Annotated in this window: 41 protein-coding genes (2 of these 41 running past the window's edge); 18 read left to right on the top strand and 23 right to left on the bottom strand. The window is 71.2% G+C overall.

Annotation, left to right across the window (positions count from 1 at the left end):
• Positions 1-19,685, bottom strand: the 5' portion of a protein-coding gene (locus AB0I69_RS40290) for a non-ribosomal peptide synthase/polyketide synthase (protein WP_363100745.1). 2,254 nt of this gene lie to the left of the window's left edge; the window shows 19,685 of its 21,939 coding nt (coding positions 1-19,685); it begins with the start codon at positions 19,683-19,685; its stop codon lies beyond the left edge, outside the window.
• Between the two features lie 227 nt (positions 19,686-19,912).
• Between AB0I69_RS40290 and AB0I69_RS40285 the strand changes: the two genes are divergently transcribed.
• From AB0I69_RS40285 to AB0I69_RS40275, 3 genes are read left to right on the top strand one after another with little or no spacing between them, the layout of a single operon-like run.
• The gene (locus AB0I69_RS40285; protein ID WP_363100744.1) at positions 19,913-20,938 is read left to right on the top strand and encodes an iron ABC transporter permease; all 1,026 of its coding nucleotides are present in this window, start codon (positions 19,913-19,915) and stop codon (positions 20,936-20,938) included.
• Positions 20,935-22,008, top strand: a complete 1,074-nt coding sequence (locus AB0I69_RS40280; RefSeq protein ID WP_363100743.1) for an iron chelate uptake ABC transporter family permease subunit — start codon at positions 20,935-20,937, stop codon at positions 22,006-22,008. Before AB0I69_RS40285 ends, AB0I69_RS40280 begins: the two co-directional genes overlap by 4 nt.
• A gap of 4 nt (positions 22,009-22,012) precedes the next feature.
• Complete coding sequence (locus AB0I69_RS40275) at positions 22,013-22,915, top strand: ABC transporter ATP-binding protein (RefSeq protein ID WP_363100742.1); 903 nt, start codon at positions 22,013-22,015, stop codon at positions 22,913-22,915.
• Between the two features lie 37 nt (positions 22,916-22,952).
• On the opposite strand, the gene AB0I69_RS40270 is transcribed toward AB0I69_RS40275, so the two are convergent.
• On the bottom strand, positions 22,953-23,906 hold the full coding sequence (locus AB0I69_RS40270) for a methionyl-tRNA formyltransferase (protein ID WP_363100741.1): 954 nt from the start codon (positions 23,904-23,906) through the stop codon (positions 22,953-22,955).
• A gap of 83 nt (positions 23,907-23,989) precedes the next feature.
• Between AB0I69_RS40270 and AB0I69_RS40265 the strand changes: the two genes are divergently transcribed.
• Entirely contained in the window at positions 23,990-25,312 is a 1,323-nt protein-coding gene (locus tag AB0I69_RS40265) for a lysine N(6)-hydroxylase/L-ornithine N(5)-oxygenase family protein (protein WP_363100740.1), read from the top strand.
• Positions 25,313-25,378: 66 nt separating this feature from the next.
• On the opposite strand, the gene AB0I69_RS40260 is transcribed toward AB0I69_RS40265, so the two are convergent.
• From AB0I69_RS40260 to AB0I69_RS40240, 5 genes are all read right to left on the bottom strand, one after another.
• Positions 25,379-26,035, bottom strand: coding sequence for an isochorismatase family protein (locus AB0I69_RS40260; RefSeq protein WP_363100739.1), 657 nt, complete (start codon positions 26,033-26,035; stop codon positions 25,379-25,381).
• A 59-nt stretch (positions 26,036-26,094) separates the two neighbouring features.
• On the bottom strand, positions 26,095-27,606 hold the full coding sequence (locus tag AB0I69_RS40255; RefSeq protein WP_363100737.1) for an amidohydrolase: 1,512 nt from the start codon (positions 27,604-27,606) through the stop codon (positions 26,095-26,097).
• Between the two features lie 158 nt (positions 27,607-27,764).
• Positions 27,765-27,992 carry a hypothetical protein gene (locus tag AB0I69_RS40250; RefSeq protein WP_363100736.1) on the bottom strand — a complete coding sequence of 76 codons (228 nt, stop codon included), beginning with the start codon at positions 27,990-27,992 and terminating at the stop codon, positions 27,765-27,767.
• Positions 27,993-28,118: 126 nt separating this feature from the next.
• Positions 28,119-30,608: a glycoside hydrolase family 3 N-terminal domain-containing protein gene (locus AB0I69_RS40245; protein ID WP_363100735.1), complete on the bottom strand. Its 2,490-nt coding sequence runs from the start codon at positions 30,606-30,608 to the stop codon at positions 28,119-28,121.
• 293 nt (positions 30,609-30,901) lie between these two features.
• Complete coding sequence (locus AB0I69_RS40240; protein WP_363100734.1) at positions 30,902-32,758, bottom strand: ricin-type beta-trefoil lectin domain protein; 1,857 nt, start codon at positions 32,756-32,758, stop codon at positions 30,902-30,904.
• 351 nt (positions 32,759-33,109) lie between these two features.
• On the opposite strand from AB0I69_RS40240, the gene galU reads away from it, so the two are divergent.
• On the top strand, positions 33,110-34,072 hold the full coding sequence (gene galU / locus AB0I69_RS40235) for a UTP--glucose-1-phosphate uridylyltransferase GalU (protein ID WP_363100733.1): 963 nt from the start codon (positions 33,110-33,112) through the stop codon (positions 34,070-34,072).
• Positions 34,073-34,139: 67 nt separating this feature from the next.
• Here galU and AB0I69_RS40230 read toward each other — a convergent pair whose 3' ends face one another.
• Entirely contained in the window at positions 34,140-34,577 is a 438-nt protein-coding gene (locus AB0I69_RS40230; protein WP_363100785.1) for a DUF4442 domain-containing protein, read from the bottom strand.
• A 164-nt stretch (positions 34,578-34,741) separates the two neighbouring features.
• Between AB0I69_RS40230 and AB0I69_RS40225 the strand changes: the two genes are divergently transcribed.
• Positions 34,742-35,758 carry a hypothetical protein gene (locus AB0I69_RS40225; RefSeq protein WP_363100732.1) on the top strand — a complete coding sequence of 339 codons (1,017 nt, stop codon included), beginning with the start codon at positions 34,742-34,744 and terminating at the stop codon, positions 35,756-35,758.
• Positions 35,759-35,839: 81 nt separating this feature from the next.
• The gene (locus AB0I69_RS40220) at positions 35,840-37,168 is read left to right on the top strand and encodes an MFS transporter (protein WP_363100731.1); all 1,329 of its coding nucleotides are present in this window, start codon (positions 35,840-35,842) and stop codon (positions 37,166-37,168) included.
• Here AB0I69_RS40220 and AB0I69_RS40215 read toward each other — a convergent pair.
• From AB0I69_RS40215 to AB0I69_RS40200, 4 genes are all read right to left on the bottom strand, one after another.
• Positions 37,130-37,975: a fused MFS/spermidine synthase gene (locus tag AB0I69_RS40215; protein WP_363100730.1), complete on the bottom strand. Its 846-nt coding sequence runs from the start codon at positions 37,973-37,975 to the stop codon at positions 37,130-37,132. The two genes, AB0I69_RS40220 and AB0I69_RS40215, sit on opposite strands and share 39 nt — an antisense overlap.
• A gap of 139 nt (positions 37,976-38,114) precedes the next feature.
• Positions 38,115-38,951: a patatin-like phospholipase family protein gene (locus AB0I69_RS40210; RefSeq protein ID WP_363100729.1), complete on the bottom strand. Its 837-nt coding sequence runs from the start codon at positions 38,949-38,951 to the stop codon at positions 38,115-38,117.
• Positions 38,952-39,114: 163 nt separating this feature from the next.
• Entirely contained in the window at positions 39,115-40,284 is a 1,170-nt protein-coding gene (tuf, locus tag AB0I69_RS40205) for an elongation factor Tu (RefSeq protein WP_363100728.1), read from the bottom strand.
• A gap of 328 nt (positions 40,285-40,612) precedes the next feature.
• Complete coding sequence (locus AB0I69_RS40200) at positions 40,613-41,335, bottom strand: DNA alkylation repair protein (RefSeq protein WP_363100727.1); 723 nt, start codon at positions 41,333-41,335, stop codon at positions 40,613-40,615.
• Between the two features lie 125 nt (positions 41,336-41,460).
• On the opposite strand from AB0I69_RS40200, the gene AB0I69_RS40195 reads away from it, so the two are divergent.
• The gene (locus tag AB0I69_RS40195) at positions 41,461-42,171 is read left to right on the top strand and encodes a TVP38/TMEM64 family protein (RefSeq protein ID WP_363100726.1); all 711 of its coding nucleotides are present in this window, start codon (positions 41,461-41,463) and stop codon (positions 42,169-42,171) included.
• Positions 42,172-42,217: 46 nt separating this feature from the next.
• On the opposite strand, the gene AB0I69_RS40190 is transcribed toward AB0I69_RS40195, so the two are convergent.
• Positions 42,218-43,387 (bottom strand): thiolase family protein, encoded by a 1,170-nt coding sequence (locus tag AB0I69_RS40190; RefSeq protein WP_363100725.1) that lies wholly within the window; start codon positions 43,385-43,387, stop codon positions 42,218-42,220.
• A 148-nt stretch (positions 43,388-43,535) separates the two neighbouring features.
• Between AB0I69_RS40190 and AB0I69_RS40185 the strand changes: the two genes are divergently transcribed.
• Positions 43,536-44,039, top strand: a complete 504-nt coding sequence (locus tag AB0I69_RS40185) for a helix-turn-helix domain-containing protein (protein WP_363100724.1) — start codon at positions 43,536-43,538, stop codon at positions 44,037-44,039.
• A gap of 12 nt (positions 44,040-44,051) precedes the next feature.
• Here AB0I69_RS40185 and AB0I69_RS40180 read toward each other — a convergent pair whose 3' ends face one another.
• The 3 genes from AB0I69_RS40180 to AB0I69_RS40170 are packed head-to-tail and all read right to left on the bottom strand — an operon-like array spanning position 44,052 to position 46,902.
• Entirely contained in the window at positions 44,052-44,786 is a 735-nt protein-coding gene (locus tag AB0I69_RS40180; RefSeq protein WP_363100723.1) for a cupin, read from the bottom strand.
• Entirely contained in the window at positions 44,780-45,718 is a 939-nt protein-coding gene (locus tag AB0I69_RS40175; RefSeq protein ID WP_363100722.1) for a PmoA family protein, read from the bottom strand. The genes AB0I69_RS40180 and AB0I69_RS40175 overlap by 7 nt, the downstream gene beginning before the upstream one ends.
• Positions 45,715-46,902: a Gfo/Idh/MocA family oxidoreductase gene (locus tag AB0I69_RS40170; protein ID WP_363100721.1), complete on the bottom strand. Its 1,188-nt coding sequence runs from the start codon at positions 46,900-46,902 to the stop codon at positions 45,715-45,717. The genes AB0I69_RS40175 and AB0I69_RS40170 overlap by 4 nt, the downstream gene beginning before the upstream one ends.
• A gap of 318 nt (positions 46,903-47,220) precedes the next feature.
• On the opposite strand from AB0I69_RS40170, the gene AB0I69_RS40165 reads away from it, so the two are divergent.
• Positions 47,221-48,096: an undecaprenyl-diphosphate phosphatase gene (locus AB0I69_RS40165; protein WP_363100720.1), complete on the top strand. Its 876-nt coding sequence runs from the start codon at positions 47,221-47,223 to the stop codon at positions 48,094-48,096.
• A gap of 1 nt (position 48,097) precedes the next feature.
• Here the strand turns inward: AB0I69_RS40165 and AB0I69_RS40160 are convergent, their stop codons facing one another.
• Entirely contained in the window at positions 48,098-48,658 is a 561-nt protein-coding gene (locus AB0I69_RS40160; protein WP_363100719.1) for a carboxymuconolactone decarboxylase family protein, read from the bottom strand.
• A 224-nt stretch (positions 48,659-48,882) separates the two neighbouring features.
• On the opposite strand from AB0I69_RS40160, the gene AB0I69_RS40155 reads away from it, so the two are divergent.
• The 4 genes from AB0I69_RS40155 (at position 48,883) to AB0I69_RS40140 (ending at position 50,547) form a co-directional block, all read left to right on the top strand.
• A complete protein-coding gene (locus AB0I69_RS40155) occupies positions 48,883-49,161 on the top strand; it encodes a winged helix-turn-helix transcriptional regulator (protein ID WP_363100784.1) in 279 nt (92 codons plus the stop codon).
• 8 nt (positions 49,162-49,169) lie between these two features.
• Complete coding sequence (locus AB0I69_RS40150) at positions 49,170-49,688, top strand: DUF1877 family protein (protein ID WP_363100718.1); 519 nt, start codon at positions 49,170-49,172, stop codon at positions 49,686-49,688.
• Between the two features lie 109 nt (positions 49,689-49,797).
• Positions 49,798-49,977, top strand: a complete 180-nt coding sequence (locus AB0I69_RS40145) for a hypothetical protein (RefSeq protein ID WP_363100717.1) — start codon at positions 49,798-49,800, stop codon at positions 49,975-49,977.
• Positions 49,978-50,547 carry an AAA family ATPase gene (locus AB0I69_RS40140; RefSeq protein ID WP_363100716.1) on the top strand — a complete coding sequence of 190 codons (570 nt, stop codon included), beginning with the start codon at positions 49,978-49,980 and terminating at the stop codon, positions 50,545-50,547.
• Between the two features lie 3 nt (positions 50,548-50,550).
• Here the strand turns inward: AB0I69_RS40140 and AB0I69_RS40135 are convergent, their stop codons facing one another.
• Positions 50,551-51,291, bottom strand: a complete 741-nt coding sequence (locus AB0I69_RS40135; RefSeq protein ID WP_363100715.1) for a glucose 1-dehydrogenase — start codon at positions 51,289-51,291, stop codon at positions 50,551-50,553.
• Between the two features lie 33 nt (positions 51,292-51,324).
• Entirely contained in the window at positions 51,325-51,618 is a 294-nt protein-coding gene (locus AB0I69_RS40130; RefSeq protein ID WP_363100714.1) for a hypothetical protein, read from the bottom strand.
• A gap of 223 nt (positions 51,619-51,841) precedes the next feature.
• On the opposite strand from AB0I69_RS40130, the gene AB0I69_RS40125 reads away from it, so the two are divergent.
• Positions 51,842-52,342 (top strand): nuclear transport factor 2 family protein, encoded by a 501-nt coding sequence (locus AB0I69_RS40125; protein WP_363100713.1) that lies wholly within the window; start codon positions 51,842-51,844, stop codon positions 52,340-52,342.
• 92 nt (positions 52,343-52,434) lie between these two features.
• Positions 52,435-54,009 carry an apolipoprotein N-acyltransferase gene (gene lnt / locus AB0I69_RS40120; protein ID WP_363100712.1) on the top strand — a complete coding sequence of 525 codons (1,575 nt, stop codon included), beginning with the start codon at positions 52,435-52,437 and terminating at the stop codon, positions 54,007-54,009.
• Here lnt and AB0I69_RS40115 read toward each other — a convergent pair.
• Entirely contained in the window at positions 53,927-54,838 is a 912-nt protein-coding gene (locus tag AB0I69_RS40115) for a Gfo/Idh/MocA family oxidoreductase (protein ID WP_363100711.1), read from the bottom strand. The genes lnt and AB0I69_RS40115 overlap by 83 nt on opposite strands.
• 107 nt (positions 54,839-54,945) lie before the next feature.
• Here AB0I69_RS40115 and AB0I69_RS40110 point away from each other — a divergent pair, with 107 nt between their 5' ends.
• Both AB0I69_RS40110 and AB0I69_RS40105 read left to right on the top strand, forming a co-directional pair.
• Positions 54,946-55,458, top strand: a complete 513-nt coding sequence (locus AB0I69_RS40110; protein ID WP_363100710.1) for a DinB family protein — start codon at positions 54,946-54,948, stop codon at positions 55,456-55,458.
• Between the two features lie 117 nt (positions 55,459-55,575).
• Complete coding sequence (locus AB0I69_RS40105) at positions 55,576-56,046, top strand: hypothetical protein (protein ID WP_363100709.1); 471 nt, start codon at positions 55,576-55,578, stop codon at positions 56,044-56,046.
• 24 nt (positions 56,047-56,070) lie between these two features.
• On the opposite strand, the gene AB0I69_RS40100 is transcribed toward AB0I69_RS40105, so the two are convergent.
• The 3 genes from AB0I69_RS40100 to AB0I69_RS40090 form a co-directional block, all read right to left on the bottom strand.
• On the bottom strand, positions 56,071-56,604 hold the full coding sequence (locus tag AB0I69_RS40100) for a hypothetical protein (protein WP_363100708.1): 534 nt from the start codon (positions 56,602-56,604) through the stop codon (positions 56,071-56,073).
• 103 nt (positions 56,605-56,707) lie between these two features.
• Complete coding sequence (gene ung / locus AB0I69_RS40095) at positions 56,708-57,391, bottom strand: uracil-DNA glycosylase (protein ID WP_363100707.1); 684 nt, start codon at positions 57,389-57,391, stop codon at positions 56,708-56,710.
• A gap of 111 nt (positions 57,392-57,502) precedes the next feature.
• Positions 57,503-57,671, bottom strand: the 3' end of a protein-coding gene (locus tag AB0I69_RS40090) for an ABC transporter substrate-binding protein (RefSeq protein ID WP_363100706.1). Its footprint extends 1,409 nt past the window's final position; only the last 169 of its 1,578 coding nucleotides appear in the window; its start codon lies off the right edge, out of view; its stop codon occupies positions 57,503-57,505.

The following is a 57,671-nucleotide window of genomic DNA, read 5'->3' as shown; positions in this document are numbered from 1 at the left end:
CGGACCCGGCCGACGAGCGCGTCGACGGTGGCCTCGGTCGGGCCGTACAGGTTGAACGACTCGGTGTCCCGCAGTGCGGCCAGCCGTGTCCACAGCGATTCGGGTACGGCCTCGCCGCCGAAGCCGACCACAGCGAGGGGGCAGTCGCCCTCGGCGCCGATCAGCCCGCTGTCCGCCATCTGCGCGAGCAGTGACGGGGTGACCTCGATGAAGTCGATGCCCCGGTCGCGGATGAAGGCGGCGAGGAGTTCGGGGTCGCGCCGGGTCTCGTCGTCCGCGATGTGCAGGGCGTGCCCGTCCAGCAGCCACAACTGCGGCTGCCAGGAGGCGTCGAAGGAGAACGACCAGGCGTGGCCGACGCGCAGGCGCCTCAGTCCGGTGCGCTGCCTGGCGACCTCGTGCAGGTCGTGGCGGTGGCTGTGGAAGAGGTTGGCGATGCCTCGCTGGGTGACGACGACGCCCTTGGGGCGGCCGGTGGAGCCGGAGGTGTAGATGACGTAGGCGGGGTGGTCAGGGTCGGGCGCGACGGGTTCCGCCTGCGGCAGTCCGTCGATCGGGGCGTCAACTCGCAGGACCGGTACGTCGGTTGCGGGCAGCGCGGCGGCCGTGTCGCCCGTGGCCAGGATCAGCACGGGGCGGGCGTCGTCGAGCATGCCTGTGAGGCGGGACTCGGGGAGGTCGGGGTCGAGGGGCAGATAGGCGGCGCCCGCCTTCATCACGGCGAGGATCGCGGCGATGTGGTCGGCGGTGCGGGGCAGCGCGAGGGCCACGATCCGCTCGGGTCCGGCGCCGTGTCCGGCGAGGGTGCGCGCCAACTGGTCGACGCGAGCGTCGAGTTCGGCGAACGTCCACGTCGTACGGCCGTCGGTGACGGCGACCGCGTCGGGGCCGGCGGCGGCCTGCGCAGCGAACAACGCCGGTACGGTGCCGAGTCGTTCGGTCTCCGGCTCGGGCAGCGTCGTGTCGTTCCAGCTCTCCAGGACCGTGTGCCGCTCGGCGGGGCCGAGCAGGTCGAGGCGGCCGACGGGACGGTCGGGGTCGGCCGCCATGCCGGTGAGGAGGGTGGCGAGCGCGTCCGTGATCCGTCGTACGACGGCCGGTGTGAAGAGGTCGGGCCTGAACTCGGCGGTGAGCCGCAGCCGTTCGGCGGGCTCGACCGCCCACGCGAACGGGTAGTGGGTGGAGTCCTCGTGATCGCGGACGGTGACGCGCGGCCCGTCGCCCTCCCCTTCCGTCTCGGCGACGGGGTACGACTCGAACACCACGAGTGTGTCGAAGAGTTCGCCGAGTCCGGCGGCCCGCTGGATGTCGGCGAGGCCGAGGTGCTGGTGGGCGATGAGCCGGGACTGCTCGTCCTGGAGCCGGTCGAGGAGTGCGGCCGTGCTCTCCTCCGGGCGGACCCGCACCCGTACAGGGATGGTGTTGATGAACAGGCCGATCATCAGCTCGGCCCCGGCCAGTTCGGGCGAACGGCCGGCGACGGTGGCGCCGAACACCACGTCGTCCCGGCCGGTGAGCCGACCGAGCAGCACGCCCCAGGCTGCCTGGACAAGGGTGTTGACGGTGACGCCCTGTCGGCGCGCGAACGCCTCCAGCTCCGCCGTACGGTCCGGGTCCAACTCCACGGCGTGGGTGGACGGCACGACGGCCGTGCGGTCGGGGTCGACGGGCGCGAGGCGCGTCGGCTCGGCCAGCCCGCCGAGGGCCTCGGCCCACGCGGCGGTGGAGACGTCCGGGTCCTGGGCGGCCAGCAACCGCAGGTGCTCGCGGTACGGGGCGGACGCGGCCGAGGTGCGGCCCTCGTAGCGTGCCCACAGTTCGGCGGTGAGCAGGGGCAGCGACCAGCCGTCCAGCAGGAGGTGCTGGTGCGAGAGCACGAGCCGGTGCCGGTCCGGGCCGAGCCGGGCAAGCAACAGCCTGAGCAGCGGCGGCCGTTCGGGGTCGAAGCGGCGCCGCTCCTGGACGAGGAGCCGCTCCCACTCCTCGGGGTCGTCGGCCAGATCGAGCTGTCGCCAGGGCAGTACGGCCGTGCGCGGTACGACGGCGACGGGCCGCCCGGAGGACAGGTGCCGGAAGCCGCTGCGCAGGTTCTCGTGCGCGTCGAGCACGGCCTGTGCGGCGGTGTGCAGTCGGTCGGGGTCGAGCGGGCCGTCGAGGTCGTAGGACACCTGGACGGTGTACACGTCCGGGCCGTCGTCGCCCGAGTCGAGGGCGGCGTGGAAGAGCAGGCCGGCCTGGAGCGGGGAGACGGGCAGGATCTCGGTTCCGGCGGGCAGGGCGGCGAGTTCGGTGCGCTCGTCGGGGGTGAGGTCGATGACGACGGTGTCGTCGTTCCGCTCGGCGGTGATCGTGGTGGTCACTCCGGCGAGGCCGGCTGCCGACTTGTGCCGGAACACGTCACGCGGGCTGAACGTGAGCCCGGCGGCGCGGGCCCGGGCGACCAGTTGCATCGCGACGATGCTGTCCCCGCCGAGGGAGAAGAAGTCGTCCTCCACACCGACCCGTTCGAGACCGAGGACGTCCGCGACGAGCGCGCAGAGGGTCTCCTCCAGCGGTGTGCGCGGCCGGGTGTCGGTGACCTCGGCAGCGAAGTCGGGCGCGGGCAGGGCGCGGCGGTCCAGCTTGCCGTTGGGGGTGAGCGGGAGGGCGTCGAGGGTGACGACGGCCGACGGGACCATGTGATCGGGCAGCAACCGGACGGTGTGGGACCGGAGTTCGGCGGAATCCGCTGTCTCGCCGCTCGGGACGACGTACGCGACGAGGCGCTCGTCCCGCAGGACGACGGTGGCGTGCGCAACGCTCGCGTGGGCGGCCAACACGCTCTCGATCTCACCGAGTTCGATGCGGAAGCCGCGCAGCTTGACCTGGTCGTCGGCGCGGCCGAGGTACTCCAGTTCGCCGCCCCGGGTCCAGCGGGCCAGGTCGCCGGTGCGGTACATACGGGCGCCGGGCTCGGTGCCGTACGGGTCGGCGACGAAGCGTTCGGCGGTCAGGCCGGTGCGGCCCAGGTAGCCGCGCGCCAACTGGACGCCCGCCAGATACAGTTCGCCGGCCACACCGGGCGGTACGGGGCGGAGTCCGGCGTCGAGGACATAGGTGCGGGTGTTCCACACCGGGCGGCCGATCGGCACGGTGGCCGGGTCGGCGGGGACCTCGCGGGCGGTGACGTCGACGGATGCCTCAGTCGGGCCGTAGAGGTTGTGCAGGCGGCTGCCCGGGAGGGCCTGATGGAAGCGGGCCGCCAGTGAGGCGGACAACGCCTCGCCGCTGCACATGACTTGGAGCAGGTCGGTGCAGCGGGCGGCGGCGGGCTCGTCGAGGAAGGCGCGCAGCATCGACGGCACGAAGTGGGCCGTGGTGATGTGCTGACGCTGGATCAGCTCGGCGAGGTAGAACGGGTCCTGGTGGCCCTCGGGGCGTGCCACGACAAGCGTGGCGCCGGTGATGAGCGGCCAGAAGAACTCCCACACCGACACGTCGAAGCCGGCCGGCGTCTTCTGCAGGACCCGGTCGTCGGCGTCAAGACGGTACGCGTCCTGCATCCACAACAGGCGGTTGGTGATGCCCTGATGGGGGACGGTGACGCCCTTGGGGCGGCCGGTGGAGCCTGAGGTGTAGATGACGTAGGCGGGGTGGCGGGGGTCGTGGGAAGTGGGCAGCGGCGCGTACGCCGGGTGGTCGGACGTACCGTCCGCGTCCACTGCGAGCGTGGGTACGTCGGTGTCCGGGAGGGTGACGCCCTCGGCGGTGACCAGGCAGACCGGGCGCGCGTCGGCGAGCGTGTAGGCGAGCCGTTCGGCCGGGTAGCCGGTGTCGAGGGGCAGGTAGGCGGCGCCCGCGCGATGGACGGCGAGCAAGGACACCACCAGGGCGAGCGACCGCGGCAGCGCTACGGCTACGACGGCCTCGGCCCGTGCCCCGTGCGCGGCGAGCGTGTGGGCCAACCGCTCTACGCGCAGGTCGAGTTCGGCGTAGGTCAGGGCGGTGTCCTCGAAGACGACCGCGGTGGCATGGGGGGTGCGGGAGACCTGGGCGCGGAACAGTTCCGGGAGGGTGAGGTCGGGGACGGTCCGGGCGGTGTCGTTCCAGTCGGTGAGGACGAGGGCGCGTTCGTCGTCGCGCAGGACGTCGAGTGCGCCGATGTGTCGGTCGGGGTCGGTGGCGACCTGAGCGAGCAGCAACTCAAGCCGCTGGGCGAGGAGTTCGGCGGTCGACTCGTCGAAGAGGTCGGCGCTGTACTCGATCCAGCACCGCATGCCGTCCTCGCCCTGCTCGACGAAGTCGAAGCTGAGGTCGAACTTGGCGCCCTGCTGGCCGAGTTCCTCGCGGCGGGCGGTGAGGCCGGGCAGGGCGGGCGTGGCACCGGCGTCGTCGAGGTGCACGACCATCACCTGGAACAGGGGGTGCCGGGCCAGCGAGCGGGCCGGGTTGACAGCCTCCACCAGGCGCTCGAAGGGCAGGTCCTGGTGCTCGTAGGCGGCCAGGTCGGTGGCGCGGACGCGGGCGAGCAGGTCGGCGAACGTGGGGTCGCCGGACAGGTCGGTGCGCAGGACAAGGGTGTTGACGAAGAACCCGACCAGGTCTTCGAGGTGCTCGTCGGCCCGCCCGGAGATCGGTGCGCCGAGCGGGATGTCGTCGCCGACGCCGAGCCGGTGCAGCAGGGCGGCGACGGCGGCCTGGGTGACCATGAACATACTGACGCCCTGACGGCGGGCCAACGCACGCAGGGCGCCGGTCCGTTCGGCGTCGAGCGTCACGCCGACCGCACCGCCCCGGTGACTGCTCTCCAGCGGCCGGGGCCGGTCGACGGGCAGTGCCAGTTCGTCCGGCAGGCCCGCCAAGGTGTCCTGCCAGTAGGCGAGTTGGCGGGACTGGCGGCTGTCCGAGGCGTCGGGGTCGCCGAGCGCCTCGCGGTGCCAGAGGGCGTAGTCGGCGTACTGCACGGGCAGCGGCGCCCACGCGGGCACGTGTCCGTCGCGGCGGGCGTCGTAGGCGGTGGCCAGGTCCCGCCACAGGGGGCCGTCGGACCACTGGTCCCCGGCGATGTGGTGCAGCACCAGCAGCAGGACGTGCTCGTCCTCACTCACCTCGAACAGGTGCGCACGCAACGGGAGTTCACGGTCGATCTCGAAGCCTCGCGCGGCGGCCTCGGCGAGCCGGTCGGGCAGTTCGGTCTCTGTGACGTGGCTGTGGTGGAGAGACACGGAGGCTTCGTCCAGCACGACCTGACGAGGGCGGCCGTCCCGTTCGGGGAAGACCGTGCGCAGGCTTTCGTGCCGTACGGCGACGTCGTCCAACGCGGCGGCCAGCGCGGCCCGGTCGAGCCTCCCGGTGAGCCGCCAGGCGGCCGGGATGTTGTACGTGGCTCCCGGTCCCTCGATGCGGTGCAGCAGCCACAGTCGCTGCTGGGCGTAGGACAGCGAGAGTTCGTCGGGCCGTTCGGCGGGGACGAGGGCGGGCAGTCCGCCGGCCCGGTCGTCGAGGCGGGCCGCGAGCAGTGCCGGGGTGGACGCCTCGAAGACGGTACGGACGGTGAGGTCGGCGCCGAGCACCGTGCGGACGCGGCTCACCAGGCGCATGGCGAGCAGGGAATGGCCGCCGAGGGTGAAGAAGTCGTCGTCGGCGCCGACGCGTTCGAGACCGAGGACGTCACCGAAGAGTCCGGCGAGGATCTCCTCGCGCGGGCTGCGGGGTGCGGTGCCCGCGTCCGTACCGGTGACGGCCGTGAAGTCGGGGGCGGGCAGGGCGGCGCGGTCGAGCTTGCCGTTGGGGGTCAGGGGCAGCGCGTCGAGGGTGACGAAGGCAGCGGGGACCATGTGGGCGGGAAGGGCGGCGGCGGTGTGGGCGCGCAGGGGCGTCACGTCCACCGATCCACTGCCGTCCCCGGCCGGGACCACGTACGCCACCAGGCGCTGCTCCCGGACCACGACGACGGCGTGGGCGACGGACGGGTGCGCGGTCAACACGCCCTCGATCTCGCCAGGTTCGACGCGGAAGCCGCGCACCTTCACCTGGTCGTCGGTGCGTCCCAGGTACTCGATCGTGCCGTCGGCGTTCCAGCGGGCCAGGTCTCCGGTGCGGTACATACGGGTGCCCGGCGCACCGTACGGGTCGGCGACGAACCGCTCGGCGGTCAGGCCCGGCCGGTCGAGGTAGCCGCGCGCGAGCTGGACGCCCGCGAGGTACAGCTCGCCCGGGACACCGGGCGCGACCGGGCGCAGTGCGGCGTCGAGGACGTAGGTGCGGGTGTTCCACACCGGGCGGCCGATCGGCACGCTCGTCGCGTCCGGTCCGATCTCCACGGCCGTCACGTCGACCGAGGCCTCCGTCGGGCCGTAGAGGTTGTGCAACTCGGCGGTGTTCAGGACCTCTTGGAAGCGGTGGGTGAGGGTGACGGGCAGCGCCTCGCCGCTGCACATGACCCGGCGCAGACCGGTGCAGTCGGCTGCGGCCGGTTCCTCCAGGAAGAGTTGGAGCATGGAGGGCACGAAGTGGACGGTGGTGACGTCCTGTTCGCGGATCAGCCGGGACAGGTAGACCGGGTCGCGGTGGCCTTCGGGCCGGGCTACGACCAGGGTGGCCCCGGTGATGAGGGGCCAGAAGAACTCCCACACCGACACGTCGAAGCTGGACGGCGTCTTCTGCAGCACCCGGTCGGCGGCCGTCAGGCCGTACGCGTCCTGCATCCACAGCAGCCGGTTGACGATGCCCTCGTGCGGGACGACGACACCCTTGGGGCGACCGGTGGAACCGGAGGTGTAGATGACGTACGCGGGGTGCAACGGATCGTAGGTCGTGGGGAGTTCACCCTCGGGACCCGTCGGCAGCGCATCGCGGATGACGTACACCGGGCGGGCGTCCTCGACCATGAGGGCGAGGCGTTCCTCCGGGTAGTCGGGGTCGAGCGGGAGGTAGGCGGCTCCGGCACGGTGGACGGCGAGCAGGGCGACGACGAGTTCGAGTGAGCGCGGGAGGGCCACGGCCACGGTCTGCTCGGGGCCTGCGCCGAGCGAGGCCAACACCCGTGCGGTTCGCTCCACTTGGGCGTCCAGCTCCGCGTACGTCAGCTGCTGTCCCTCGAAGACGAGGGCCGTGGCGTCGGGGGTGCGGGTCGCCTGGGCGCGGAAGAGTTCCGGGAGGGTGGCGGCCGGGACGGGGTGTTCGGTGGCGTTCCACTCCCCCAGGACCAGGGCGCGTTCGGTGTCCTCCAGGAGGTCGAAGTCCCTTACCGAGCGGTCGGGTTCGGCCGCCGCGTGGTCCAGGAGGCGGGCCATGCGGCCGGCGATGCGCTCGGCGGTCGATTCGTCGAAGAGGTCGGTCGCGTACTCCAGGAGCAGGACGACACGGTCGTGGCCGGTCTCGTCGACGAAGGTGAAGTGCAGGTCGAACTTGGCCATGCCGGTGTCCATGTCGAACCACTCGGTCGTGAGGCCCAGCACGTCCGGGTCGCCGTCGGGGCGGTGGTGGTAGCCGAGCATGACCTGGAAGAGCGGGTTGCGACCGGCCACGCGGGGCGGGTTGAGTTCCTCCACGACGCGGTCGAACGGAAGGTCCTGGTACTCGAAGGCGGCGAGAGACGACTCCCTTACGCGGCCCAGGAGTTCACGGAAGGTCAGCTCGTCGCCGGACACGTCGGTGCGCAGCACCAGGGTGTTCACGAAGAAGCCCACCAGGTCCGCGAGCGCCTCGTCGGTGCGGCCCGCGATGGGGGCGCCGAGGGGGATGTCGTCGCCCGCGCCGAGCCGGTGCAGCAGCGCGGCGGTGGCCGCCTGGAACAGCATGAACATGCTGGTGCCGGTGGCTCCCGAGAGGTCGCGCAGGGCGTGGCCGGTGGCGGCGGGCAGCTCCAGGCGGACCTTGCCGCCGTGGCCGGTCGGTTCGGCGGGGCGCGGTCGGTCGGTGGGCAGGGCGAGTTCGTCGGGCAGACCGTGCAACACGTCGGCCCAGTGGGCGAGTTGGGCGTCGCCGGCGCGAGCGAGCAGGTCGTCCTGCCAGAGGGTGTAGTCGGCGTACTGCACCGGCAGCGGCGCCCACTCGGGCGCCCGCCCCTCGCGGCGGGCCGCGTAGGCGATGTCGAGATCGGCGAGGAAGGGGCGGTCGGACCACTCGTCGGTGGTGATGTGGTGCAGGACGACGGCCACGACGTGCTCGTCCGGGCCGAGCCTGAACACCTCGCAGCGCAGCGGGAGTTCGGTGGTCAGGTCGAAAGGGCGGCGCTGGGCGGACTCGATCAGCGCGGGCAGATCGGGCTCGGTGCAGTCGACGACCGTGGCGACGGGGTGGGCGTCGGCGGCCGGAATGATCCGCTGATACGGCTCGCCCTCGTGCGTCGGGAACACCGTCCGCAGCGCCTCGTGGCGTCCGGCGACGTCCCGCAGAGCGGCGGCCAGGGCCTCGGTGTCGAGGGTGCCGCGCAGCCGGAAGACCAGCGGGAAGTTGTAGGCGACGCCGCTGCCGGTGATCTGCTCGACGAGCAACAGCCGTCGCTGGGCGGCCGACAGCGGGACGCGGGCGGGCCGGTCGGCGACCGGGGTCACTGCCGGGCGGGCCGGGCTCGCCTGGTCGGCGCGGCCCGCGAGCAGTGCCGGGGTGGGTGCCTCGAAGAGGTCACGGATGGCGAGTTCGGCGCCCAGTTCCGTGCGGGCGCGGCTGACCAGGCGGGTCGCGAGCAGTGAATGTCCGCCCAGGTCGAAGAAGTTGTCCTCGGCGCCGACTTCCGGCAGGCCCAACACCTCGGCGAACAGGCGGCAGAGCACCTCTTCCTGCGGGGTGCGCGGGCCGCGTCCGCCGCCGAGGGCGACGGCGGGTTCGGCGTCGGGCAGGGCGCGGACGTCGAGCTTGCCATTGGCGTTCATGGGCAGACCGTCGACAGTGACGAAGGCCGACGGGACCATGTAGTCGGGCAGTTCGCGACCCAGGTCCTCACGGAGCCGGCGTACCAGCGCGCTCGCCTCACGGGCGGCGGTGGGGTCGTTGGCGTAGGGGTGAGTACCGCCGCCGGGCCGGAACAGGCCGCCGGTGACGCGTAGTTCAGAGGACTTCAGGAATACGGCGTCGTAGGTCCCCGTCTCCCCCGACCAGGCCGTCAGCACGCGGTATCCGGCCGCCGTGCCGAGTTCGTGCAGGTGCTCGGGGTCGACGCCCGTCTCGGTCGTACGGCCGTCGGGGATGCCGGTGAAGCGGAGCGCCTCGGGGCGTTCGCCGCGCGGGCGTTCGGCGGTGGCGCCGGTCGCGGACCAGTTGCCGTCCAGGAGTTGGCCGATGGCCTCGGCCGACGACCAGTCGCCGCGCAGGAGTTCCCCGACGGTGTTGCCGGTGGCCCAGTCGACGGACGGGGCGTTGTCCAGGCGTACGTCCGGTTCGTCGGCGTAGAGGACTATGTCGTAGCGGTGGCGGCTCAGCTCGTTGTGGTGGTGGGCGCGCTTGGTGCGCAGGTCGACGCCGTAGCCGAGGGTGGTGAAGTAGTCGGGGTCTACCAGGAGTTCCTTCTCCAGGCGCAGACCGCGTTCCACCGCGCGCTCCAGGTCCGCTTCGGCGGTGCCGCGGGCGCGCTGGATCTCGGTGTGGAACGTGCCGGCGAGGCGCAGGTTGCGGACGTCGCCGACGAACAGGGCGCCGCCGGGCGCGAGCAGTTCCATCGCGCCGTGCAGGACGGCGGTCAGGTGGTCGATGCTCGGGAAGTACTGGATGACGGAGTTGATGATGATCGTGTCGAAGTAGGCGAAGGGCAGGCCGCTCAGGTCCTCGGCCGGGCTGCAGCGCAGTTCGACCTTGGCGGCGAGTGCGGGGTCGCGCCGCACCTCTTCGCCGATCTTCCGGATGACGGGGGCGGCGAAGTCGGTCGCCCAGTACGCCTCGGCGTCCGGGGCGAGCCGGGACAGCAACAGGCCGGAGCCGACGCCGATTTCGAGGATGCGGCGGGGCTTGAGGGCGCCGATGCGGGTGAGGGTGGCCTCGCGCCACTCGTGCATCTCCTCGAAGGGGATGGGCGTTCCGTCGTAGGAGCTGTCCCAGCCGTCGTACTGCTCGGTGAAGACGGCGGTGCCGATCTCCTCGTACTCGTCGGAGTAGATCTCCTGCCACTCCCCCACCTGCGCGGCCTCGGCGGCGGTGCGTTCGGCCGAGTCGGCGTCGGAGGGGACGACGTAGCCGACGAGGCGTTCGTCGCGGACGACGACGGCGGCCTGGGCGACCAACGGGTGGCGGCTGAGGGCGGTTTCGATCTCGCCGGGTTCGATGCGGTAGCCGCGGATCTTGACCTGGTCGTCGGTGCGGCCGAGGAAGTCGAGGTTGCCGTCGGGGTTGCGGCGGACCAGGTCGCCGGTGCGGTACATGCGCTCGCCGGGTTCGCCGAACGGGTCGGCGACGAAGCGTTCGGCGGTCAGCGCGGGGCGGTCCAAGTAGCCGCGGGCCAGGCCGATTCCGGCGATGTACAGCTCGCCGGGGACACCGTCGGGCACCGGGCGCAGCCAGGCGTCGAGGAGGTGGGCGCGGGTGCCGCGGATGGGCTTGCCGACGGTCGGGGTGTCGCTGTCGAGGGTGCCGCCGCCGAGGGTGTTGATGGTGTATTCGGTCGGCCCGTACAGGTTGTAGCCGTACGTTCCCTCGGTGTCGCGCAGTGCCGTCCACACCGTCTCGGGGACGGCCTCGCCGCCGAGCAGTACCAGCGGCGGGACGTGACCTTCCAACAGGCCCTGTTCGATGAGGAGTCGGGCGTAGGTGGGGGTGACGTTGACGACGTCGACGCGGTGGCGTTCGCAGTAGGCGACCAGTGCCTCGGCGTCACGCCTCAACTCCTCGTCGCAGACGTGCACTTCGTGGCCCTCGACGAGCCACAGCAGCTCCTCCCACGACATGTCGAAGGCGAAGGACACGGTGTGCGCGATGCGCAGCCGCCGCCCGTCGGCCGAGGCGATGGCGGGCTCGAAGATCTCCTTCTGGTGGTTCAACTGCATGTTCGTCAGACCCCGGTAGGGGGTGACGACGCCCTTGGGGCGGCCGGTGGAACCGGAGGTGTAGATGACGTAGGCGGGGTGTTCGAGGCTGAAGCGGAGGCGGACCGGAGCGGCCGACTGACCTGCCAACTCCCCCTTGATCTCCAGGTCGTCGAGCAGGACACGGGTCATCTCGCCGTCAAGCGTGGCGGATACGGCCGTGGTGCTGAGCAGGAGCAGCGGGCGGGCGTCGGCCAGCATCAGGGACAGCCGGTCGGCCGGGTGGTCCAACTCCAGGGGCAGGTAAGCCGCTCCGGTGCGCAGGACCGCGAAGAGCGCGACCACCATGTCGAGGGAGCGCGGCAGGGCGAGGGCGACGACCTTCTCCGGACCCGCGCCCCGGTCGAGCAGCAGCCGAGCCATCCGGTTGACGGCCGCGTCGAGTTCGGCGTACGTCATGCTGCGCTCGCCGAAGACGAGGGCCCGTTCGTCCGGGGTGCGTTCGGCCTGTGCGGCCAGCAGGTCGGCGATGGTGTCCTCGGGGTCGGGGACACGGCTCGCCGCCGACTCCCGTCGTAGCGCCTCGTGTTCGGCGGGCAGGAGCGGATCGAGGGAGCCGACCGGTGCCGTGAGGTCGACGGTGAGGCGGTCGACGAGCAGGGCGAAGCGGTCAAGGAGGGCCTGGGCGCGGTCAGTTGGGACGAGGTCGGGGCGGTGGGTGAGGGTGACGTCGATCTCGCGGCCCGGGGTGATGACGAGGTTGGCCGGGTAGTGAGTAGCGTCGACGTTGGCGACGGCCGTGGCGCCGTGCCTGGTCTTCAGGTCCGCCAGTCGCTCCTCGGTGTCGTTGTTGCGCAGCACGAACAGCGTGTCGAAGAGCTTGCGGTGCCCGGTCTCGGCCTGGAGCACGCCGAGGCTCAAGTGCTCGTACGGCATGAGGTCGAGGCGTTCGCCCTGGATGCGGCGGAGCAGGTCGAGGACCGGTTCGGCGGGGTCGAGGGCGATGCGGGTCGGGACGGTGTTGAGGAACAGACCGATGATGTTGCCGACGTCCGGGACCTCGCTGGGGCGACCGGCGACCGTCGTGCCGAACACGACGTCGGCGCGGCCTGTCGCGGAGGCGAGGGTGAGTCCCCAGGCCGCGTTGAGGATCGTGTTGAGGGTCAGACCGTGCGCCGGAGCCAACTCGCGCAGTCGGTCGCCGAGTTCGGCGGACAGGCGGATGTCGAGCTGGTCGGGGATGACCGGTTCGAGGCCGTCGGTGGCGGTGGGCGCGAGCAGCGTCGGCTCGTCGAGACCGGCGAGTGCGGTGCGCCAGGCGGCCGTGGCGACGGAGTCGTCCTGCTCCTCCAGCCAGGTCAGGTAGTCGCGGTAACTGCCGGGCTCGGGGAGGGCGTTGGCGTCACCGCCCGTCTCGTAGAGCGCGAACAGCTCGTCGAGGAACAGCCAGGCCGACCAGCCGTCCCAGAGGATCAGGTGGCGGCCGATGACGAGCCGGTCGCCGCGTTCCGCGCCGAGGCGCAACAGGAGCAACCGGAAGAGCGGGGGTGCGGAGAGGTCGAAGCGGCGGTTGCGTTCGGCGTCCGTCAACTCCCGGAGCAGTACGTCCTGTTCGGCGGCAGGGAGGAGGGAGAGGTCGACCTCTTCGAGGGGGACCTCCGGGTCCTCGACGATGAACTGCACCGGCCGGTCGAGACCATCGCTGGTGAAGCCCGCGCGCAGGCCCGGGTTGCGGTCGAGGAGCGTGCGGACGGCAGCGCGCAGACGGGTGGCGTCGAGGCGGGTCGCGAAGTCGAAGGTCTCGTGGACGGTGTAGACGTCCAACGCGCCCTCGTCGTACGCCGAGTGGAAGAACAGGCCCTCTTGGAGGGGGGCCAGCGGCCATACGTCGGCGACCTCCGCCGGGGCGGCGACGGCGCGGACGCGGGCGTGTTCGGCGGGGGTGAGGGTGAACGCCTCAATGGGGGCTACGAGGTTGACCGTTGTGGTGCCGGCTGCCGCCGCGAGGGCGGCCGGTGTGCGGTGGGTGAACACATCGCGCGGGCTGAGGTCCAGGCCGGCCGCGCGGGCCCGGCTGGCGACGCCGATGGAGCTGATGCTGTCGCCGCCGAGACGGAAGAAGTCGTCGTCGGGGCCCGCGTCCTCGACACCGAGGACGGCCGCGAAGATCTCGGTGAGCTGCAGCTCCAACGGCCCTGCGGGTGCCCGGCGTTCGGCACGCTCGGACTCGGGGGCGGGCAGCGCGGCCTGGTCGAGCTTGCCGCTCGGGGTGAGCGGGAGGTCGGTCAGGACGACGTACGCCTCCGGGACCAGGGGCGCGGGCAGCGCGTCCGCGAGGGCGGCACGCAGCTCGGCGGGGTCCACGGTGGCTCCGGCGACCGGGACGGCGTAGGCGACGAGTCGCTGCTCGCGGATGACGACCGCTCCCCGGGCCACGGCCGGGAGGCGGGTCAACTCGGCCTCGATCTCGCCGAGTTCGACGCGGTTGCCGCGCAGCTTGACCTGGCGGTCGGTGCGGCCGAGGTAGTCGATCGTGCCGTCGGGGCGGCGGCGTACCAGGTCGCCGGTGCGGTACATACGGGCGCCGGGCTCGGTGGCGTACGGGTCGGCGACGAAGCGGTCGGCGGTGAGCGCGGGGCGCCGGTGGTAGCCGCGGGCCAGCTGGACGCCAGTCAGGTACAGCTCGCCGGGCACTCCGTCGGGGACCGGCCGCAGGTATGCGTCGAGGACGCGCAGGCCGGTGTTCCACACGGGTCGGCCGATGGGCACGGTGGTGTCGGACGCGCCGTCGTAGGCGTGGTACGTGACGTCGACGGCGGCCTCGGTGGGTCCGTAGAGGTTGTGCAACGGGACGCCGGTCAGCTCGCGCCAGCGGTTCGCGGCGGAACCGGACAGGGCCTCGCCGCTGCTGAACACGCGGCGCAGGCCGCCCGCCCACGCGGGGTCGGCGGTGACCTCGTCGGAGGCGAGGAACGCCTCCAGCATCGACGGCACGAAGTGCATCGTCGTGACGCCCTCGGACCGGATCAGGCGGGCCAGATAGGCGGGGTCACGGTGTCCGTCGGGGGCGGCGAGGACGACGGCAGCGCCCTCGCACAGCGCCCAGAAGAACTCCCAGACGCTGACGTCGAAACTGGACGGCGTCTTCTGCAACACCCGGTCGTCGGCGCCGAGTTCGTACTCGCCCTGCATCCAGGCCAGCCGGTTGCCGATGGCGCGGTGGGTGACGACGACGCCCTTGGGGCGGCCGGTGGAACCGGAGGTGTAGATGAGGTAGGCGGGGTCGTCGGGGCGGGCGGGGTCGGGAGTTCCGCCGAACAGAGCCTCGTCGCCCTCCGCGTCCACGCGCAGCACGTCCAGGCCTTCGACCGACGGCAGCCGGTGCGCGTCGTGTTCGGTCGTGACGACCGTCGTCGCCCCCGAGTCGGCCAGCATGTACGCGAGTCGCTCGGCCGGGTAATCCAGGTCCAGGGGCAGATACGCGGCCCCCGACTTCAGGACACCCAGCAGCGCCACCATCAGCTCCGCCGAGCGGGGTACGGCGACGGCGACGAACCGCTCCCGGCCGGCGCCCTTGGCCCGCAGTCGTGCGGCCAACGCCTCGGACCGCGCGTCCAGTTCGGCGTAGGTGAGCGTGGTCGTACCGTCGAAGACGACAGCCGTGGCGTCCGGGGTTCGCTCGACCTGCGCGGCGAACGCGTCGGCGAGCGTGCTGGCCGGAACCGGCCGCGTCTCCCCCGCCGGATGCGCGTTCGCCAACTCGTCGGGCGTTAGCAGGTCGAGGTCCGCGACGCGGGCGCCGGGGTCGTCGGCCAGTGCGTGCAGGACAAGGGTGAGCCGGTCGGCGAGGGACTGCACGGTGTCGGCGTCGAGGCGCCGGGCGTGGTGCTTGAGGCGCAGGTCGAGACGGCGGCCGGGCTTGACGATGAGGGCGAGGGGGTAGTGCACGGCGTCGTGGAAGGTGTGTCCGGCGACGGTGATCGTGCCGGTGGGGTCGGTGATGCCCGGGGCGCCCTCGCCGCCGGGGTAGTTCTCGAACACCACGAGGGTGTCGAAGAGTTCGCCGTCGCCCGCGTGCCCGGTGGCACGCTGGATGTCGGCGAGTCCGAGGTGCTGGTGGTCGAGGAGCGCGCTCTGCTCCTCCTGGAGCCGGTCCAGCAGCTCGCCCAGGGTGTCGCCGGGGGCCCAACGCAGCCGGGTGGGCAGGGTGTTGATGAACAGGCCGATCATCGACTCGATGCCGTCGACGGCGGCGTCACGTCCGGCGACGGTGGTGCCGAACAGCACGTCCTCGCGGCCCGTCATACGGCCGACGAGCAGGCCCCAGGCACTCTGGACGAGGGTACCGAGGGTGACTCCGCGTTCGCGGGCGCGGGCGGCCAGCCGGGAGGTGATCCGCTCGGTCAACTCGACGCGGATCTGGGCGGGTTCGAGCGGTCCGGCGGGTACGGGGGCCTCGACGAGCCGGGTGGGCTCCTCGACCCCTGCGAGGGCGGTGCTCCAGGCGGCTCGGGCTGCGTCACGGTCGGCGCCGGCGATGCGGCGGAGGTAGCCGCGGTAGGGGGCGACTTCGGGGAGAGGGGTGGGGTTCTCGCCGTAGAGCGCGAGGAGTTCGCGGTGGAGGACGGGCAGGGACCAGCCGTCCGCGACGATGTGATGGAACGTCAGGACCAGTCGGCTGCGGTCCTCACCGAAGCGGATGAGGGCGCAGCGGACCAGCGGCGGGCGGGCGAGGTCGAAACGGTGGGCGCGTTCGTCGGCGGCGACGGCCTCGGCGAGGGCGCGGCGGACCGTGACGTCGTCCTGTGCGGCCAAGTCCACTTCGCGCCAGGGCAGTTCGAGGCCGGACGCGATGAGCTGGACGGGGCGGCCCTCGGGTGTCTGGCGGAAGCAGGCGCGCAGCGGGGCGTGCCGGTCGATGAGCCGCTGCGCGGCCCCGCGCAGGAGGGTGCCGTCGACCGGCCCGGTCAGTTCGATGACCTGCTGTACGACATATGCGTCGTGTTCGGCGCCGTCCACCAGGGCGTGGAAGAAGAAGCCCTCCTGGAGCGGGCCGAGGGGCAGCGCCTCCTCGACGGTGATCGGGACCTCGTCCTGGAGTGAGGCGAGTTCGTCCTCGGTCAGGGTGTGCCACGGGGTGGCATCGACATCGTCGGCCGTCTCCGTGCGGGCCACGCCTGCCAGTTCGGCGACCGTGCGGTGCCGGAAGACGTCTCGCGGGGTGAGTTCCAGGCCCGCCCTGCGCGCGAGGATGAGGAGTTGGACGGCGACGATGCTGTCGCCGCCGAGTGCGAAGAAGTCGTCGTCGACGCCGACGGAGGGCACTTTGAGCGCCCGTGCGTACAGGTCGCACAGCAGCCGCTCGCGGGCCGTCTCGGGGGCCCGGCCAGCGCTGAGCAGCCGCGTCAGGTCGGGGACGGGCAGCGCGGCGGCGTCGAGTTTGCCGCTGGGGGTGACGGGCAGCCGGTCCAGCGGGACGAAGGCGGCCGGGACCATGTAGTCCGGCAGGTACTCGGTGGCGTGTGTCCGCAGCGTCGACATCAGGGCGTTGACGTTGCGGAAGGGTGCGGGGCGGTTGGTGAGCGGGTGGCCGCCGCCGGGGCGGTACCGGACGAGCGCCTGCCCGTCTCCCTCGGGAGCGATCACCGCGTCCAGGCTGCCGTCCTCCGCGTCCCCGTTCCAGGTGAGGGCCACCTCGTAACCGTGCCGCGCGGCGGTCTCGTACAGGGCCTCGGGATCCACGCCGTACGAGCCTGCGGCCGGCCTGCTGCTGTCGGCGAGGGCGTCGAGTGCTCCGAGGTCGTCGGCGAGACGGGAGTTGGGAATGCCGGTGATCCGCAGCCGGTCCGGACGTCCGGCGAGCAGCTCGTCCAGCGCCTGGACCGAACCCGGCGCGGGCCAGGGCGACTCGGGCATCTCCTCGGACCCGGGCTGCTGCGGTCGCAGCACAACGTCGTAGCGGTAGCGGGTGAGTTCGTTGTGGTGCGTGCCGCGCTTCACCCGGATGTCGGCGCTGAGACCGTCGAGGGTCGTGAAGTAGTCGGGGTCGACGAGGAGTTCGCCCTCCCAGGCGACGGCCCGGTCCACGGCGGCGCGCAGTGCTTCCTTGTCCGCGCCCGTCTCGTCTCCCTCCTCCCGCACCCGCCCGCTCTCGACGGCCGCGCTGAGGGTGCGCAGCAGTCGCAGGTTGCGCACGTCGCCGACGAACACCGCGCCGCCGGGGGCGAGAAGAGCGGCCGCGTCACGGAGTACGCCGGTGAGGTAGTCGCCGCCGGGGAAGTACTGGATGACGGAGTTGACGACGATCGTGTCGAAGTGGCCCTCGGGCAGTCCGGTGAGGTCGTGCGCGGGGCGGGCCAACAGGGTGACGCGGTCGGCGAGTTCGGGTACGGCGGACACCTGTGTGTCCAGGGCGCGTACGGCCTCCTCGGACAGGTCCGTGCCCCAGTACTCGTCGCAGTCCGGGGCGAGCCGGGACAGCAGTAGGCCGGAACCGACGCCGATCTCCAGGATGCGCCGGGGTCGGAGCGCGCGGATGCGGTCGAGGGTGGCCTCGCGCCACTCGCGCATGTCGGCGAGCGGGATGGGCAGGCCGTCGTACATGCTGTTCCAGCCGGCGAAGTTCTCCTCGAAGCCGTCCGATCCGGCGGCGGAGTAGAGGAGTTCGTGCAGGTCCTTCCAGTCGGCCACCCCCTCGTCGGAGCTCGCTTCGGCGTCCAGCGAGGGCACGACGTAGGCGGCGAGGCGGCGTTCGCCGGGGCGGTCCTCGCGGACGATCACGGCGGCCTGGTCGACGGCCGGGTGGGAGCGCAGGACCGACTCGATCTCGCCGGGTTCGATGCGGAAGCCGCGGATCTTGACCTGGGTGTCCACGCGGCCGTGGAACTCCAGTCGGCCGTCCGCCTTCCAGCGCACCAAGTCGCCGGTGCGGTAAAGGCGTTCACCCGGTGTACCGAAGGGGTCGGCGACGAAGCGTTCGGCGGTGAGTGCGGGGCGGCCGAGGTAGCCGCGGGCTAGTCCGGCGCCGCCGAGGTAGAGCTCTCCTGTGACACCGGCGGGAACGGGGCGCAGTCGGTCGTCGAGGACGTAGGCGCGGGTGCCGGGGTCGGGTACGCCGATGGGCACGATGGTGCCGGCCGGGGTGTCCGGGTCGCACAGGCCCAGGGTGGAGTTGGTGGTGGCTTCGGTCGGGCCGTAGGCGTTGAACATCATCCGGCCGCGCGCGTACCGGCCGACCAGCTCGGGCGAGACGCGTTCGGTGCCCGCCAACAGGGTTGCCTCGGGCGGGAGTTGGACGTCCTCGGGCATGGCGGCGAGCAGGGCCGGCGGCAGGATCATGAAGGTGATGCCGTGCTCGTCGGCGTAGTCCGCGAGGGGTGCGCCCGGGACGCGGCGGTCGGCCGGTACGACGACCAGGCGGCCACCGGAGAGCAGGCCGAGGCACAGGTCCCAGAACGCGACGTCGAAGCTGGGCGAGGCGAACTGCAGGACACGGCTGTGCGGGCCGATCCCGAAGCGTTCCTGCTGGGTGGCGACCAGTTTCGCGACGCCCGCGTGGGAGAGGACCGTGCCCTTGGGGCGGCCGGTGGAGCCGGAGGTGTAGATGACGTAGGCCGCGTGCGCGGTCGTCAACTCGTCGTCGGTGGACGGGCCTTGGGCCGGGTGTGCGGCCAGCTCGGCCACCGTCTCCGGGGCGTCGAGCACCAGCGGGTCGAGGTCCGGCGGGAGATCGGGCACGATCTCGGCGGTGGTGACGAGGCAGACCGGGCGGGCGTCGGCGAGCATGTAGGCGATGCGGTCGGCCGGGTAGTCGGTGTCGACGGGCAGATAGGCGGCGCCCGACTTCAGGACGGCGACCTCGGCGACGATCATGTCGGCCGAGCGCGGCACGGCGAGCGCGACGACCTGCTCGGGACCGGCACCTCGGGCCACAAGTGCGTGCGCCAACTTGGCGGCGCGGGCGTCGAGTTCGGCGTAGGTGAGGCGGACGTCCTCGTGGACGAGGGCGATCTCGTGCGGGCGGGCGGCGACCTGGTCCGCGAACATGCGGGGCCAGGTGACCGCGGGGACGTCGTGCTCGGTGTCGTTCCAGCCGTGCAGGATGCGGTGCCGTTCGTCCGTGCCGAGGAGTTCGAGGTCGGCGACCGGGGTGTCCGGGCGGGCGAGGGCGTCGGCGAGGAGGGTGCCGTAGTGGCCGAGGATCAGGTCGACGGTGGCGGGTGAGAAGAGGTCGGTGCGGTAGTCCGCCGACACCTCGCCCTCGGTCACGGTCAGGGCCAGGTCCAGTGGGCCGCTCTCGTCCCAGGGCGTGGGGCCGAAGCCCGTGGCGCACAACAGGCCGCCGCCGCGGAAGGGTTCGGGGGCGAGGAGCCGTAGCAGCTCGGTGGTCGGCAGGTGGTGGGCGGCGGCCTCCGCGCGTATGGACGCCATCTGGTCCCGGAGTTGGGTGAACGGGGTGTCGCCGTCGATCGTGACGCGCAGCGGGAGGCCCTCGTGGGCCACTGCCGTCTCGGTGGCCGTGGTGCCGCCGTAGCGGTGCAACAGGGAGACGAAGGCGGCGAGTTGGGTGGCCGCGTCGGCCGTCACGGCGAGGACTGCCGCGCGTTGCGCGCGGGAGACCGCACCCTCCGCAAGCGGCGGACGGGCGAAGTCCAGCGGCAGGGACGTCTCCGGTACCGGTGACGCGAACAGCCGTCGCCAGAAATCGTTCGTCGCCGTTGCCCGTGCGGAAGAAAGCGTGTTGCCCGCCACAGCTGCCCGTGCCTCCCAATGCGTGTGGAACGGCTCAGCGGAGCCGCGACCGCTCGCATAGTAAGGTAAGCATTGCCTTACTTGATAGACCCGCCTCGGAACCACAGGTCCACGTCACAGCCACTGAGGTTATGCTCACCTAAGCTGCCGAGAGGGCTGTCCGGTGATCCGCCAACAGGGCTCCGGAGCACGGAAGATGGCCCGGAAGACGACATGGAGACCGGCACGTGGCTTCAGGCAGAAGGCTCCGCACCACGGTGCTGGTGGCACTGGTCGTCACCCTCCTCGTCCTGCTGTCCCTGCTGTCCGTGGCACTGGGCGCGCTCAGCGTCCCGCTCGACCAGGTTGTGCGCTCGGTCCTCGGCCATCCACCCAGCCGCCTGATCGACAACGTCATCTGGTCGGTACGCGTGCCCCGCACCCTGCTCGGCCTGACGACGGGCGCCGCGCTCGGCCTGTCCGGCGCGCTGATGCAGGCCCTGACCCGCAATCCGCTCGCGGACCCGGGGATCCTCGGGGTGAGCGCCGGGGCGTCCTTCGCGATCGTCCTGGCGGTCGGCGTGCTCGGGGCCACCTCGCTGTACGGCTATGTGTGGTTCGCGTTCGGCGGGGCGCTCGTCGCGAGTGTCGTGGTCTTCTTCCTCGGCCGGCTGGGCCGGTCCGGGGCCACACCGGTCAAACTGGCGCTCGCCGGGGTCGCCGTGACCTCGCTGCTCCAGTCGTTCACCAGCGCCATCGTCCTGACCGACGAGGACGCGCTGGACCGCTACCGCTTCTGGTCCGCCGGCACGCTGGCCGACCAGGACTCCGGCGACCTCGTACGCATCCTGCCCTTCCTCGCCGTCGGCGCCGTACTGGCCCTGTCCTGCGCGCCCGCCCTCAACAGCATGGCCCTCGGCGACGACGTGGCCGCCTCCCTGGGACGGCGGCTGGGTCTGGTCCGGCTCCAAGGGGTCACCGCCGTCGTGCTGTTGACCGGTGCGTCCGTCGCCGTCATCGGTCCCGTGGTCTTCCTCGGTCTGGTCGTCCCGCACATCGCCCGGGTCCTCGCGCAGTGGGTCGGCATCGGCCCCGACTACCGGTGGCTGCTGCCGCTGTCCGCCGCGCTCGCGCCCGTCCTGCTGCTGTCCGCCGACATCCTGGGCCGGATGGTGGACCGCCCGACCGAGATCCAGGCCGGTGTCCTCGTCGCCTTCCTCGGCGGCCCGTTCTTCATCGTCCTGGTCCGCCGCCGGAAGCTCGCGGAGGTATGAGCGTGCCCGCACCACCGTCACCAGCCACTCTGGGCAACCGGCCGTTCCGGCTGGCCGTCCCTCCGGTGTCCGGCGTACTGCGTCCGCGCCTGCTCCTCACGGGAGTTGGCGTCGGTGTCGGCGCCTTCCTGCTGTTCTGCTGGGGTCTGACCATCGGCGACTATCCCGTGGCCTTCACCGACGTCATCAGGGCACTCTGGGGCGCGGGCGACGCGGGCACGGTCATCGTCGTCCAGGATCTACGGCTGCCACGCGCGCTCGTCGGGCTGCTGGTCGGCGTCGCGTTCGGGGTCTCCGGGGCGGTGTTCCAGACGATGACCCGCAATCCGCTGGCCAGCCCCGACATGATCGGGCTCACCGAGGGCGCCGGAACCGCCGTCGTGGCGGCGGTCGTTCTGGGCTGGACCGGCGGACTCGGGCTGTCCACGCTGGGGTTGCTCGGGGCGCTGGCCACCGCGCTGCTCGTGTACGCGCTGGCATGGAAGGGCGGGGCCACCGGGTACCGCATCATCCTCGTCGGCATCGGGGTGTCCTGGATCTGCTCCAGTGCCACCAACTTCCTTGTGGCGCGCGGCAGTCGGTTCGAGGCGGAAGCGGCCCTCGGCTGGCTGGTCGGCAACCTCAACGGCCGGACCTGGAGCCAGGTGGACTCGCTGGCCATCGCCCTGGCCGTGCTGCTGCCGATCACCCTGGGCATGGGCCGCTGGATGCGCACGCTGATGCTCGGCGACGACGTGGCCGCCGGACTCGGCACACCCGTCCAACCCGTCCGGCTGGCACTGCTGTTGGCCGGTGTGGGCCTTGTCGCGTTCGGTACGGCGGCGGCCGGTCCGGTGGCCTTCGTCGCGCTGGCCTGCCCGCAGATCGCCCAGCGGCTGGCGGGCACCTCGTCGCCGCCCCTGCTCGTCTCCGGTCTCACCGGCGCGTTCGTCGTCCTCGGCTCCGATCTCCTCGCCCGCGAGGCGATCCCCGGGACGGAACTACCGGTCGGGATCGTCACCGGTGCCCTCGGCGCGCCGGTCCTGCTGTGGCTGCTCATCCGCGTCAACCGCGCGGGCTCTGGAGGCTGATCGCATGTCGACCACTGACCCGCGCGCCCCGCGGACGTCCGAACCACCGGTCCCGGGGCCCGAGTTGCGCGCGCGGAACCTGCATCTCGCCTACGACGGCAGGGCGGTCGTCGAGAACCTGGACCTCACCGTGCCGACCGGCCGGATCACGGCCATCGTCGGCGCCAACGCCTGTGGGAAATCGACCCTGTTGCGGGCGCTCGCCCGGCTGCTCGCTCCGCGTCAGGGCGTGGTGGAGCTGGACGGCGTCGCACTGCGTTCCGTACCGACCCGTGAACTCGCCCGCAAACTGGGTATCTTGCCGCAGACGCCGGTGGCGCCGGAGGGGCTGACCGTCCTCGACCTGGTGGGCCGGGGCCGTTCCCCGCACCAGACCTGGTGGCGACAGTGGTCGGCGGCGGACGAGGAGGCCGTGCACGCGGCCCTTGAGGCGACCAACCTGACGGAGCTCGCCGAGCGCCCGGTCGACGAACTCTCCGGCGGCCAGCGGCAACGCGCGTGGATCGCCATGGCCGTCGCCCAGGGCACCCCGGTGCTGCTCCTCGACGAGCCGACGACCTATCTCGACCTCGCCCACCAGATCGACGTACTGGACCTGATCACGGACCTCAACCGGCGTGAGGGCCGCACGGTCGTGATGGTGCTGCACGACCTCAACCAGGCCTGCCGGTACGCCGATCACGTCATCGCCATGAAGGCCGGCCGGATCGTCGCCGAGGGCGCGCCCGCCGACGTCGTCACCGAGGCCACGGTCGAGGACGTCTTCGACCTGCGCTGCCGGATCACACCCGACCCGGTCAGCGGCACGCCGTTGGTGATCCCGCTGGGACGGCACCACCACGACGGCAACACCGAGGGCAACTCCGACGGCAACGCGCGGGCCGAGGACGCCGTCACGACCCGATGAGGGGCCCCACCTCAACTGGCAGGGCCCCTAGGGTCGTTCAGGGCCGGGACGTCAAGTACCCACCCATCGTGCGGAAGTAGTCACCGGCCGCGTACTCGGTGCCGTCGTCCGTACGCACCCGGCGTACCAACAGCCCCCGACCGCGCCCGGTATGGGCTTCGGGGCCCGCCACTATGACCACGCCGTCGCCCTCGCGGATGAAGATCCGGCCCGGGGTGCCGCCGTAGCGTCCCTCCGAGACGGCCGCGGAGACGATCCTGAGCCGCTCGCCGCGGTGGAAGGCGTACGCGTTCGGGTACGGGTCCGACTGGGCCCGGACGAGGCGCTCCAGGCGTTCCGCGGGCCAACTCCAGTCGATACGGCTGTCCTCGGCCGACCGCTTGTGGAAGAAACTGGCGCGACCGCGGTCCTGTGGCACCCACTGGCCGGCGTCGCGGCCGGAGGCGATGAGGTCGAGCGACTCGCGCACGATGGGGGCGATGAGGTCGACGGTCCGGTGGAACAGGTCGGTCGCCGTGTCGGTGGGTCCGACCGGCACCGAGCGCTGGATCAGGACGTCCCCGGCGTCGAGTTCGCCGTTCATGCGGTGCGCGGTGACGCCGACGCGCGGCTCGTCGTTCAGGAGCGCCCAGATGATCGGCGAGAAGCCCGCGTACGACGGCAGCAGCGAGTCGTGGACGTTGAGGGTGCCGTGCGGCGGGAGGTCGAACAGCTCCGGGGGCAGCCAGGTCCGCCAGTTGTTGGCGACGATGATGTCCGGCCGTGCTTCCCGTACGGCGTCGAGGAGTTCGGTGTCGTCGGGGCGGTTGCGGAGCAGGACGGGGACGTCGTTCTTCTCGGCGAGTTCGGCGACGCTGTCGTCCCAGATCTTCTCGTAGGCATGCTCACTTTTCGGGTGGGTGACGACGGACACGACCTCGTGGTCGGAGTCCAGCAGCGCCTGCAGCGTGCGGTGACCCCAGGTCTGATAGCCGAGCATGACGACCCGCATGACGGTCCTTCCCTTCAACGACTCATTGCAAGGTAAGCCTTACCTTATCTAGCATTGGGCTGCCTGAGGGAGGCGATGCCACGGTGAAGTCACCGCTCATGGATTCCGAAGTGGTCCACGACATACTCGGAATCGGATTCGGTCCGTCAAATCTCGCTCTGTCCATAGCGGTTGAGGAGCACAACAAGAGCCTTCCGGCAGACAGCCGTCTCAACGCCCTGTTCCTGGAACGCCAGCCGCGCTTCGGCTGGCACCGGGGCATGCTGATCGACGACGCCACGATGCAGGTGTCGTTCCTCAAGGACCTGGTCACGCTGCGGAATCCGACCAGCGACTACAGCTTCCTCTGCTTCCTGCGCGAACAGGGCAGACTGATCGACTTCCTGAACCAGAAGACCCTCTTCCCGCTGCGCGTGGAGTTCCACGAGTACTTCGAGTGGGCGGCCGATCGGGTCTCCCACCTGGTCTCCTACGGCAGTGAGGTCGTCTCGGTCGACCCGGTGCGCGGCGACGACGGCGAGGTCGCCTTCTTCGACGTCACCAGCCACGACCCTGCCGGTTCCGGTACGACGGTGACCCGGCGGGCCCGCAACATCAGCGTGGCGATGGGCCTTGAGCCACACGTTCCGCCGGGTCTCGAACTGGCCGAACGGATCTGGCACAACAGCGAGTTGATCCCCCGCGCGACCGAACTCGCCGACGCGGGCAAGTTGGTGCGGCGTGCTGTGGTGCTCGGCGCCGGACAGAGTGCCGCCGAGGCGGTGGACTACCTGCACCGCACCTTCCCGGACGCCGAGGTGTGCTCGGTCTTCGCCAAATACGGCTACACCCCGGCCGACGACAGCCCGTTCGCGAACCGCATCTTCGACCCGGAGGCGGTGGACGTCTACTTCTCGGCCCCGTCCGAGGTCAAGCAGTCACTCATCGACTACCACCGCTCCACCAACTACTCCGTGGTCGACATGGAGTTGATCGAGTCCCTGTACGCCACCGCCTACCGGGAGAAGGTGGCCGGACGGGAACGGCTGCGCTTCCTCAACGTCTCCCGGATCCGCGCCGTCGACCCCGCGACGGACGGCGGTCTCGACGTCGCAGTGGAGTTCCTGCCCACCGGCGAGAAGCAGGTGCTGTCCGCCGACGTGCTGGTGCTCGCCACCGGTTACCGGCCCCGCGACCTGAGTTCGCTGCTCGGCGAGGCGGCGAAGCTCTGCCTGCGGGACGACGGCGACGAGGTCCGCGTCGGCCGGGACCACCGGGTCGAGACGGTCCCGGAGGTGACGGCCGGCCTCTACCTCCAGGGCGGCACCGAGCACACCCACGGTCTGACCAGCACCCTGCTGTCGACGGTCGCGGTGCGGGCGGAGGAGATCCACCGCTCGGTACAGGCGGCGCAACTGCCCGTCTGACGCCCCACAACTCCCCGGGCCCGGAGGGTACGGTCCCTTCCGGGCCCGGGGTTCGTCGTACGACTTTCAGGCCACCCGCGTCGAGGACTCGGGCCCGCCGAACACATCCGCCACACCCCACACGGTCCTCACGGCCCCGCAGGTCGCCGCGATCCAGTCGACGGCCATCCGGTGATCCTCGTGCGCCCGGTCGGCCACCGCGTCCGCGACGACGAAGGGCTCCATGTCCTGCATCCACGCGTCGGCGGCGGTCAGCAGTACCTGCGTGCGCGCGAACACACCGACGATCACCGGCTGATCGCGCCCCAACTCCGCGAGCCTGCGCCGTAGTCGAGTGCCCGCGAAGGCACTGAACCGCTTGGCGACCAGCACGCTGTCGCCGACCTGCGGCCGGATCGCGTCCACGACGTCCCGGGAGTCCTCGCCACCGGGCAGCCGCGGGTGACCGAAACTGGTCTCGCGCCCGTCCGGTTCACGCTCGGCGGTCTTGAGGGTGTACAGCACGGGGATGCCCGCTGCCCGAGCCGACTCCGCCAACAGGACTACTCCGCCCAGGAGTTGCCCAACGGGTGCGGAGCACTCGCGCAGCACGTGCAGGAAGTGGTTCTGGACGTTCAGGACCAGCAGGGCGGCACGGCGCGGGTCGACGGACCAGCCGGTGCGGTCCGGGGGCAGCGCGGCGGCGCCGGGCATGTCGTACGGGATCAGGTCGGATGACGGCATGCGCGTCGGCCTCTCACCGGTCGTCGGACGTCGTGGGGAACTCGGGACACCGGACCGCCTCAGTAAGGCCCATGTGTCCAGCGGCCGTTCGTCATCGTGGCGTGCACGGGCATCGCGCGCAGGGTGTCCGGGTCGGCGTCCAGCGGGTCCACGTCGACGACCACCAGGTCGGCCGGATCGCCGACCCTGATGAGCCGGCGTCCGCGCGCCGCGGCGACCAACGCGTCCGGGACGGACAGGCGTTGCTCCGGGTGCCAGGCGGGGCGTTCGTCGTCGGTGCGGACGACGGCGGACGCGATGGCGAGCCATGGGTCGAGCGGTGAGACCGGAGCGTCCGAGCCGAACTCCAGCCGCGCCCCGGCGGCGAGCAGATCACCATAGGCGAAGGCGCGTTCGGTACGTCCGGCCCAGTGCCGGTCGGCGACATCGCGATCGTCCGTCGCGTGCCGGGGCTGCACCCCCGCGACGACCCCCAACTGGGCGAATCGCGGCAGGTCTTGAGGGCTCAGCAACTGCGCGTGCTCGATCCGGCCGCGGCAGCGCACCGCCTCGAAGGCGTCCAGGGCAACGGTGTTGGCGCGGTCGCCGATGGCGTGCACGGCGGGTTCGATGCCATGCGCGGCGGCGTGCCGCATGAGCCGTACGAGCTCGTCGGGCGCCGTCTCCTCGATGCCGTGCGCGCCGTCCGTGCCCTCAAGTCCCGGGTAGGGGTCGCGGCACAGGGCGGTACGGGTGTTGAGCGAACCGTCCGTGAAGAGCTTCAGCGGCCCCACCCGGACCAAGCCGCCGTCCTCACCGACGGCGTCCCCCGTGCGCAGCCCGCGCTTGACCGCCGCGTCCAGGCGGCTCGGATAGACGGCGGCCGACACCCGTACGGCGGGCCGGAATTGGGCCGAGCGCCGCTCCCAGTCCCCCACCGTGTCGCCGAACTGGAAGTCGATGACGCCGGTGACCCCGCGCGCGGCGGCGGCCCGGCAGGCCTCTTCGATCCAGCCGTCGACGACCTCGGCCGGTGCTGCGGGGAGGGCGGAGAGGACTTCGTGGGCCTCGTGTTCCCTGAGCAGTCCGGTGGGGTGGTCGCCCCGGCCGACGAGGGCCAGGCAGGCGGAGTTGAGCCACGCGGCATGCAGATCGGCGCTGACCAGGGCGACCGGCCGGTCGGGCAGCACCGCGTCGAGCAGCGTCTTGTGCGGGGCGTCGGGCCACAGTCCGTCGCGGAACCCGTACCCGTAGAGCACCGTGCCTTCGGACGCCCCGGCGCGTTCCCGGACGAGGTCCGCCACGGCCCGCGCGGAGGCGGTACCGGCCAGGTCCAGCCGGTGCCGGGCGCCCGCCCACTCCGCGAGGTGGACGTGGGCGTCCCACAGTCCCGGCAACAACACGCGCCCGCCGAGATCGAGGACCCGCTCACCGCTGGCCACGGCGTCCGCACCCGTGCCCGTTTCCGTTTCCGGGACGACGTAGGTGATCCGTCCGTCCGCCACCCGCAGCCGGGTGAGCGGCCCGCCGGCCCCGAGCCGCACCCGGGTGAGCGTCAGCGCGGGCGCCGGGGCGCTTGCGTTGTCTGCCATATGAGCCTCCATCGCCCCACACAGGGGGAACGCCGAGGGGGCACCCCTCAACCGAATCCACTAAGTAAAGTAAGCCTTACCTTACCTCGCGGGCCGTGTCCGGGTCCCCCGCTCGGCCATCTCCAACTGTCCACGCCCGCACGCACACACGGGCGGCCCTACAACGGCGGAAGGCTGCGCTTCTTCACTCTCCACCGACGGCGACGACCACCAGCCGCGAACAGGAGGAGGCCGAGGGCGACCGACAGCACGCCCTGCCACAGATGCGGCAACCAGGACCACCACGGATCGCTGTCCTGCAGGGAAGCCACGATCGTGCCGCCGCCGAGCAGGAGCAACGCCACCGCACAGGCTCGCAGCCGCCACCGAGCACGACTGTCGACCATGATTCCCCCTCGTGCGCCGCGAAGTCCGCCGTAGTCAGGACAGGGTGACACGACCGCCCATCGCCCCTTCATCGGCCCCACCAACCACACCCGCAGGGCCGACGACGACGCACCACCTCACCCCATCTACCGCTTCACCCCCGCACTCGTCCGCGCACGCAGATCCCCCGCCGAGGCCCCGACCCACACGGACCGCCGCCCCGTCCCCAGCACCCACGCGTGCCGCCGCGCATCCCACGACGACAACGTCCGCGCATCGACATGCACAGTGACCCGCCGCCGCTCCCCCGCCCGCAGCGCGAGCCGCCGATAACCGCCCAACACCCGTACGGCCTGGTCAAGTTGGAGGTCAGGCGAGCGCCCCACGTAGACCTGAGGCACCGCGATCCCGTCCCGCCGCCCGGTGTTGCGGACCGTGAAGGTCACGTCCAGCCCGTGCCCGTTCCACCGCGCCGACGCGTCCTCGTAGGAGAAGGAGGTGTACGAGAGCCCGTGCCCGAAGGGGTAGAGGGGCCGTACGCCCTCCGCGTCGTACCAGCGGTAGCCGACGTGGATGCCCTCGGAGTACTCCTCGGTGCCGTTCACACCGGGGTAGCGGCGGGGGTCCCCGGCGACCGGATGGTGGGCGTCGTCGACCGGGAAGGACTGGGTGAGCCGCCCGCCGGGGTCGCAGTCGCCGAACAGGACGGCGGTAGTGGCGGCAGCACCTTCCTGGCCCGGGTAGTACATCTGAAGCACGGCACCGGCGCGGGCCAGCCACGGCATCGACGTGGAGGACGAGGTGTTGAGGACGACCGTCGTGCGCGGGTTCACGGCCGTCACCGCGTCGATCAACTGAGCCTGGTTTCCCGGGAGTTCAAGGGTCGCGCGGTCGAGGCCCTCCGTGGCGTCCTCGTAGGCGAACAGCACGACACTGCCGGCGGCGCGCGCCGCGGTGACCGCCTCGGCGACATCCTGCGCGCGGGTCTCACCGGTGATGCGCCGCAGCCGGAACAGCAGTCCGGCGTCGCCGCCCGCGGCGGTGATCTTCAGGGTGTGGGCGCCCTTGGTCAGGGTGAGGGTCTTGCGGCGCACGGAGAGGCCGTCGGGGTCGACCGAGACCAGGCCGCCCGAGAAGTACTCGCCGTATCCGGCCGCGAGGGGGAACAACTCCTGGCCGTCGAGGAGGACTTGGGGGCGCGCGGTCGGGGCCGAGGAGAAGTGAAGGACGAACGTCCACTCGTCGGACTCGGCCACGGTGAGCGAGCCGTCGTACTCCCAGGTCTTTCCGGCATCCACCCCCTGCCCCTCACTGTCGAAGGCGGGCGTGAACGAGGACGCGGGGATGGCCTTGCCGAACAGGTCCTCTCCGAGCGCGTACGTGACCCGCGCACCCGCGCCGACGCCGGCACCGGCCCGCGCCCTGATCGCGTCGAGCGGGCTGTCCGCGTGGTCCGGTACGACATGCGCGCTGCCGCCGCCGCTGACGAAGGGCAGGCTGCCGGTGGGGCCGATGACCGCGAGGGAGCCGTCGGTCAGCGGAAGGGTGCGGTGTTCGTTGCGGAGCAGGGTCGCGCCCGCCTTGGCGACCTCCAGGGCGACGGCTGCGCCCGCCTTCGCGTCGCGGGCGGGGCGCGGCGGCACACTGCCGTCGAGGAGCCCGAACCGGTCCATGACGCCGAGCACGCGGCGCACCGCGCGGTCGACATACCGCTCGGGCAAACTCCCGTTCTGTACAGCCGACTTGAGGGGCGCGCCGAAGTACGTCCCGTCCGGCATCTCCATGTCGAGGCCGGCTGTGATCGCGGCGACGGTGCTGTGCGCAGCGAACCAGTCGGTCATCACCCAGCCGGCGAAGCCCCATTGGCCACGCAGGATGTCGGTGAGGAGGGTCTTGTTCTCGCAGGCGAAGGTGCCGTTGACCTTGTTGTACGCGCCCATCACCGCGCCGGTGCCGGCGCCGACGGCCGCTTCGAAACCGCGCAACTCGATCTCGTGCATGGTCTGTTCGTCGACCCGCACGTCGATGGTGTTGCGGTCCTTCTCCTGGTTGTTCATCGCGAAGTGCTTGACGGTCGCGATGAGGCCCTCGCCCTGGATGCCCCTGATCTCGGCGGCGACCAGGTCACCGGCGAGCTTCGGATCCTCGCTGAGGGTCTCGAAGTTGCGGCCCGCGTACGGGGTGCGGATGAGGTTGACCATCGGGGACAGCAGGACGTCCTGGCCGAGGGCGCGGCCTTCGCGGCCGACCACCTGGCCGTAGCGGCGGGCGAGTTCGGGGTCGAAGGCGGAGGCCAGCAGGACGGGCGCCGGGAGGGCGGTGGCGTGTGCGGTGACGCGGACGCCGGCCGGTCCGTCGGTGAGCCGTAGCGGCGGGATCTTCAGGCGGGGGACGCCGGGGATGTATCCGGCCTGGCCGAGCGAGTTCGGGTCGGTGGCGCCGTGCAGGAGGGAGATCTTCTCGTCGAGGGTGAGCTTGACCAGGAGTCCTTCGACGCGGGGGCCGGCCCCCGCCTCGGGTCTGGCCTGCGCGTACGCCAGCGACGGGGAGACGAGTCCGGTGGTGGCCGCGGTGGCGACCGCGATCGCTCCGCCCAGCAGACGCAGGGCGGATCGCCGGGACACGGTGTCGGTCATGAGCCGTCACTCCTTCGGTGTGCGGGCACGACGTTGTGGACCGCAGGTGCGCCTCGATGCCCCGGACCGTCTTCGGTGTCCGTCTGTGTTCGGTATCTGAACGCACTGCGCGTCGAACCGAACTTGACGACCCGTTGGGAACCACTGGCGCGGCGGGAAAACTATGACCGCCACTGACTCGTGTCAACGATCCGAACAGGAATCGGCTGCGAGTCGACAAGAACCGAAGGGTGGGACAAGAACCGAAGGGTGAGATGAGTGCGGGGCCACCCCGGCGGGGGCGGCCCCGGCGCTCAGCCGAGGGAGGGGACGAGCGAGGCGACCGTACCCAGGGCGTCTCCCACGACATCCTCCACGGCATCTCCTACGGCCGTCAGCGGCTGCACGGCGCCGTCGACGCCCCCCGAGGGCTCGGGCTCCGGCGCGGGCTCGCCGCAGCAGGCGACCTGTGCGGCGCGGGGCGCGTACTGCTGCTGGCCCTGTTGCGGAAGGTCCGCGGGAGGCGGCGGTACGTCACCCGAGGGTGCGCCCTCGGGTGGCTCGGGCGCGTCCGGTGCGCCGCCGTCCTCCTTGCCGCCGCCCGCGCTCACGCTCTTCTCGTCCGCATCACCGTTGTCCGTCGGCCCGCCCTTCGCCGCCCGCGAGTCGGCGGCCGATTCCAGCACCCACTGCTGACCGGCGGACCCGTCCCGGCCCACCACCACGACACGCGCCCCCTTCTTCCCGTCCTCGGGAGCGACGGCCAGCCCCTGGCTCCAGCGGAGCAGGAGTTCGCCGCGGACCGTCAGGTCGTAGTGCACCTCGCCCGCGTGCACCAGGCACCCGGCCAGCGTCACCGTGCCCGCGGTGGTGTCGGAGGCGAGGCAGAGTCCGGGGTCGGTGAGGCTGCGCAGGAGGCCGTCCTGGTCGTACGACCACTGCTGGGATCCGGCGGTCGAGCACGCCGCCAGGGCGACACCGGCGCCGCTCGCCACCCGTCCGCCCTGAATGTCGAGGCACAGGCCGGAGGCGAGGCTGCGCAGCACGCCCTGTTGGACGACTCCGGCAACGGCGGCCGACGCGGAACCGTCGGACGAAGGTGCGGCGACGGGGCTCGGGCGGGTCGAACTGCCGCTGGGCGCGCCCCAAGTGGCGTGCGGATCGGGCGCGTTGTCCCCTTCGGTCCAGCCCTTGGTGACGAGCACCGTCGCGAGCAGGGCGAGGGAGGTCAGGCCCACGCCCACGAGCGCGGCCTTGGGGTGCCTGCGCGGAAACGCGAGTCGGCCGTCCGGCATGGGACGGTGGCGGCCCACCGGACGACGGGCGGCATGGGCGGCGGTCCCTGGAGTCGCGCGGCCGGGCCGCGAGTCGAGGTAGCGGCGGGCACCCCAGCCGAGGACGGTCTCGGCGAGCAGCACTTCGAGGCCGCCGTCGAAATGACTCAGTTGCTCCGCCGCGAAACGGCAGTAACGGCATGTCATGAGATGCCGTTGCACATCGGGCAACAGGCCGCCGCCGCGGCGGATCGGGACGTCCAGGAGTCGGTTGTAGAAACGGCATTCCGGGGTCGGTGCGAGTTCCTGGTGGGCACGGACACAGCCCGTCCTGAATTGTTCACGCGCCTGCTCCAGCGCCGCGGTCGCGGTGACCTCGTCCACGCCCAGCAGACCGGCCGGTACGGATATGGGGTCGGCCTCGACCTCGGTGTGCCACAGCAGGCATTGGGAAGCACCCGGGAGCGCCCCGAAAGCGCGCTCGGCGAGCCGTCGCCTTTCGGGTGTCCCCGGCCTCGCCGCGCGTAGACCTCGGGCGCCGGTGGGTTTACGAAGTTCCGGCAGCAGCACGGAAATTCGCTCCTCCGCGGCCCACTTCTTCACCATCTCCCTGACTGCTACAAGGAGTTGGGGTCGCAGGGCGCCGCCGGTCGCGCGGTTCGCCAGTACCTGATGGAAGGCGGCGGAGGCCACCATGGACGCCGAACTCTCGGCGGAGGCCAGGCAGATGACCGCATATTCGCTTGTCGCCTGCCAGTGACGCGTGAGCAGCAGCGCGACGGCACGGGTGCTCGCGGTCTTATCGCCGAGTTGCGCCAAGAGATTGCGGTCGGACTCCTCCGGACCCGAACCGGGGCGGGGCGGGAACGGCGGGCGCGGGGGGTAGGGGGATTGCACGGAACCATTTCCTTCCAAGCCGCAGGACGGCACACGGAATGCCCGCCCTCGGAAAGCAGGTGCTTGATTGGTGCATACCTATGAGGTGTCAGAAGCGACCCTGACCATTGCGTTCTGATGCCTTCTGACAGCCGGCCTCACGGGGTGGCTCACACTCGCACAAGCGGCTGACAGGAAACAAGGAGTTCGAGTGACCGATGTTCAAAACGTAGAAAATTCAGATTGGTTACCGGCGGTATCCACAGGCGCCTCCACACAATCTCCAACTCCCCTGCAAACCAAGGGCGGCACACAGGGAACTCCGATGTTTCTCTCGGGGTGCTCTCATCGCCGTGGGCCACCATGAACCGCATGATCGCCCCCCACTCTTCAGCCACCCCCGCACCCGCCCCCGCCCCCACGGTCCGCAAGGCGGTCGTACCGGCCGCCGGGCTCGGCACGCGGTTCCTGCCCGCGACGAAGGCGACGCCGAAGGAGATGCTCCCGGTCGTCGACAAGCCCGCGATCCAGTACGTCGTCGAGGAGGCCGCGGCGGCCGGGCTCGACGACATCCTGATGGTCACCGGCCGGCACAAGCGGGCCATCGAGGACCACTTCGACCACGCCTTCGAGCTGGAGCAGGCCCTGGCCGCCAAGGGCGACACCGTGCGCCTGGACGCCGTACGCGACCCCGCGCGCCTCGCCGACATCCACCACATCCGCCAGGGCGACCCGCTCGGCCTCGGCCACGCCGTGCTCTGCGCCCGCCACCACGTGGGCGACCAGCCGTTCGCCGTCCTCCTCGGCGACGACCTGATCGACCCCCGCGAGACCCTGCTCAGCCAGATGCTGGAGGTCCGCGAGCGCTACGCCGGCAGCGTGGTCGCCCTCATGGAAGTCCCGGAAGAATCAGTCCACTTGTACGGCTGCGCCGCCGTCGAACCGACCGGCGAGGACGGCGTCGTACGGGTCACCGGCCTGGTCGAGAAGCCGTCCCGCGAGGACGCGCCGAGCCGCTACGCCGTCATCGGCCGCTACGTCCTCGACCCGGCGATCTTCCCCACCCTGGAACGCACCCCGCCCGGCCGCGGCGGCGAGATCCAACTGACCGACGCCCTCCAGGAGTTGGCCGCCGCCGGCACGGTCCACGGGGTCGTCTTCAAGGGTTTGCGCTACGACACCGGCGACAAGGCCGACTACCTCCGCACGGTGGTCCGCCTGGCCTGCGACCGACAGGACCTGGGACCCGAATTCGTCGCGTGGCTCAAGGAGTTCGTGGCCGGGCTGGAAAACAGTGACAGCGGCGAGAGTGAGGGCGCGCGGATCGCGGCCTGACCCCACGCACACGAGGGCCCGGTCATCCGTAGGCGATGACCGGGCCCTCGTAGCGGAGTTGAGGTGATCAGCCGTTCGGCCGGAGTGTCCAGGTGACCGTCATCTCGCCCGTCACGGCGCCGTCCTCGCGCTGGATGGCGACCGTGACCGGGAACTCGGGGCGCTCGCCCGCGTCGAGTTCGGCGACGACGTCGGCGACGGGGCGGCCGAGGGTCGCGGTGGCCTTCACCGGGCCGAGGGCGATCTTCTTGAACGCGATCTCGGCGTTGACCGGGAGCGGCACGGCTCGCGAGAGCTGGTCGCCGAAGGCGGCGAGGACGATCGCGCCGCTGGCGGACTCGCCGAGGGTGAACATGGCACCGGCGTGCGGCCCGCCGACGTGGTTGCGGTACTCGCTCTGGTCCGGCAGGGACAGCACGGCCCGCTCCGGACTGGTCTCCAGGTACTCCAGGTTCAGCGTGCGAACCATCGGCACCGTGGCGGCCAGCAACTCGCCTATGGACATCTGATCTGCGCTCATGACAGGCATGTTACTCACGGGTAGCCAGGTCTGGCCAGATGTGTGCGGACGCGCACACCAGCCACGCACCGGTTGGCCATCGAGTTGGTACGACCCTGACAAGGGGCGGTGACCCCACCGTGTCCCACGCCGCACTAGGGTTACTGCCCATGTGGCCAGGACAGCAGCCGCCCGGGGGCGAGCAGAACCCGCAGGACAACCCGTACCAGCAGCCGGGGTACCAACAGCCGAATCCGTATCAGCAGCCCGGCTTCCAGCAGCCCAACCCCTATGGGCAGCAACCGCAGTGGGGCGCTCCGGGCCCCGCGGGCGGACCGCAGCCGCCGCAGGGCGGGGGCGGCGGGAACCGGACGAAACTGATCGCGATCGTCGCCGCCACGGCCGTCGTCGTGGCCGCCGGTGTGACCGGATTCCTGGTCCTGGGCGGCAACAAGGACGACAAGGCGGACGGCGGCAAGGACAAGTCGAGCCAGTCGCCGTCGGCGTCCGCGGACCCGAGTGCCTCCTCCTCCGGTTCGGACGACAACCCGCGCGGCAACGAGACCGAGAAGCCGACGATCGCGGGCTGGAAGGTCGTCGTCAACCAGAAGTACGGCACCGCCTTCGACGTCCCCGCCGACTGGGAGGTCGGCACGCCGGGCACCTTCACCTTCTTCGAGGACGAGGTGAAGGGCGACGGCTCCCCGTACATCGGTTTCTCGGCGCCCGCCTACCTGAAGCAGAACTGGTGCGAGTCCGACGACAACAAGGACGGCACCAAGGAGACCTCGTCGCTGGCGTCGAGCGGCACCAAGGGCGAGGACGGGGCGAAGGACACCGCGAGCACCGCCCGCGGTGACGCGGCGGCGTTCGCGTTCGGCGGGTACACGGACCAGAAGAACTCGTCCAAGAAGTACCTGAAGATCGGCGCGGCCAAGCCCTACACAACACAGTCCGGAGTCACGGGCAGCGTCGCCACCTCGTACACGTCCGGCGTGCCGAAGTCCGGCAAGTGCTCCTCCGACGGCAAGGCGACCACCTTCGCCTTCAAGAACTCGGCGGACGACTTCGTCTCCTGGACGCTCTACGGCGCGAAGGGCGTCAGCGAGGAGATCCCCGACGCGACGGTGCAGAAGATCCTCAGCACCGTACGACTGCACGGGGACCCGACGGGCAGCACCAGCTGACGCGCTGACCATTGACTGTTGCCCATTGACTGTTGCCCGTTTGGCTTGATTCTGGCGGCAATCTGTTTGGCAGGGTGTGGCATGGGCGGCGATAGTCGGCCGGTGAACGTCACCGCCGCGCCCCGCCGACCACGCCGACCCGACTGGGCGGGCCGCAACTACACCTTGCTGACCGCCGCCGCGGTGGCGACCGGCCTCGGTGGGAACGGTGCGCTGATCGCCTCCGCGTTCGCCGTGCTGGACGCGGGCGGCGACAGCGGTGACGTGGGTCTGGTGGCCGCCTCGCGCACACTGCCGCTGGTGTTGTTCCTGCTGATCGGCGGTGCGATCGCAGACCGAGTACCCCGGCACCACGTCATGGTCGCGGCGAATGCCCTCAGCTGCGTCTCGCAGGCGGCCTTCGCGGTACTCGTCCTCACCGGCGAGCCCCGCCTCTGGCAGATGATGCCGCTGACCGCGCTCGGCGGCACCGGCCAGGCGTTCTTCGGCCCGGCGGCCGAGGGCATGCTCATGTCCACGGTGACCGGCGAACAGGCCGGCCGCTCGTTCGCGGTCTTCCGGATGGCCATGCAGGGCGCGTCGCTGGGCGGCGCGGCCCTCGGCGGCGCGCTGGTCGCGGCGGTCGGACCGGGCTGGGTGCTCGCGGTCGACGCGGCGGCGTTCGCGGTGGCCGGAGGACTCCGCTCCTTCCTCGACGTCAGCCACATCCCGCCGCGCGCACCGGGCGGCGGGATGCTGGCCGATCTCCGGGACGGCTGGCGGGAGTTCATCGGCCGGCCCTGGCTGTGGTCGATCGTCGTGGCGTTCTCCGTCGCCAACGCGGTGGTCGGCGCGGCGGACGCGGTCTACGGCCCACTCGTCGCCCGGGACAGCCTCGGCGGCGCGGGCCCCTGGGGCCTGGCCCTGGCCGCGTTCGGCGCGGGCACGGTCGCCGGCGCCCTGCTGATGACCCGCTGGAAACCCCGCAGGCTGCTCCTCGCGGGCATGCTCGGCATCTTCCCCCTGGCCCTGCCGTCCGCCGCCCTCGCGGTACCGGTCCCGATCGGCGTCCTCTTCGCGGTGATGTTCGTCGCGGGCGCGACGGTGGAGGTGTTCGGGGTCTCGTGGATGACCGCACTGCACCAGGAGATCCCCGAGGAGAAACTCTCCCGGATCTCGGCCTACGACTGGTTCGGCTCGATCGCCCTGATGCCCATCGCCGCCGCCGCGGCAGGCCCAGCGGAGTCGGCCTTCGGCCGTACGGCGGCCCTGTGGGGGTGCGCGGCCCTGGTCACGCTGGTCACCGCGGCGGTGCTGTGCGTGCCGGAGGTACGGAACCTACGGCGACGCACCGGATCACCGGCCCAGGAGAACCGGGGGATCCCGAACGAGTCAGCCGATACCGAACGCGCCGTCGGGGGGCTCGGGTGACGGTACGGCGTCCTCGTCCCGGACAGGTCGCGCACCGCCGATGAAGTCCCGTACCGCGGGCCCGTGTTCGAGCCGCGCGGGGAAGGCGTCCGAGGCCACGAGCCGGGTCAGGGCCGCCGTGTCGACCGGCTGATGGGCGGCCACGAGCACCGCGTTGCCGAACCGGCGTCCGCGCAGCACAGCCGGTTCCGCGATGAGTGCCAACTCCCCGAACACCGTGCCGAACGTGGCGAGTTGGGCGCGCAGGAACGCGAAGGGGGCGGCGTCCGCGAGGTTGGCGAGATAGACGCCGTCACCCCGCAGGACCCGCTCGGCCTCACGCGCGTAGGTCACGGAGGTGAGATGGGCCGGTACCCGTGAGCCGCCGAAGACATCGGCGACGACCACGTCCGCCGAACCGTCCGGCGCCGCCTCCAGCCAGGCACGGGCGTCGGCGCCGTGCACGGTGACACCGGCGCCGTCCGGCAGGGGCAGATGCTCCGTGACCAGCTCCAGCAGACCAAGGTCGGCCTCCACGACGTCCTGCCGCGAACCGGGCCGGGTCGCCGCCAGATATCGGGGCAACGTGAGCGCCCCACCGCCCAGGTGCACCACGTCCAGCGGACGCCCCGGCTCCGCGACGGTGTCCAGTACATGCCCGAGCCGCCGCGCGTACTCGAACTCCAGATGCGTGGGCGCGTCCAGGTCCACATACGACTGCGGCGCCCCGTCGACAGTCAGCAGCCAGGCCCGCGCCCGGTCCACGTCGGGCATCAACTTGGCAGTCCCGTGATCAACGTCCCGGCTCACGGGTATCGGCTCGTTCACGGGACCATTGTGCCGGGGCGGTGGGGAGCGGTGGGTTCGGAAGGGGTTGGCGGCGGGTGCGCGGGAGCACGAGCCGACCGGTCGGCGCTCCGCTCAGCGCTCCGGCCGGCAGCCCGTGGGCCATAGCCCCGCCGGGTTGTCAGACCCCCCACACCTCCCCCACCTCCGCCACATGCGCCACCGCCTGTTCCCGCCCCGCCCGCGCCGCAGGCGCCCGTACCGTCGGGTCGAGCGGGTTGCGGCCGAACGCCTGCTTCGCTTCCGGGGACGGTACGACGACGACCGCTCGGGCGCCCTGCTCCACCAGCCGCCGGGTCTGGTCCGCCGCCGAGGCGAGGGGGCCGCCGCCGATGGCCATCGGGGCGAGGACCACGACCTGGTCGTAGCCCTCGGCGAGGTGGGCGTTGGCGGGTGAGTGGATACCGCCGTCCATCCAGACGCGGCCCTCGATGGTGACCGGGGGCCACACGCCGGGGACCGCGCAGCTGGCCGCGACGGCGTCGGTCAGGGACAGCCCACTGCCCTTGTCGAAGACCCGCAGCTCGCCGGTCGCCGTGTCGACGGCGGTGAGGCGCAGGGCGCGGCCCGGCCACTCCGGTGAGACGAGCCGGCTCTCGATCGCCGCGCGCCGGGCCGCCATATCGGGTGTCCTGGCGGCACGCGCCATCCGGCCGATCTTCCGGCCGTACGCCTCGGGGGTGCGCGAGGTCAGCGCCGACCAGACGTAGCGGAACAGCAGCCCGGGGCCGAGCCGGCCGGGGATCTCGCCCTCGGGGACGGTGAGTTGACGCTCGTAGACCTCCTTGAGCGTGCTCGCCAGCAGTTGGGCGCCGACAGCCGAACCCGCCGACGTGCCGATCACGACATCGGCGTCACCGAGATCCACGCCCGCCTCACCCAGCCCGTACAGCATCCCGGCCATCCAGCCGATGCCGCTGCTGCCCCCACCACCGAGTACAAGTGCCTTGCCCGCCATGATGCCCCCGCCTCTCCACCGCTCTCCACGACTGCCTCCGCGTTCAAGTCTTGCGCACGGCACTGACAATCACGGATGCGGGCCACTCGCGTGGGACGGGCGAGGCCGCGCACCCCGGACACGCAGGGGTGCCTGCCCCCGTGGGGACAGGCACCCCTCCCGCTCAGCCGACCTCCGTCACCGTGCCCGCGCCGACCGTCCGCCCGCCCTCGCGGATCGCGAAGCCGAGCCCCGGCTCCAGCGGGACCTCACGGCCCAGCTCGACCGCCATCGTGACGGTGTCCCCCGGCCTCGCGACCGCCGTCTCGCCGAGGTCGATGTCGCCGACGACGTCCGCGGTGCGGATGTAGAACTGCGGCCGGTAGCCGGTCGACACCGCGGTCGTACGACCGCCCTCGCGCGCCGACAGGACGTACACCTGCGCCGAGAAACGGCGGCTGGGCACAACGCTGCCGGGCGCCGCCACGATGTGCCCGCGACGTACCGCGTCGCGCGGCACCCCGCGCAGCAGCAGCGCCACGTTGTCACCGGCCTGCGCCTCCGCCATGGGCTTGCCGAAGGTCTCCAGGCCGGTGACCACCGTGTCGACGGCGGCCCCGAGCACTTCGATACGGTCGCCCACCCGAACCGTGCCGCGCTCGATCGCGCCCGTGACCACCGTCCCGCGTCCGGTGATCGTGAGCACGTTCTCGACCGGCAACAGGAACGGCGCGTCCAGGTACCGCTCGGGCATGGGCACATACGTGTCCACGGCGTCGAGCAGCGCGTCGATCGACGCCGTCCAACGGGGGTCCCCCTCAAGGGCCTTGAGGCCGGACACCCGTACGACGGGTACGGAGTCGCCGCCGTAGCCGTTCGCGGTGAGCAGTTCGCGGACCTCCAGCTCCACCAGGTCGGTGAGCTCGTCGTCGCCCGCGTCGGCCTTGTTGAGCGCGACCACGATGTGGTCGACGCCCACCTGCCGGGCGAGCAGCACGTGTTCGGCGGTCTGCGGCATGATCCCGTCGAGCGCGGAGACGACGAGGATCGCCCCGTCGAGCTGCGCGGCCCCGGTGACCATGTTCTTGACGTAGTCGGCGTGACCGGGCATGTCCACGTGCGCGTAGTGCCGGGTGTCGGTCTCGTACTCGACGTGCGCGATGTTGATGGTGATGCCGCGCGCGGCCTCCTCCGGCGCCCGGTCGATACGGTCGAACGGTACGAAGGTGGAGGCGCCGCGCTCGGCGAGGACCTTGGTGATGGCGGCGGTCAGGGTGGTCTTGCCGTGGTCGACATGGCCCATCGTGCCGATGTTCAGATGTGGTTTCGTGCGGACGTATGCAGTTTTGGACATGGCGGTACCTCGAAGCCTCTCCAGAGGTGAAAAGCCCAGTGGTGAAAAACGGGACCCCGAGGACTCGCCGACCCTCCCCCTGCGGGGTCCGCCGGACGATCCGGAGAGGGTCAGCTTCGGGCGCCGTCGACTGCGGCGACGAGAACGGGAACGGCAGCCTTCGGGGCATCCGCGACTGCGGATGCTGCGAGGTGGAAGGCGTACCGGAACATGAGGCCGATCATTGCCGACGCTTTGCCCGGCGTCGAACGATTTATCAGTACGTGGACTTCAGGGTCGGGACTTCAGGGTCGGGACTTCAGGGGCCGGGACTTCAGGGGCCGGGACTTCAGGGGCCGATGTTCTTCAGGGCCTCGCGCACCGACAGCGGCGCGAACCGCCCCTTCTCCCGCGTCAGGAAGCCCCGTACCGCCTCCGGGTCCGTCTTGGCGTACTCGCGCAGGCACCAGCCGATGGCCTTGCGGATGAAGAAGTCCGGGTGTCCGGACTGACGCAGGCAGTAGGCGAAGAGGCGGTCGGTGTCGGTGCGCTCCTTGTAGCGCAGCTGGTGGAGGAGGGCCGTACGGGCGACCCACATGTCCTCGTCGACGATCCACACGTCCATGTCGGTGGCCAGCTTCGGGTCGGCGGCGACCAGGCCTCCCACTACGTGGGAGGCGAGTGCGTCGACGGTGTCCCACCAGGGGACCGTCGAGACGAGGTGGCGGGCGACCGGCAGGAAGCCGGATGTGCAGTGCTTCACATGGCGCCGCAGGTAGTCCACCGCGAAGTACTGGTACTCACGCTCCGGCAGCTCCCAGCAGCGCAGGGCGATCGCGGTGCAGTCGGTCTCCTCGGGGCGGGGTGTGCCCTCCAGGACCGTGCGGGACAACGCCCTGCGTACGGGTGTGGTGAGGCCCAGGAAGGACGCGATGTCCTTCATGTACGCCCGCATGGGCACAGCCCGCTCCGGGTCGGCCGCGGCGGCGTACGTGGCGGTGAGTCGCTCCAGCACCGTGTCCGCGAGGCCGCTGCTCGGCACACGCACGGTGCCCGCACCTGTGACGCTCATGAGACGAACCATACGGCGATCACATACACAGGTCGGTTAGTGTCGCCGACATGCTCGCCGATGCTGCCACGAACTCTAGGGGCACCGACTCTGGGGGCACCCGCTCTGGGGGCACCGCCACGGCCATGCCCGTCGCGCTCCTGGTGCCCGTCGTCCCGACCGGCTTCGCCGCGCGCTGCACGAGAGCGCTGCTCTCGCCGTGGTCGCGGTTGTCGCTGCTCCTCGTGCTGCTCGCCGGGGCCGGGGCGAGCGTGCTGCTGTTCCATCCACAGCGGCTGCTCTCCAACGGCTGGCCGCCCCAACTTGGCGGTGTCACCGCGGCGTTGGCGTTCGCGGCGGCATACGGCCTGTGCAGCGTGGCGTTCGTACCGCGCCCGCTGCTGAACCTCGCCGCGGGCGCGCTGTTCGGCTCCCAGCTGGGCACCGTCTCGGCGCTGGCGGGCACGGTGCTCGGCGCCGGGATCTCCTTCGGCCTGGGCCGCTTGCTGGGCCAGGACGCCCTGCGCCCGCTGCTGCGGGGCCGGTGGCTGAAGGCCGCGGACGGCCAGCTCAGCCGGCACGGCTTCCGTTCGATGATGGCGGCACGGCTCTTCCCGGGACTGCCCTTCTGGGGCGTGAACTACTGCGCCGCCGTCTCCCGCATGCGCTGGACGCCGTTCCTGCTCGCGACGGCGCTCGGTTCGATCCCGAACACGGCCGCGTACGTCGTCGCCGGAGCCCGTGCCTCCAGCCCCACGTCACCGGCCTTCCTGATCGCGATGGCCTGCATCGCCCTGCCGGCCCTGGGCGGCGCGGTGGTGGCCTGGAGGAAGCGCCACCACCTGCGAGCCCAGTGATACGAGCCCAGTAAGACGGGCCCGGTAAGGCGAGCCCAGTGAGACGTCAGACGGTCTCAAGGATCATCGCGTTGGCGAGGCCCCCCGCCTCGCACATCGTCTGCAGCCCGTAGCGCGCTCCACGGTCCCGCATCGCGTGCACCAGCGTGGTCGTCAGACGCGTACCGCTCGCGCCGAGCGGATGCCCGATCGCGATGGCCCCGCCGTGCACGTTGACCTTGGCGAGATCGGCGCCCGTCTCCTGCTGCCAGGCCAGAACGACACTGGAAAACGCCTCGTTGACCTCGAACAGGTCGATGTCGTCGAGGGTGAGCGACGCGCGGCGCAGCACCTTCTCGGTGGCCGGTATGACACCGGTGAGCATGAGCAGCGGGTCGGAGCCGGTCACCGCGAAGCTGTGCAGCCGGGCGAGCGGGCGCAGTCCGAGCCGGGCCGCGGTCTCGCTCGACGTGATGAGGACGGCGGAGGCGCCGTCGTTGATGGGGCTGGAGTTGCCGGGGGTGATGTTCCACTCGATCTGCGGGAAGCGCTCGGCGTACGTCGCGTCGTAGAAGGCGGGCTTCAGGCCGGCGAGGATCTCGGTCGTACTGCCGGGCCGCACGCACTCGTCGCGCGAGGCGCCCGCCAGGGGTGCGACCTGAGCGTCGAACAGACCCGCGTCCCAGGCGGTGGCCGCCTTTTGGTGCGAGGAGACCGCGAAGGCGTCCAACTGGTCGCGCGTCATCGACCACTTCGCGGCGATGAGTTCGGCACTGATGCCCTGCGGGACGAGGCCCTCCGGGTAACGCCCGGCGACACCGGGGCCGAAGGGGTCTGTGCCGGGCAGCACGCTCGACCCCATCGGCACCCGCCCCATGGACTCCACTCCACAGGCCACGACCAGGTCGTACGCCCCGGAGAGCACGCCCTGCGCCGCGAAGTGCACGGCCTGCTGGGAGGAGCCGCACTGACGGTCCACGGTGGTCGCGGGCACCGACTCCGGGAAGCCCGCCGACAGCACGGCCTGCCGGGTGATGTTGACGGCCTGCTCACCGACCTGGGTGACCGTGCCACCGATGACGTCGTCGATGAGGGCCGGATCGATCCCGGTGCGCTCGACGAGGGTGCGCAGGGTGTGCGAGAGAAGTTCGACGGGGTGGACCTGGGCGAGGGTGCCGTTCGGTTTGCCCTTGCCGACGGGCGTGCGTACGGCTTCGACGATCACTGCGTCACGCATGGGACGGGCCTCCATGTCATCCAGAACTCAACGACATCCAGAACTCAACAGCCAGAACTCAACAGCCAGAACTACCAGTGAGTAGGAAATCCAAACTCACCATAGCTCTGTCAGTTGGAAAATCAAACCCTCCCCTAAAGTAGGTGTTATGGCAGCCCCCGAAGCCCCCAAAGACAAAGCCCCCAAAAACACAGCCCCGCGCCCCTGCTCCATCGCCGACGCCCTCGCACTCGTCGGCGAGAAGTACTCCCTCCTCGTCCTCAGGGAGGTGTGCCTCGGCAATCGCCGCTTCGACCAGCTGGTCCGCAATATCGGCGCCCCGCGCGATGTCCTGGCCGCCCGGCTGCGCCGCCTCGTCGACGCCGGGATCCTCACCCGGCGGACCTACAGCGAGCATCCGCAGCGCTTCGAGTACCGGCCCACGGAGGCGGGGCTCGAACTGGAGCCGGTCCTGATGACCCTCATGGCGTGGGGCGACCGCCATCTTCGCAAGGACTCACTCGACCGCCCCATGGTGATCGAGCACATCTGCGGCAACGAACTGGTCCCCGCCGTCACCTGCACCGCCTGCGGCGCCTCGGTGCATCATGAGGACCTGACGGCCCACCCGCAGACACCCGGCTGGACGGTGACAGGCCCGACGGCGGCCTGAAATGCGCCGGGCCTACGCCCCCTTGTAGACGTCGTAGACGTCCAACCGCCCGCACATCCCGAACTTCCCGTACGCGGACGGCTGTTCGGCCCGTACCGCGGCGTCGGCGAGGTGCGAGAAGTCACCCTTTTCGAGCCGGTCGAGCTGCGACCCCGTGGCCGCAGCGGCGGCCCGCGCCCCCCGCTCCCAGCGCTCGCGCCACTCCCCCAGCCGAGGTCGTACCAGCGCGGCGGCGGCCCGGTGGAAGGCGGCCAGCGCTTCCGGACCCTCGGCGGAGCGCAGCGCCCGGTAGCCCTCCAGGGCGAGATCGCGTCGGGCCCGGGCGACCCGTTCCTGTTCCGCCTCGGGTGCGTCGGCCGGGATCACCGTGGCGGCGGCGTACGTCTCCGGGTCGGTGAGGTACTGCGGGGGCAGCGTGAGCACCGCGTCCCCCGCCTCGGGCAGCCCGCTGTTCTGCATGAGGACGGTGATGCGCAGATCGCCCTCGTTGACGAGCCGGTGGATGGTGCCCGGCGTGAACCAGGCCACCGTTCCGGCCGCGAGCGGCGTCACCTCGTACCCGGAGGTCGTGAGCGTCTGGACCGCACCCCGCCCGCCGGTGACGACGTACCCCTCCGAACAGGTCAGGTGCATATGGGGAGTTCCGCCGCACAATCCGTCACCACTGCCGGCCTCGGCAGGCCAGTCGTAGACCGACAGATGCGAGACGGCGACCCCGCCCGGCAACCCGGAAAAACCACTTACCACGGCCGCGCCTCCAGGTACTTGGCGATCTCCTCCCGCTCCCACGCCCCGTCGGCCACGACGACCCGGTAGCGCCGGGTGAGTGTGTCGCCGGGGGCCAGCTCCAGCTCGTCGTAGAAGGCGAAGGACGGAGCGATCCCGGCGAAGGGCTCGTTGCGGACGAACCAGTGGGCGGGGTGGGTGCCTTGGGCGCCGGACTGGTCGTTCTCGGGGGCGTGGGCGAAGACGATGGTCGCGTGGCCGTCGGTGCCGTCGTGTTCGCCGGAGACGGCGAGCCAGGGGCCCTGGGAGCCCATCAGCTCGGGGCCCTCGCCGTCGGGGCCGATGATCCGGCCGTCGCGGAAGGCGCGCGGGCCGCGCCAGAAGAGGCCCGTGTAGCCGGCCGCCTCGCGTCCGTGAGTGGTCGGGCTGCCGAAGCGCAGGGGCTCGTCACGGCGGTTCGTCACGGCGCTCGTCCAGGTCAGCGCCCACGAACCCGACTCCGTGTCCACATCGTGCACCTCGATGCGGCGCTGCTCGTCGGCCCAGAGTTCACCGCTGTACGGGTGCCAGGTCAGCCGTTCGGCGATGACGAGCCGTTCTTCGCCCGAGTCGGTGTGGATGTCGATCTCGTCGAAGCCGACATGGGCCATCGACCCGACCCGTTCTGGGAGTTGGAGATACCCCTCGCCGTGAACGTATGTGTTGCCGCCCCACAGGTTCTGGCCCGACAGATGCGAGGCGGTGAACTGCAGGCCCTTGTGCCAGCGGTGGTCGTTGGGCCGGTAGTCCGTGACGACGTCACCGGCCAGCGTCCTGATCGGGTGGAGGTACGGCTTCGGCGCCTCCCAGGCCGCCTCGGGCCGGTAGACGTAGCTGAACAGCTCGACGCCGGTGGCCGGTTCGGTCACCGTGATGCGGTCGCCGTGGGCGTGGACGATACGCAGGCCGGTCATGCCGACACCTCCTCGCGCGCCACGGGCGCCCAGCCGGGGGCGCCGCCGTGCAGCGCCGTGTAATAGGGGTCACCGGGACCGATCTCGCCGGCCCGTACGGTCGTGTCCGTGAACGCCGACTTGTAGAGCGCGGTGATCAGCTCCAGGCTGGTGCGGCCGTCGGTGCCGCTGCTGCGCGGCCGTTCGCCGGCCCGCATGCTCACGACGAGTTCACGCAGCTGCTCCAGGTGCGAACTCGGCACGTCCGGCCCGAAGTCCTGCCAGGCGGCGGCATCGTCACCCGACACGTCCGGGGCGGGTGTGATGCGCCAGTTGTCGTTGCTGTGCCCGTACAGGTGGGTGAGTTCGACGGTGGCGCGCTCGCAGTCGATGCGGATACGGCTGACCTCGTCGGGGCTCAGCACGCTGTTCACGACGGTCGCCAGCGCGCCGTTCTCGAAACGCACCAGCGCGGTCGAGACGTCCTCGGTCTCCACGTCGTGGACCAGCCGCCCGGCCATGGCCTTCACCTCGCTCCACGGCCCGAGCAGATCGAGCAGCAGGTCCATCTGGTGGATGCCGTGTCCCATGGCGGGACCGCCGCCCTCGGTCTCCCAGCGACCGCGCCAGGGCACGGCGTAGTAGGCGGTGTCGCGGTACCAGGTGGTCTGGCAGTGCGCCACGAGCGGCCGGCCCATGGCCTGCTCGGCGAGCAGCCGGCGCACATGCCGGGAGCCCGAGCCGAAGCGGTGCTGGAAGACGATCGAGGCGTACGGTCCCCCGGCCGTCCCCTTTGCCGGGCCTTCCTCGTCCTCCACGGCGTCGAAGTCGGCCAGCGTCGGCACCGGCGGCTTCTCGCACCAGACCCAGGCGCCGGCCCGCAGCGCGGCGATGGTCTGCGCGCGGTGCAGGGTGGGCGGGGTGCAGATGGTGACGAGGTCGGGTCGCTGTTCCCGGAGCATCTGCTCCAGATCGGTGTAGGCGTGCGGGATCCCGGCCTCGGCGCAGAAGGACTCCACCGACTTGGCATCGATGTCAACGGCCGCGACGACCTCGGTCTCACCCTCCTCGGCGAGCCGGGCGAGCGCGGGAAAATGGGAGCCACGGCCGATGGCACCGGCGCCGACCACGGCGGCCCTGATGCGTCGGCCGGTGAGCGGCGGCAAGGGCTGGAACGCCCCGGGGTTGGTGACTGGTGTGGACATGGGCGTGATCAGCACTCCTCCGGAGACAGCGAGCGCGTCCAGCAAGCGCTTTCCTCCGCTGCAACGTATGCGCCGCCCCCGCAGCTGGTCAACACCGCGAACCCGGAGTCGTCGGACCACTCGTGAAACCTCTGCGTCGGGAGCGGCCGACCGCCGTGAAACCTCCGCGTGCGGAGTCGACCGACCGCCGTGAAACCCCTGTGTCGGGCCTGTCACACCGGGACGCTACGCTGCCCCGTATACACACTCGTTCACCGCGCGCGGCGTTTTGGTGTGTCCTTTGCCCCTCCACGATCAGCACTTGGACGCCGTAACTCCATGTCTTGGTTTGAATCCCTCATCCTCGGACTCGTCCAGGGGCTGACCGAGTTCCTCCCCGTCTCCTCCAGCGCGCATCTGCGGCTGACGGCGGCCTTCTCGGGGTGGAAGGATCCGGGCGCGGCCTTCACGGCGATCACACAGCTCGGCACGGAAGCGGCGGTGCTGATCTACTTCCGCAAGGATGTCGGGCGGATTCTCGCCGCATGGTTCCGGTCGCTCACGAACAAGGAGATGCGGCGCGACCACGACGCCCAGATGGGCTGGCTGGTGATCGTCGGCTCCATCCCGATCGGCGTGCTCGGCGTCACGCTCAAGGACCAGATCGAGGGGCCGTTCCGCGATCTGCGGATCACCGCGACGATGCTGATCGTCATGGGCGTCGTCATCGGCGTCGCCGACCGGCTCGCGGCCCGCGACGAGACCGGCGGCCGGCACCGTGCCCCCAAGCAGCTCAAGACACTGGTGGACCTGAACGCCAAGGACGGCCTGCTCTACGGCCTCTGCCAGGCGATGGCCCTCGTCCCCGGCGTCTCCCGCTCGGGCGCGACCATCAGCGGCGGCCTGTTCATGGGCTACACCCGTGAGGCGGCGGCCCGTTACTCCTTCCTCCTCGCCATGCCCGCCGTACTGGCCTCGGGCGCCTTCGAGTTGAAGGACGCGGCAGAGGAAGGACATGTCGCGTGGGGGCCGACGATGTTCGCCACGGTGATCGCGTTCATGGTGGGATATGCCGTAATCGCCTGGTTTATGAAGTTCATCTCCCACAAGAGCTTCATGCCGTTCGTCTACTACCGCATCGCCCTCGGCATCGTGATCATCGCGCTGGTGACGGCGGGCGCGCTGAGCCCGCACGCGGCGGAGTCGGCGGGCTGAGTCAACTCCTGGGCAGGGCAAGCGCCCACGGCTCGGGCTCGATCCCGACACCGTTGGCGACGTACGCGATGGTGCGGTACCACCCGGCCAGCACAAGGAGTTCGAGGGCCTCGGGCTCGTCGAGATGCTCCCGCAATCCGGCCCAGACAGGGTCGCTCAGGCGTGCGTCGGCGTGGAGTTCGTCGACGGCCCGGAGCAGCGCGGACTGCCGGGGCGACCAGGCCGGGTCGTCCGGAGTGCCGATCGCGGTCAAGGTGACTTGGCGTGGGGTGAGTTGGGCGGCTTCGGCATATGTCGCCACGTGGACGCCCCACTCGTAGGCGCAGCCGGAGCGGGCGCAGACGCGGGCGATCACGAGTTCGCGGTCGGCGGTGCCCAGGCGACCGTGGACGAGCAGCCCGGAGCCCAACGCCCGCATGCGGGAAGCGAGTTCCGGGTGTCGTTCGAGAACCTTGAAGAGCATCAGGGGTTCAAGGGTGACGCCGGGCGGCATCCAGCGGTGCAGGGCGCGATCGGTCTCGGGGGCGTAGGGCGGGGTGACACCTTCGATGCGCTGTTTCATGTCCACCGACTCTTGCGCTTCTGAAATCGAAGCGCAAGGGTGAGGTACGAAGATGAGGCGCGAGGTCACAAGAAGTCGGCGGAGGAGGGGTCTTGGAATCCACACCCGCGGGATCCGCACCCACGGAATCCGCGCCCACGGAATCCATGCCCGTTCCCGGACCCTCGGGTTCCACGCCCGTTCCCGGTCGCCCCGTGCGCGGATCGGACACCGGTCGGCCCGTCATGGCCGCGCTCGACCTGCTCGGCCGACGCTGGACTCTCCGCGTGATCTGGGAACTGCACCGGCACGGCGCTCCGATCGGCTTTCGTGACCTGCAACGGCGTTGCGACGCCATGTCCTCCAGTGTCCTGTCCGCCCGGCTGGCGGAGCTGCGCGAGGCGGACATCGCGGGGCAGGCGCCCGATGGGGCCTGGCAGTTGACCTCGCTCGGCACGGATCTGGTGACGGCGATGGGGCCGCTGCTGGAGTGGTCGCGGGTGTGGGCCGAGCGGCGGGGGTGAGCCAACTCATGGCACTGACACAGCAGTTCGCCCGCGTGACCTCGGAGTACCTCGATCGCTGCCGCGCTTTGGCCCTCACCTCGTCCGGCGCGTCCCCGGGCTGGGACCCGCCGGACGGCGACCTGCTCGACACGGGCTGGGCGCTGTGGGGCCTCCTCCGCTACTGCCGCTCGACCGGCGCCGACCCGGAGGTGATCGCCCTGCTCGACCGGGCCGTCTCGGGCGATCCCGACGGGAACGTGGGATTCCTGGACCACGACGAGGTGTACGACGGTTTCGGTGATCCGCCCCGGCTGCTCGCCCCCGCCGCGGTCGCGGACATCGCCACCGCACTGGACCGTGTCGAACTCGGCGACCTGCTCGCGGACATGCCGGTGTCCACCGAGGTCGCGGCCGTCCGCTGCGGATTCGGCGCCGGATTCGACGGCGACGTACGGGAACATCTGACCGAACACTTCGTCGCCGTGCGGGAGTTCTACCGAACCGCCGCACATCACACCCAGTGCGTCGTCACGTGGGTGGACTGAGCGTCCAACCCGCGCCGGGCGCCCGGTTCACCGCGCCCGTGACCAACCCCATACGGTCTGAGTAGCCGTCCGGTAGCGCAGTGTCAGTCCTTGCCCCTAGGCTGTTCGCATGTCCCCCGATTCCGTGGCCCCTGGTTCCGTGCGGTCTGCTTACGACGTGAACGAGCAGATCCGGGCGCTCTGGCTGCGTGCGGGCGGATCGCTCTCCACCCAAGAGCGCGAGGAATACGAGCTGTTGGTGGTCGAGTGGGCCGCGGCGATGCGTCACGAGGTCATCGAGGCCGCCTGAGTGGAGCATCTCAGCAGCGTGCCGCCGCGCCAGGGGCTCGTCATCTTCCTCAACGGCACGTCCAGTTCGGGCAAGTCGAGCATCGCGGCCGAGCTGCTGCCGATCCTGGACGAGCCGTACTTCCACCTGCCGGTCGACGCGTTCCACGCGATGCGCTCACCGGTCCCGATCGACCCCGGTCACCTCGACACGGTGCTGCACCGCACCTGGCGGGGCTACCACCGGGCCATCGCCGGGATGGCCTCCGCCGGTAACAACGTCGTCGTGGACCACATCCTCAGCGCCGAGTGGCGCCTGCGGGACTGCCTCTCGCTGTTCGTCCCCGAGGACGTGGTGCTCGTCGGCGTGCACTGCCCGCCGGAGGAACTGGAACGCCGTGAGCGCGACCGCGCCGACCGACCGCGCGGCCTCGCCGCCGCCCAGCTGAAGCAGGTGCACGCGCACGGCGTCTACGACATCGAGTGCGACACCGGCCGTTGGGACGCGGGCGAGTGTGCCCGACGTATCAGGGACTTCCTGCCCGGCAGGCCGAGGCCGACGGCGTTCGAGCGGCTGCGGGCCACGACGTAGGGCTCACCGGCCGCCGGACACCCGCAACACCGCTCCCGTCGTGTACGACGCGTCCGGCGACATCAGCCAGGCGATGGCGGCGGCGACCTCCTCGGCCTGCCCCGGGCGGCGCAGCGGGATCGACGCAGCCACGCGTCGGGCGCGGTCCGGGTCGCCCGTCCTCGCGTGGATCTCGGTGTCGATGATGCCGGGTGCGACCGCGTTGACGCGGATGCCGTCGGGGCCGAGTTCCTTGGCGAGGCCCAGCGTGAGGGCGTCCACGGCGGCCTTCGTCGCGGCGTAGTGGACGTAGTCCCCGGGGCTGCCGAGCGTGGCGGCGGACGACGACACGTTCACGATCACGCCGTTGCCCCGGGCCGTCATGACCTGCGCTGCACGGCGCGAACACAGCAGTGTGCCCAGCAGGTTGACCTCGACGACCCGGCGCAGGTCGGCGGGGTCGGTGTCGGCGAGCCGGCCGAACGGTCCGGTCACCCCGGCGTTGTTCACCAGCCCGGTGACCGGCCCGAGTTGCTTCTCCGCCGCCGTGAACAGCCCCTCGACGTCCGCCTCGACGGAGGTGTCCACACGCACGCACACCGCACGGGCCCCGACCTGCCGTATCCCGTCCGCCACTTGCTCGGCGGCCCGGGCGTCCTGCAGATACCCCACCACCACGTCGTGCCCGTCCTCCGCGAGCCGCAGACAGGTCGCGGCGCCGATGCCGCGACTGCCTCCGGTGACGACCGTGACGAGACGTTTCATGAGTACTCCCCTTCAGTTACTACTCCCCTTCACTTACTCCCCTTCAACGGCACGGCAGTTGAGGTCCCCGGCCGGCCCCGTCGGCTCGACTCCACCGTCGCCGTCCGTGCGCATGTCGAGTCGCCACCATGCCAGGGACGGGGCGTTGGCCGTGCCCTGGACGAGGGCGGGGATCTCGGAATCGGCGTCCAGGTCGGGCAGTTCGTCGGATCCGTAGCGTTCCCGATGCGCCTCGGCGAGCGTGCGGATCTTGATCAGGCCGATGGCGTCGTGCGCGCCGTAACGCCGGCCGGCTGCCCGATGGTGATCACACGGCCATCGTCCCACTTGCCCACGCCCCTGGGGCAGGGTCGCAGCACGGCTCGCGCAACGTCTCTCGGCCAGCAACCGATCCAGCTCCTTTCCGGCCTCTTCGGCACCGGCAGACAGGCATCCGGACTGAGATCCGGCCGTACTCAGCGCGCACACCTGTCCGAGCACCGCCGAATGTTCCCCACGTTGTCCCCACGTACCCCTTGGCGCGACACGCTGCGTGACCAACACTTGCCCGATGACGCAGCGTGTGGAACTGGCGATTGTGATGGACCGGCTGGCCGTGGACGAACTGATCACCGAGTACGCGGTGGCGGTGGACGACGGCGACTGGGAGGCGTACCGGAAACTCTTCGCACCGGGCGGGCGTGCCGACTACCGGTCCGCCGGAGGAATCGAGGGCGACGCGGAGGAGATCGCCGGGTGGCTCGCCGAGAGCATGCGGTTGTTCCCGATGCGGCAGCACCTGATCGTCAACCGGCGGATCCGCTTCGGAAGCCTGGACCAGAACAGCGACGACACCGCGCGCGTCCAGGCCGACTACGTCAATCCGATGCGCTTCGCCAAGGACGACGACGGCAGCGACGGCGACCTCTCCACCACACCCGACTTCGTGTGCGGCGGGCGGTACGCGTTCGGACTGCTGCGTACGCACGACGGCTGGCGGCTCCGCGAGGTCGTCGTGGAGGAGAAGTGGCGGCGTCTTCCCCAGCGGCACCCGGCAGCCGTGATCAACTGAGCCGACCGGACCGAGACGGCCGGGCGACGTCCTCTGTCCGAGATCGTCCCCGGCACGCACACTGGAGCCACCAGCGGGTAGGGAGGTGCCGTATGAAGACCTTCGGCGACTGGCTCGCCTCTCCTTGGCGGCGTTCCCTGCTCGCCGTGCTCGCGGGCGCCCTGCCCGTGTTCGCGTTTCCGGCGCCGTCCCTGTGGTGGTTCGCCTACGTCGCGCTCGTCCCCTGGATCCTGCTGACGCGCTCGGCGCCGACCGGGCGGCGGGCGGTCTACGACGGCTGGTTCGGGGGGCTCGGGTTCATGCTGGCCGTGCACAGCTGGCTGGTACCGAGCCTGAGTGTGTTCATCGTGGTCATCGCGGGGCTGCTGGGCGTGCTGTGGGCGCCGTGGGGCTGGCTGGTGCGCCGCTTCCTCGGCGGTGTGCCGTCGCCCGGGCGGGGTGCAGCCGCGCTCCTGGTACTGCCCTCGGGCTGGCTGATGGTCGAACTCGTGCGGTCCTGGCAGGGGTTGGGCGGTCCCTGGGGTCTGCTCGGCTCCACCCAGTGGCAGGTGGAACCGGCCCTGCGGCTCGCGTCCGTCGGCGGGGTGTGGCTGCTGAGCTTCCTGGTGGTGGCCGTGAACGTCGCGGTCGCCGTGCTGGTCGCGGTCCGCGAAGTGCGGGTGCCGGCCGTCGCCGGGCTCGTCGCCACCGCCGCCGTCACCTCGGCGGCCTGGGTGTGGTCGCCGCGCCCCGACGTCGACGGGCGGGTACGGATCGCCGTCGTCCAGCCCGGGATCATCGACGGCGACGAAAGCGGGGCCCGGCGCTTCGACCGCGAGGAGCAGCTGACCCGCCAACTGGTCGGTCAGCACGTCGACTTGATCGCCTGGGGCGAGAGCAGTGTCGGCTTCGACCTCGGGAAGCGGCCCGACCTCGCGCGTCGTATCGCCGCCCTCTCCAAGGAGACCGGGGCCGACATCCTGGTCAACGTGGACGCCCAGCGCTCCGACAAGCCCGGAATCTACAAGAGTTCGGTCCTGGTCGGCCCGAGCGGCCTCACCGGGGACCGCTACGACAAGATGCGGCTCGTGCCCTTCGGCGAGTACATCCCGTTCCGCTCGCTGCTCGGCTGGGCCACCTCCGTCGGCAAGGCGGCGGGCGTGGACCGCAGGCACGGCACCGAGCAGGTGGTGATGAACGTGGGGCACGGGCTGCGCATCGGCCCGCTGATCTGCTTCGAGACCGCGTTCCCCGACATGAGCCGCCATCTCGCCCAGGACGGCGCCGACGTGCTGCTCGCCCAGTCGTCGACCTCGTCGTTCCAGAGCAGCTGGGCCCCCGAGCAGCACGCCACCCTGGCTGCCCTGCGCGCCGCCGAGACCGGCCGCCCGATGGTCCACGCCACCCTGACCGGCGTCTCCGCCGTCTACGGCCCGAGCGGCCAGCGCATCGGCTCCTGGCTGGGCACGAACAAGAGCACGACCCAGGTCTACGACGTCCCACTCGCCCACGGCATCACGCCGTACGTCCGCTACGGCGCCTGGCCGGTGGGGGTGGCGCTGCTGGTGCTCGCGGTCATGTGCGCCGGTGAGGGCGCGGTGGCGTTCAGGCTGCGGCGGACCGGTCCGCGACCGCTCGTACCACCCGCTCGCACAGCTCATGAGTCGCCAGCGCGTCCCGGGCGCTGAGCACCTTGCCGGCGCGTACGGCTTCGAGGAACGCGAGCACGGCCTGCTCGATGCCACGCTGCCGGGCCACCGGCACCCAGTCCCCGCGGCGCCGTACGGTGGGCTGGCCCTTGTGGTCGACGACCTCGGCGAGGTTGAGGACCTGACGCTTCGTGTCCTGGCCGGAGACCTCCAGGATCTCCTCGACCGAGCCGCTCAGCCGGTTCATCACACCGAGTGCGGTGAAGCCGTCGCCGGAGAGCTGGAGCACGAGGTGGTGCAGCAGTCCGTCCTGGGTACGGGCGCGCACGGTCACGTCCTCGACCGGGCCCGGCACCAGGAACCGCAGGGTGTCCACGATGTGGATGAAGTCGTCCAGGATCATCGTGCGCGGCTCCTCGGGGAGCCCGATCCGGTTCTTCTGCATGAGGATCAGCTCGCGCGGGTGGTCGACGCACTGCGCGTACCCGGGGGCGTAGCGGCGGTTGAAGCCGACCGCGAGCGACACGTTCCGCTGCTCCGCGAGCCGCACCAGCCGCTCGGAGTCGGCGAGTTCGTACGCGAGCGGCTTGTCGACGTACGTCGGTACGCCCGCCTCAAGGAGCCGGGTCACGATCTCGGGGTGGACGGCCGTGGGCGCGTGCACGAACGCGGCGTCGAGGCTCTGCGCGAGGAGGGCGTCGAGGTCCGTGTGGCGCCGGTCCGCCGGGAGGTGCAGGCCGTCGGCGACCCGGGCGAGGGTGGCGGGGGTGCGGGTCTGCAGATGCAGCTCGACCCCGGGCAGCCCGCCGAGAACCGGCAGGTAGGCCTTCTGCGCGATGTCACCGAGCCCGATGCAGCCGACCTTCACGGAGTCTCCCTAGCGCTCGCCCAGCGGTACCTCCTGTACCTCCTCGGAAGCATACGGCGGGGGAATATCCGCTGGTGCGGGCGGACCGGTCACGCGAGGATGCGGGCATGACCATCGAACGCAGTGAACCCGCGACGACCGCCGACGAACGCACCATGCTGGACGGCTGGCTCAAGTACCACCGGGACACCCTGGCCTGGAAGTGCGAGGGGCTGACCGACGAGCAGCTGAGGACCGCTTCCGCGGAGCCGTCCACGCTGTCGCTCATGGGCCTGGTGCGGCACATGGCGGAGGTGGAGCGGGGCTGGTTCCGCAATGTCATGGCGGACGAGGGAATGGGCCCGATCTACTTCAGCGACGAGGACCCGGACGGCGACTTCCATCTCACCGAGGCGGACACCTGGGCGGAGGCGTACGCCACCTGGCAGGCCGAGATCGAGGCGGCGAACGAACACGCGGCCCGGTTCACCCTGGACGACCTCTCCCTCGGCAAGCACCGGCGCACCGGCGAGAGCTTCAACCTGCGCTGGATCTACACGCACATGATCGAGGAGTACGCGCGGCACAACGGCCATGCCGACCTGCTCCGTGAGCGGATCGACGGCAGCACCGGCGACTGACGTCACGTCACCCGGGGCGGGCGCGCGCCGTCCGTAAGGGGGCGGAGATCACCCGTGTGGGGCATCATCCGGCCGTCCGCTGTCCCCAACGGGGCCGGAACCAGCAGAGTTGCGAGGGTGCATCGAACGACGACCACCGCAACGCTCCTGGTCACCGTGGCTGTCTCGGCCCTCTCCGGCTGTATGACCGTCCAGCGGCCACCGGCCCCCGCTCCCCCGGCCGCACCGTCCCAAGCGTCGGTGCCGCGCCCTGACGGCAGCGCGGAACCACAGGTCGTACAGGCCCCGGCACGAGAGGCACTGGACCTCATCAACCCATCTCACAGCCCGAAACCGGCCACGCATCCGCCGCACCGCACACCGGTCCAGCCCCCGCAGGCGGCTCAGGCACCGGTCCCCCGCTCACACCCGCATCCCCATCCGCACCCGAAGCCGCGCCACCCCCGGCAGCCGGGCGCGGACATCCCCGACGTGGTCAAGTCGGTGCCCAGGAACACGCAGGACGTCTGCGCCCTGGGCAGGAAGTACGGCGGCTGGCAGTCGGACAGCCCCCAGTCGGTCATCTGCGGGCAGACGTACGGCCGTTGAGACCACCGGTGTCACGACCGGACCTCAGGGCCGCTGTCTCGGCGGCCCCCAGGTCCCGTCTCCCGCTGAGCCCCCTTCGGCGTCGAGCCGCAGCTCCAGTCGACTGATCGCGGCCCGCACGCCGTTGCCGTAGCCGTCGTCGGCGAGGACCGCGCAGGCGCCCCGGGCCCGGTGGAGGTGGGTGCGGGCGGCGTCGGCGCGGCCGAGTTTCACGTAGTCGGCGGCGAGGTTGAGGTGCAGGGAGGGGTAGAAGGCGCGCACCGCGATCGCCCCCTCCTCGCCGGTGTCGCCGGTGTCCCGCCCGTCCGTCAGCTCGTCCGCCGCCGACAACGCCCGGAGATCCCAGGCGAGTTCGTCGGTCGGGTCGTCCTGGGTGTCGGCCAGGTAGTGGGCCAGTGTGCAGCGGTGCAGCGGGTCGCCGTCCTCACCGAGCTCCGCCCACATGCCCAGCAGGCGCTCCCGGGCCTCCTCGCGGTCCCCGCCGTGGTGCAGCATGACGACCTGCCCGATCCGCGTCAGCAGAGCGTCCGGCGCCGCCTGCCCCTGTCGCTCCGCCACCGCGTCCTCCGCACTCGCCAGCCACCTTGGCTGTCCCTGCCGACGCTAACCGGCGGCACTGACAATCCCCGTCAGGCGGCACCGTCCCCCCGTCGCGGTGAGGTCAGCCCAGGTTCGGGATGCGCCAGTCGATCGGGGTGTGGCCCTGCTTCGCGACGGCCTCGTCGATCTGGGTGAACGGGTGGGAGCCGAAGAACTTCTTGGCCGACAGCGGGGAGGGGTGCGCGCCCTTGACCACCACGTGGCGCTCCTCGTCGATCAAAGGGAGCTTCTTCTGCGCGTAGTTCCCCCAGAGGACGAAGACCGCCGGGTCGGGGCGCTCGGCGACCGCGCGGATCACCGCGTCCGTGAACTTCTCCCAGCCCTTGCCCTTGTGCGAGTTCGCCTCACCGGAGCGGACCGTGAGCACCGCGTTGAGCAGCAGGACGCCCTGCTGGGCCCACGGCATCAGATAGCCGTTGTCCGGGACCGGGAGGTCCAGCTCCGCCTTCATCTCCTTGTAGATGTTCCGGAGGGAGGGCGGGGTCTTCACCCCGGGGCGGACCGAGAAGCACAGGCCGTGGCCCTGGCCCTCGCCGTGGTACGGGTCCTGACCGAGCACCAGCACCTTCACCTGGTCGTACGGCGTCGCCTCCAGCGCGGCGAAGACCTCCTCGCGCGGAGGGTAGACCGGACCCTTCGCCCGCTCCTCCTCGACGAACTCGGTCAGCTCCTTGAAGTAGGGCTGCTGAAGCTCGTCGCCCAGGACCCCGCGCCAGGACTCGGGGAGCATGGAGATGTCGGTCACGTCAACTTCCTTACCGTGTGCGGCAACTGCGGTGAGGGGCGACCGCGAGGTGCGGTCGCTTCCATGCCCAGAACCTACAGGCGGCCACTGACAACAGCCGCCGCGAGCGCCTCACCAGCTGGTCTTGCGGTACAGCTCCCACATCATCATGATCGTCGACGGGTCGAGGGCCCGCTCCCCGCCGGAGACGTCGTCGCTCGCGGCCACGTACTGCCGGCCCTGCCACAGCGGCAGCAGCCGCGCGTCGTCCACCAGGACCTGCTGGGCGTCCTCGAACTCC

The sequence above is a fragment of the Streptomyces sp. NPDC050508 genome (assembly GCF_040655155.1).
Lineage (GTDB): Bacteria > Actinomycetota > Actinomycetes > Streptomycetales > Streptomycetaceae > Streptomyces.
This window is presented reverse-complemented; position numbering and strand designations above follow the sequence as displayed.

Excerpts from the sequence above, each read along its gene's own strand:
- AB0I69_RS40280 (WP_363100743.1), top strand. The coding sequence starts at position 20,935 with ATGAGCGTGCCCGCACCACCGTCACCAGCCACTCTGGGCAACCGGCCG.
- AB0I69_RS40250 (WP_363100736.1), bottom strand. The coding sequence starts at position 27,992 with ATGGTCGACAGTCGTGCTCGGTGGCGGCTGCGAGCCTGTGCGGTGGCG.
- AB0I69_RS40200 (WP_363100727.1), bottom strand. The coding sequence starts at position 41,335 with ATGAGCGTCACAGGTGCGGGCACCGTGCGTGTGCCGAGCAGCGGCCTC.
- AB0I69_RS40185 (WP_363100724.1), top strand. The coding sequence starts at position 43,536 with ATGGCAGCCCCCGAAGCCCCCAAAGACAAAGCCCCCAAAAACACAGCC.
- AB0I69_RS40270 (WP_363100741.1), bottom strand. The coding sequence starts at position 23,906 with ATGCGGGTCGTCATGCTCGGCTATCAGACCTGGGGTCACCGCACGCTG.
- AB0I69_RS40175 (WP_363100722.1), bottom strand. The coding sequence starts at position 45,718 with ATGACCGGCCTGCGTATCGTCCACGCCCACGGCGACCGCATCACGGTG.
- AB0I69_RS40160 (WP_363100719.1), bottom strand. The coding sequence starts at position 48,658 with ATGAAACAGCGCATCGAAGGTGTCACCCCGCCCTACGCCCCCGAGACC.
- AB0I69_RS40165 (WP_363100720.1), top strand. The coding sequence starts at position 47,221 with ATGTCTTGGTTTGAATCCCTCATCCTCGGACTCGTCCAGGGGCTGACC.
- tuf (WP_363100728.1), bottom strand. The coding sequence starts at position 40,284 with ATGTCCAAAACTGCATACGTCCGCACGAAACCACATCTGAACATCGGC.
- AB0I69_RS40210 (WP_363100729.1), bottom strand. The coding sequence starts at position 38,951 with ATGGCGGGCAAGGCACTTGTACTCGGTGGTGGGGGCAGCAGCGGCATC.
- AB0I69_RS40245 (WP_363100735.1), bottom strand. The coding sequence starts at position 30,608 with ATGACCGACACCGTGTCCCGGCGATCCGCCCTGCGTCTGCTGGGCGGA.
- AB0I69_RS40195 (WP_363100726.1), top strand. The coding sequence starts at position 41,461 with ATGCCCGTCGCGCTCCTGGTGCCCGTCGTCCCGACCGGCTTCGCCGCG.
- AB0I69_RS40150 (WP_363100718.1), top strand. The coding sequence starts at position 49,170 with ATGGCACTGACACAGCAGTTCGCCCGCGTGACCTCGGAGTACCTCGAT.
- AB0I69_RS40275 (WP_363100742.1), top strand. The coding sequence starts at position 22,013 with ATGTCGACCACTGACCCGCGCGCCCCGCGGACGTCCGAACCACCGGTC.
- AB0I69_RS40170 (WP_363100721.1), bottom strand. The coding sequence starts at position 46,902 with ATGTCCACACCAGTCACCAACCCCGGGGCGTTCCAGCCCTTGCCGCCG.
- AB0I69_RS40255 (WP_363100737.1), bottom strand. The coding sequence starts at position 27,606 with ATGGCAGACAACGCAAGCGCCCCGGCGCCCGCGCTGACGCTCACCCGG.
- galU (WP_363100733.1), top strand. The coding sequence starts at position 33,110 with ATGATCGCCCCCCACTCTTCAGCCACCCCCGCACCCGCCCCCGCCCCC.
- AB0I69_RS40225 (WP_363100732.1), top strand. The coding sequence starts at position 34,742 with ATGTGGCCAGGACAGCAGCCGCCCGGGGGCGAGCAGAACCCGCAGGAC.
- AB0I69_RS40145 (WP_363100717.1), top strand. The coding sequence starts at position 49,798 with ATGTCCCCCGATTCCGTGGCCCCTGGTTCCGTGCGGTCTGCTTACGAC.
- AB0I69_RS40190 (WP_363100725.1), bottom strand. The coding sequence starts at position 43,387 with ATGCGTGACGCAGTGATCGTCGAAGCCGTACGCACGCCCGTCGGCAAG.
- lnt (WP_363100712.1), top strand. The coding sequence starts at position 52,435 with ATGAAGACCTTCGGCGACTGGCTCGCCTCTCCTTGGCGGCGTTCCCTG.
- AB0I69_RS40110 (WP_363100710.1), top strand. The coding sequence starts at position 54,946 with ATGACCATCGAACGCAGTGAACCCGCGACGACCGCCGACGAACGCACC.
- AB0I69_RS40260 (WP_363100739.1), bottom strand. The coding sequence starts at position 26,035 with ATGCCGTCATCCGACCTGATCCCGTACGACATGCCCGGCGCCGCCGCG.
- AB0I69_RS40230 (WP_363100785.1), bottom strand. The coding sequence starts at position 34,577 with ATGTCCATAGGCGAGTTGCTGGCCGCCACGGTGCCGATGGTTCGCACG.
- AB0I69_RS40135 (WP_363100715.1), bottom strand. The coding sequence starts at position 51,291 with ATGAAACGTCTCGTCACGGTCGTCACCGGAGGCAGTCGCGGCATCGGC.
- AB0I69_RS40155 (WP_363100784.1), top strand. The coding sequence starts at position 48,883 with ATGGCCGCGCTCGACCTGCTCGGCCGACGCTGGACTCTCCGCGTGATC.
- AB0I69_RS40125 (WP_363100713.1), top strand. The coding sequence starts at position 51,842 with ATGACGCAGCGTGTGGAACTGGCGATTGTGATGGACCGGCTGGCCGTG.
- AB0I69_RS40220 (WP_363100731.1), top strand. The coding sequence starts at position 35,840 with ATGGGCGGCGATAGTCGGCCGGTGAACGTCACCGCCGCGCCCCGCCGA.